The sequence below is a fragment of the Taklimakanibacter albus genome, from assembly GCF_016595235.1.
Taxonomy (GTDB): Bacteria; Pseudomonadota; Alphaproteobacteria; order Rhizobiales; family Aestuariivirgaceae; genus Taklimakanibacter; species Taklimakanibacter albus.
The window spans coordinates 960419-1017340 of the sequence record NZ_JAENHL010000007.1 but is presented as its reverse complement, the minus strand read 5'-3'; the positions used below and the strand labels follow the sequence as shown (position 1 = coordinate 1017340).

Sequence of the window (56922 nt, the reverse complement as noted above, 5' to 3'; positions counted from 1 at the left end):
CGGATGAGCCGCTGCTCGATGTGCTGCGCAACCGTCTCGGCCTCACCGGCGCCAAGGAAGGCTGCGGCACCGGCGATTGCGGCGCTTGCAGCGTCACCGTCGATGGCGAGCTCGTCTGCTCCTGCCTCGTTCTCGGCGCCGAAGTGGAAGGCCGCAAGATCGAGACCATCGAGGGCATGGCGGATGGCGACAAGCTGCACCCGCTGCAGCGCAAGTTCATCGAGCATGCCGCTCTTCAGTGCGGCATCTGCACGCCCGGTTTCCTGATCGCGGCGCGCGCACTCCTCAAGAAAAATGCCAACCCGACCGAAGAGGAAATCCGCTTCGGACTCGCCGGCAATCTTTGCCGTTGCACCGGCTATGACAAGATCGTGCGCGCCGTGCAGGACGCCGCCCGTGAGATGAGAGGAGCCTGATCCATGGCTTATGACACCAACTTTACCGGCCAGAAGTTCAAAGTCGTCGGCACCCGTCCGCTGCGTCCCGACGGCCTCGACAAGGTGACGGGCCGCGCCCGCTACGGTGCCGATGTTTCCGCGCCGGGCCAGCTCGTGGGCCGCGTGCTGCGCTCGCCGCATGCCCATGCCAAGATCGTCAAGATCGACACGTCGAAAGCCGAAAAGCTTCCCGGCGTGAAGGCGGTCATCACCAGCGCCGATCTGCCCGATCTCACCAATGGCGATGCCGGGATGTACGACATCCTGGTCAACTGCATGGCGCGCGGGAAAGCGCTCTATGACGGCCACGCGGTGGCCGCCGTTGCCGCGGTCGATGCCGCGACGGCGCGCAAGGCGCTCAAGCTCATCAATGTCGAATACAAGATCCTCCCGCATGTGACCGATGTCGACGAGGCGGTGAAGCCCGGCGCCCCGGTGCTGCATTCGAAAATGTTCACCGACGGCGTCGAGCCCAAGCCGACGAAGGCCTCCAATGTCGCCAAGCGGACCGAATTCGGCCATGGCGATGTCGAGAAGGGCTTCAAGGAGGCCGATGTCATCGTCGAGCGCAGCTTCAAGACCGAGCAGACGCATCAGGGCTATATCGAGCCGCATGCCTGCCTCGCCAATCTCGGGTCCGACGGCCAGGGTGAGATGTGGGTGTGCACGCAAGGCCACTTCGTCTATCGCAATACCTGCGCCACGCTTCTCGGCCTCGATGCCGCGAAGCTGCGCGTGACGGCGTCGGAGATCGGCGGCGGCTTCGGCGGCAAGACCCATGTCTGGGCCGAACCTCTGGCGCTCGCGCTGTCGCGCAAGGCCAACCGGCCGGTCAAGCTGGTGATGACCCGCGATGAGGTGTTCAAGGCCTCGGGTCCGACGAGCTCGACCTCGATCGACGTCAAGATCGGCGCCACCAAGGACGGCCGCATCACCGCGGCCACCGCGACGTTGCGCTATCAGGGCGGCCCGTTCCTCGGCATGTGGGCCGAGCTCGGCGCCATGACCTCCTATGCCTGCTACGACCTCAAGAACGTGAAGACGGTCGGCTATGAAGTCGTGGTCAACCGGCCGAAGGTCGCCGCCTATCGCGCACCCTCGGCGCCGATGGCCGCCTTCGCGGTCGAAAGCGTGGTCGACGAGCTTGCCCATAAGATCGGCATGGATGCGGTCGCGTTCCGCATCAAGAACGCCGCCAAGGAGGGCACCAAATCCTCCTACGGCCCGACCTATGGTCCGATCGGCATCGGCCCGACGCTCGAAGCGGCCAAGAACCACCCGCATATGAAGGCGCCGCTCAAGAAGAATCAGGGACGCGGCATGGCTTGCGGCTTCTGGTTCAATTTCGGCGGCCAGACCTCCACGTCACTGAACGTCACGCCCGACGGCTCGGTGAACGTATCGGTCGGCACGATCGATGTCGGCGGCTCGCGCGCCTCCATGGCGCTCATCGCCGCCGAGGAGCTGGGCGTGCCTTATGAGAATGTGCGCTGCGTCGTGGCGGATACGAGCTCGCTCGGCCACAACGACATGAGCGACGGCAGTCGCGTGACCTTCTCCTCCGGCATGAACACGGTGATCGCCGCGCGCAATGCCAAGAAGGTGCTCATCCAGCGCGCCGCCAAGATGTGGGATATCCCGGAAGAAGCAGTCACCTGGGAAGACGGCCACGCGAAGCCCGCCGGCGCCAATGCCGGCAACTTCCCGCCGCTCTCGCTCAAGGAGATCGCGGCGGCCGCCGGCAATACCGGCGGTCCGATCGCCGGCCACAATGAGTTCGTGGCCGACGGCGCGGGTGTCAGCTTCGCCACTCATATCTGCGACGTCGAGCTCGATCCGGAAACCGGCGCCACCAAGATCATCCGCTATACGGTGATCCAGGATGCTGGCAAGGCGATCCATCCGTCCTATGTCGAGGGCCAGTATCAGGGCGGTGCCGCGCAAGGCATCGGCTGGGCGCTCAACGAGGAATATGTCTACGGCAAGGACGGGCGGCTGCAGAATGCCGGCTATCTCGATTATCGTATCCCGGTCTGCTCGGACCTGCCGATGATCGATACGGTCATTCTGGAGATTCCCAATCCGAACCATCCCTATGGCGTGCGTGGCGTGGGCGAAACATCGATCGTTCCGCCCTTGGCCGCGATCGCCAATGCCGTCTCCAACGCCGCGGGCGTGCGCATGACGCATATCCCGATGTCGCCGCCGCGCATTCTCAAGGCGCTCGACGACCAGGCGAAAACGAAGGCGAAGGCCGCCTAGTGTGCTGAACGCGAAGTTCCTGAAATCTGGCCACACGTGCCGACAGTAACTTCGCGTTCAAAAGCACACTAGAACTATAAATTTACTAGTGTCCTTTCGAATCCGAAGTTCGCTCGGAAGGTGCGGCGCTGTAGTGCGAACTTCGGATTCGAGACACTAGATGGTCAAAGTCGTGCTCTGGGGGTCGCTCAGGGCGGCCGCCGGGGGCACGGAGGCCGTCGAGGTCGAGGCCGGCAATATCCGCAGTTTGTTCAATAAGCTCGAGACCGAATATCCCGGTCTCGAGCCCCATATCAAACGCGGCATCGCCGTTTCCATCAATGGACGCATCTTCCGGGATTCGTGGGATGAACGAATCCCGGAAAATGCCGAAGTGTATCTCCTGCCGCGCATTGCCGGTGGGTAAATTCAGCACCCAGCATCTCTCCATTAGGCTGACTTTCCCTTCTCCCGCTTGCGGGAGAAGGTGGCCGAAGGCCGGATGAGGGTGTTCTCTCAGCTTCTGTAAAATCGCAAGTATGGGAAGTGTTGAGGCTTACTGTCTTATTCTCCTGACGAGCTGTCGTGAACTGAACCAACACCCTCATCCGCCCTACTGGGCACCTTCTCCCGCAAGCGGGAGAAGGGGAAATGAGGGAACAGGCTTTAGTGTCCTTACAGGTTGCTTAGCCGCAGCCGATCGCTCATTCTCCTTCGCGAAACCAGCGATAGGGTGAAGTGTTGAGCGACAATCCCGGTTTCTCGAAGCGGCCTCGGGTCGTCATCATCGGTGCCGGATTCGGCGGGCTGACGGCGGCCATAACGCTGCGCAAGGCACCCGTCGATGTGACCTTGCTCGACCAGCACAACTACCATCTGTTCCAGCCTTTGCTCTACCAGGTGGCGACCGCCGGGCTTTCACCGGCGCAGATCGCCTCGCCGATCCGGCGCATCGTGGCGCGCCAGAAGAACGTCACCGTCCTGATGGACAAGGTCGTCGATATCGATCCGCTCCAGCATGAAGTGGTGACCGCGACGCGCCGGCTGCCCTTCGATTATCTGATCGTCGCCACTGGCGCCCGGCATGCTTATTTCGGCAATGATCAATGGGAGGAATTCGCCCCCGGGCTCAAGCAGATCGACGAGGCGACCGAGATCCGCCGGCGGATTCTGCTGGCCTTCGAAAAAGCGGAGACGGCGACGGACGAGGCCGAGCGCCGCCGGCTGCTGACTTTCATCGTCGTCGGCGGCGGGCCGACCGGCGTCGAGATGGCGGGCGCCATCGCCGAGCTCGCGCACCGCACCTTGCGGCGCGATTTCCGTCATATCGATCCGACCGAAAGCCGGATCATCCTCATCGAGGCAGGTCCCCGCGTGTTGTCCGCCTTTCCGGAAAGCCTCTCGCAATCGGCGGCCGAGCAGCTGGCGAAGCTCGGCGTCACAGTCAGCACGGGCGCCGCCGTCACCGGCGTCGATGCGACGGGCATCGATCTCAAGGATGGCAGCCGCATCGGCGCCGGCACCATCATCTGGGCAGCGGGCGTTACAGCGTCGCCAGCCGCCAGGTGGCTCAAGGTTGACAGCGACCGCGCTGGCCGCGTCGTCGTCGATGCGATGCTGCACCCGGCCGGCTTAGAGAATATCTTCGTGATCGGTGACACCGCGACGGTGACCGACGGAAATGGCGTGGTGGCGCCAGGTATTGCGCCCGCCGCCAAGCAGATGGGCCATTATGCGGCGCGCGCCATCATCACCCGGATCGCGCAGCGGCCGGTCGGGCCGTTCAAATATCGCAACTATGGGAATCTCGCGACGATCGGGCGCAAATCGGCTGTCGCTGATTTCGGCAGCTTCCGGCTTTCCGGCTTCTTCGCCTGGGTCGTATGGTGCTTCGCCCATATCTGGTTCCTGATCGGCTTCCGCAACCGGATCATCGTCTTTCTCGACTGGGTCGTCGCCTATTTCTCCTTCGCGCGCGGCGCCCGGCTCATCACCGGTGGCGAAGACTGACCATACATTTCTTTTGAAAGGATGCCCCGCAATCGCCTTGTCAGCGCTTGGTCCGGCTTCCTATTCTGCGGTACATCGGAAGATGATGGGAGATATCATGGCGCGCGACAAGCTTTATCTGATCGAACCGGGTTTCAGCGATGCGGAAAGACCCGGACAACGCTTCGTCTGCCCGTCCTGCAATCGGGTCGAGGGCCTGCTGCGGAGCTTTCCCGAGCTTGCGGCGCAGCTCGATGTCGAGCGCGTCGCTTTCCCGCGTCCGCGCCGGCAGGTGATCGCCGAGATCGGCGAGGACAGTCAAAGCCTGCCGGTGCTCATCCTGTCCGGCGATGCGCCGGCCGATCTCCCCGTGGCCAACGGCAAGCGATTTGCGAGTGACATCGAGCGTATTCTGGCGCTCCTGTCCGATCGGCACGGCTTCCCGCGGCAGCACTAGCTCCGGCCGCGCACCGCGCGCACCATGCGCGCCAGCGCTTCGGCGAGGATCGGCCGCGTCGTCGCGAAATTCAGCCGCGCGAAGCGCTCGCAGGCCGGATCGAAGGCGGCGCCGGGGCTCAGCGCGACACGCGCCTTGTTCAGGAAGAAGTCGTAAGGCGTCTCGGTTAGATCGAGGGCGGAGAAATCGAGCCAGGCGAGATAGGTTGCTTCGGGTGAGCGGACTTTCACCTCGGGCAGGTCGCGCCCGATCGTGGCGATGAGCTCGTCGCGATTCGACTGGAGATGATCCAGCGCGCCGGCAAACCACGGCTCGCCGCTCGTCCAGGCCGCCACCGTCGCATCGATGCCGGTGACGCCGGGCGTGCCCAGGAGCCGCGGATGGATGCGCGCCTCGAAGCGCTGCTTCAGGGATTTCGAGCCGAAATGGACGACGCCGCAGCGCAAGCCCGCAAAGCCGTAGCTCTTGGTGGCGGAGGTGAGCGTCACGGTGCGCGACGCAGCTTCGTCTGAGATGCTGGCAAAGGGAATATGGCGGCGGCCGTCGAAGATGATATCGCTGTGGATCTCGTCCGAAATGACGATGAGATCCTTCTCGGCCGCCAGCTGCGCGAGCTTCTCCAGCTCCGCACGCTCGAGCACCCGGCCGGTCGGATTATGCGGGTTGCACAGGAAGAGCAGCTTCACATTGCCGTCCAGTCGTTCGGCAAGATCTTTGGCATCGATGACAAAACGCCGGCCGTCATCTGGCATCGGATTGGCGACGATGCGCCGGCCGGTGTCGCGGACGGCATCGCGAAAGGGCGGGTAGATCGGCGTCTGCATGGCGACGGCATCGCCTGGATCGGTGAAGGCGATCACGGAGGCAAACAGAGCCTGCACGAGATCGTTGATGACGAGCGTGTCGGCCGGATCGACGCGCCAGCCGAATTTCTGCTCCATGCGGCAGGCAAAGGCCTTGCTCGCCGCCATCGCGGGCTGATCGCCGTCGCGCAGCGCATAGCCATAATCGCCCTTGGCGGTGGACTTCTCCATCACACGCTGCACGCACGGGGCAACGGGAAAATCCATGTCGGCGACCCAGAGTGGAATGACATCCGGCTCATAGCGGCGCCATTTGAGGCTCTGGCGCTCGAGCAGTGTCGCGACCGAGATGTCGTTCAGGTGAAATGCGTCATTTGCCATGATGTTTCCGCTTGCAGGGATTTGGAGAAGATCAGCCGCCGAGAAGAACGGTCCGGCAGCTGGAAAGCGCCGACTGGAGCGCTTCCTCGGTGTCGACCGTGCACAGGCTGAGGCGAACGAGATTCTGCCGGCCGCCCGGATCGGCCGACATTTCGGAGCTCGGCAGCACCGCCACGCCCTGTTGCTGCATATGAGTTGAGAACTGCTCGGAGCGCCACGGCTCGGGCAGGCGGAGGAGCAGATGCAGCCCGGCATCATGGGTGATGATGTCGAAACCAGCGAGGATGCGGCGGGCCATGGTCTGGCGCCGCAGCGTGATCGCGCGCTGCCGCTCGACGAGCTTCTTCGCCGTTCCATCGAGTATCCAGTTGGCGGCGATCTGGCCCAGCAAAGGCGAGGTCATCCAGGTCGAAACCCTGATGGCGTTCAACGTATCGGCGCGCAGCGACGGCGGCACCAGCAGGAAGCCGACGCGCAAGCCTGGCGCCACGGATTTCGACAGGCTGGTGCAGAAGCAGGTGCGCTCGGGCGCGAAGGCCGCAAGCGGTGCCGGACGTTCCGCCGGCTTGAGAAGGGGGCCGTAAACATCATCCTCGATGATGATCAGATTGTGCTTGCGCGCGATCTCGGCAATCTGCCGGCGGCGGTCTTCCGGCAGGATGCCGAGTGTCGGATTCTGCAGATTGGGGACGAGGACCATCGCTTTCGGGCGCTCGCGCGTGGCGATCGCCTCCAAGGCCTCGGCGCGGACACCGTGCTGGTCGAGCGGCAAGGCGATGACGCGCAGGCCAAGGGTGCGGCAGGCGCCGATCACGGCGGGAGAGGTCAACTCCTCGAGCAGCACCAGATCACCCGGCCGCGCGACGGCGAGCAGCGACACGAAGACGCCATGGATGGCGCCCGATGTCATCAAGACGCGCTCGGCGGCGGCCTCGACGCCTAGCGACTTCATCCAGGCGGCGCCGGCGGCGAGATGGGCGGGATGGGCACTGCTCGGATGATACCGCAGCAGGTCGGCGGAGAAGGGCAGGGATTCGAGCGCCGTAAAGGTCTGGCTGAGCTCCTCGCGCGCCACCGACGGAAACGGGAAGTTGGAGCTCAGATCGAGCGCGCCGGCGCCGCCGGTCTTCGGCCAGGGGATGCGCTCGGGAACCGATGACATGCGCACGAAAGTGCCGCGGCCGACCTCGCCCGCGACGACCCCCATCTCGGCGGCGAGGTCATAGGCCTTCGACACCGTGGAGAGATTCATCTTCAGGCGACGGGCAACGGTGCGGCGCGGCGGCAGGCGGGTGCCCGGCAATAATTCGCCGGCGCGCACGGCCTGGGCGATGGCCTGCGCCAGCGCGGCGTATTTGGGGCCCGCCGAGGGCTGAAGCTTGGGTGTCCACATTGTATGCCACACAATTCTCTAGGCTATCACTCAATCAATAACATTGTTTGGTGGCGTCACCAAGCTCTACGGTGCCGGAAAGAGGAGTTGTCATGCAGAAGCTTGGTTTGATCGGTGGAATGAGTTGGCAAAGCACGGCGATATATTATCGGCATATGAACGAGATCGCGCGGCAAAGGCTGGGCGATCTCCATTCGGCCGATCTCATCCTGCGCTCGCTCGATTTCGCCCAGGTTGCCGAACGTCAACACAGCGGCGACTGGGACGGGCTTGCCGACATTCTCGTCGCGGCCGGCCGTGATCTCGAAAAAGCCGGCGCCGCGGCGCTGGTTCTGTGCACCAATACGATGCATCTCCTGGCCGAGCGCATCGAGGCGGCGGTTGCGATCCCGCTCATTCACATCGCCGATGCGACGGCCTCCGCCATCCGCCACTCGCCATCGCGCCATCCGGCCTTGCTCGCCACCCGCTTCACCATGGAGCGCGATTTCTATCGCGGCCGGCTGCAGGCTGCGCACGGCCTCCCCACCATCATCCCGGAGGAGACGGCGCGCCTGGCGATCCATCGCATCATCTATGAGGAGCTGTGCGAAGGCATCGTCAAGCCGGAGTCCAAACGTCAATATGTGGCCGAGGTGGCGCGGCTGCGCCAGCAGGGCGCCGACGGCGTGATCCTCGGCTGCACCGAGATCACCATGCTGATCGGGCAGGACGATTTCAACATTCCCGTATTCGACACGACCTGGCTCCATTCCAAGGCCGCCATGGACTTCGCGTTGGGCGGCGGGCTTCCAAGAAAACACAAGGAGGAAACGGCATGACCGGCAAACTGGCTCGATTGAAATATGCGGCACTGGCGACGGCGCTGTTCGCGTCACTTCCCCTGGCCGAGGCAGCCTCAACGCTCGAAACCGCCAAGGAGACGGGCAAGATCACCGTCGGTCTCGCCAATGAGAAGCCCTATGCCTATATCGAGGTCGACGGCAAGCTGACGGGCGCCATCATCGAGGTACTGCGCGCCGCTTTGGCGCCGCTCGGCATCACGCAGATCGAGGCGAGCGTGAGCGAGTTTTCGGCGCTGGTGCCCGGCGTCATGGCAAGCCGCTTCGACATCATCGGCGCCGGCATGTATGTGACGCCCAAACGCTGCGAAAGCATCGCCTTCACCAACCCGCTGACGCAGATCGCCACGGTCCTCGCCGCACCCGCCGGCAATCCGAACAAGATCCATTCGCTCGAAGATATCGCCGCCTCGCCGACGCTCAAGATCGGCAGCCAGGTCGGCACCGCGCAAGTGGAGGACCTGCACCGGGCCGGCATTCCCGACGACCGGATCGTGCTGTTCTCGCGCGATGTCGAGGCGATGGCGGGCCTGCGCGCCGGGCGTGTCGATGCGATCTACTATCCGGCCCTCGAGCTCGGCGAGCTCATCGCCAAGAACGGCGGCAACGAGGTCGAGCGCGTGGAGCCTTTCACGATTGCCAAAGGCCCCGACGGCAAGCCCTTGCTCAATTTTCAGTCGCTCGGCTTCCGCAAGGAGGACAAGGACTTCATCGCCGCCCTCAATGAGCAGATCGCCGCCTTGCACAGCTTGGGCAAGCTCGTCGAGATCCTGAAGCCTTTCGGCTTCGTCGCGCAGGATCTGCCCGACCTCGCCATCACCGCCGACAAGATCTGCGCCGGAACGTGACGGACGTCGTCGATGTCTTGACCAGGGCAGGGGCGCTCCTGCCGCTCCTCGCGCAGGGCGCCCTGGTCACGCTCGAGATCGCCGCGATGTCTCTCGTCGCGGCGATTTTGGTCGCCTTCGTCGTCGGAACGGCCCGGCTTTCGGCCATATCCGCCATCCGTGTCGCGGCCCTGGTCTTCCTCGAGATCTTCCGCGGCACGTCATTGGTCGTGCAGCTGTTCTTCTTCTATTTCATCCTGCCGCTGCATGATGTGCGCCTCAGCGCCGAGGCGACGGCGGTCCTGGCGATCGGGCTCAATCTCGGCGCTTATGGCTCCGAGATCGTGCGCTCCGCCATTAAGAGCATCGGCAAAGGGCAGATCGAGGCGGCCTTGAGCCTGTCGTTGCCGCGCTGGATCACCTTCTCGCGCGTCATCCTTCCGCAAGCTTTGATGATCATGCTGCCGAGCTTCGGCAATCTCGCCATCGAGATCGCCAAGGCGACCGCGCTAGTCTCTCTCATCACCATCACCGATCTCACCCAGACCGGGCACAATCTCATCACCGCGACAGGCGAGACCTCGCTGGTCTGGCTGATCATCCTGTTGATCTATCTCCTCATCAACACGCCGCTCAATCTTTTCGTGTCCTGGGCGGAGAAATGGGCCAGCCGGTCTCGGCGGGGAAAGTCCAATGCCGTTTGATTTCGGCTTCGCGCTCAGCATCCTGCCGATCCTCCTCAAGGGCGCGGTGGTGACGGTGATCGCGACTTTCGGCGGTTTTGCCGGGGCGCTGGTCGGTGGCGCCGTCGTCGCCGCGGCCAACCGCTCGCGCCTGCTCGTCTTGCGCCTCTTCGCCCGCGTCTTCGTCTATGTCGTACGTAACACGCCGCTGCTGGTGCAGCTTTATTTCGTGTTTTACGTGCTGCCGGGTTTCGGCATCACGATCGATGCTCTGGCGGCGGGCATATTGGGCTTGTCGATCCACTATTCCGCCTTCACCGCCGAGATCTATCGCGCCGGCATCGGCGCCGTTCCGCGGGGACAGTTCGAAGCCGCCGATGCCCTCGGCCTCAATCTCTGGCACAAATGGGTGCTGGTCGTCGCACCACAGGCGATCAGGCCGGTACTGCCGGTGCTCGGCAATTATCTGATCGGCATGTTCAAGGAGACGCCTATTCTCGCGGCGATCACGATCATCGAGCTCTTCGGGGCGGCGCAGGATATCGCCGGCAAGACCTATCGCTACAACGAACCTTATACGCTGGTGGCGGTCATCTTCCTCCTGATCAGCATTCCCTGCTCCCTGGTCGTCAGAAGGCTCGATACCACACGGGGGCGGGCCTGAAGACGCATGAGAATCTGCTATTGTCTTCTTTTTGATCCTTTCGGAGCATGACGTGATGACTGGTTTTGTGGATAGGGAACGTGCGACGCGGCTGCTCGCGGGAGCTGGCATGGATGCCCTGGTCCTGTGCGAGCCTGAATCTTTCCATTATGCCACCGGCGCGCCCATGGGGCCGGCCGGCCTGTTCCGGCGCGCCGGGGCCGGATTTGGCGTCATCGGCCGCGATGCGAGCCTGCCGATCGGCGTCATCATCGCCGACTTCAATGCAAAGCAGGCGCAATCGCCCGCGAACCGCGTGCTGACTCACCCGATCTGGATAGAGACGGCCAGGCTGCCCGAGGCAGAAGCGGCAGCGCCGCTCGGTGCGCGTATCGAAGCCGGTCTCAGGGCGCTTGGCCGCGCCCCTGATTTCACGCGCCCGGCGACTTTCGATCTCGCCCGCTCGATGGCCCAGCTGAAGACGTTGCTCGCCGACTATGGGCTCGGCCGCGCGCGGATCGGCTTCGATCTCGATTTCATTCCCGCCGCCGATCTCGAGGCGATCAAGTCCTTGCTGCCGGATTGCATCATCGTCAACGGCTCGCCGGTCTTCGAGCAACTGCGTGCCGTGAAGTCGGCGCGCGAGATCGAGCTTCTGCGGCAGGGCCTCGCCTTTTCGGAGGCGGGGATGATCCGGCTCAAGGACGGCGCGCGGCCGGGCATGCGGCAAGCCGATCTTGTCGCGCTCTATCGCCAAGGTGCTGGAGAGGCGGCGAGCGCCCAGGGGATACAGATTTCGACCGCCGAATATCTCACCGTCGGCGCCAATGCCAAAGCGGCGGACATGCCTTTGGAAGTGGGAGACCCGATCAAGGCCGACATGATCTGCACGGTGAATGGCTACGCATCCGACATGTCGCGGAATTTCGTGCTCGGCCCACCCAGCGCCGATCAGCGTGAGCTGCACGCCATCGCCGAGCGCGCTTTCGAGGCGGGGTTGGCGCAATTGAGGCCTGGCAGGAAATTGTCGCAAGTCCATGATGCGGCAACGCAGTGGCTGGCGCGCGAGGGCCTTGCCTCCTATCGCCGCGGGCATTTCGGCCATGGCGTCGGCTATTCGGTATTCTCCGAGCAATGGCCGTTCATCGCCGCCGACAGCGCGGTCGAGATCGAGCCCGGCATGGTGCTGGCCTATGAGATCCCGCTCTATGTCGAAGGCTTGGCGAGCTACAATCTCGAAGACCAGTTCCTGATCACCGAGGACGGACCGGTTTCGATGAACCGCCTGCCGCGCGAGCTCCTGGTGATGCCGGGCAAGTGAGCGCCGTCATTTCGGCCGGATGGGCCGTCTTTCATTGGCCAGCAGAACACCGAGCAGAACGATGATGCCGCCGGCGATTTCATGCAGGCTTGTCGTCTCGCCGAGGACGAGAAAGCCGAGCAGCACCGTCCAGGCCGGCGTCAGATAGCCGTTCATCGAGCCGAGTGTCGGGCCGGCGCGGCGCAGAATGCTCATGAACAGCACGATCGGCAGCGCGGTGGCGAAGATGCCGAGCGCCGACAAGGCGAGCAGATGCTCGGGCGCGGCGGCGAAGGCTTGCGGCCCGAAGAACACCAGAACGGCGAGTGTGGCCGGAATGCCGGAGAAAGCCTGCTGGCCCAATGCCAGGCGCGCCGGCTCGGCGACGGGTATGGAGCGCACATAGAGGGAGCCGAGCGCATAGCTGACGGCGGTGACGATCATCGCGAGCGGTCCCCAAAAGCTGCCCGACTGCAGGCTGTCGCCCGAAGGCCCGATCAGGACGGCCATGCCGGCGAAGCCGACCAGCACGCCGCAGAGACGCCTGGGGCTGAGGCGCTCATCGGCGAAGAGGAAATGCGCGAGGACTGCCACCATCAAAGGCGCCGTCGCCTGCATCATCGAGGTGAGGCCGGCGGCGATCTGGGTCAGTGCATAGGCGGTGAGCGTGTTGGGGATGAGGCCCTGCAGCAGACCGAGCACCGCCCAATCGCGCCATTCGCGCCCCTTGGGCAGGACGGGTTGCCCACGCCACATGACCCAGAGCGCCAGGAGGCCGCCGCCCATCAGGCCGCGCAAGGCGGTGAGCGGCAGCGGCGCCAGATCGGCGCCGATCAGCTTCATCAGGAGAAAGGAGGTGGCCCAGAGAAAGGAGCAGAGCAGCATCTGCGCCAGAACCGGCGAGCGGCTTGCGGCTCTCTCCAAAGCCAGCGTCTCAGTGTTCATGAAGCGGTTTGCGTCCCGAACAGAATCTTGCGCTCCGCCGCCGAGATCGGTTTCGGCGACGAATAGGAATCGTGAATACCGGCATAGGCCCTGATCACTGCCGGGCGCCTCGCGATGGTCTCGAACCAGCGCTGGAGATGCGGGTGATCGTCGAGCGACTGGAGATGGCCCTTATGCGGGACGATCCAGGGATAACAGGCCATGTCGGCGATCGAATAATCGCCGGCGATGAAGTCGCGGTCGGCGAGCTGCCTGTCCAGCACCTTGTACAGCCGGGTCGTCTCGCGCGCATAACGGTCGATCGCATAAGGCACTTTCTCCGGCGCATAGACATTGAAGTGGCCGATCTGGCCGGCCATCGGGCCGAGCCCGCCCATCTGCCAGAACAGCCACTTGATCACGTCGTTGCGGCCCCTGAGGTCCTTCGGCAGGAAGCGGCCGATCTTGTCGGCAAGATAAAGCAGCATGGCGCCCGATTCGAACAGGGCGATCGGCTTGCCGCCATCGACGGGGGCGTGGTCGACCAAAGCCGGGATCTTGTTGTTGGGCGAAACCTTAAGGAAGTCCGGCCTGAACTGCTCGCCCTTGCCGATATCGACCTTGATGACGCGATGCGGAAGCTGTGTCTCCTCGAAGAACAGCTTCATCTTGAGACCGTTGGGTGTGCCGCAATAATAAAGATCGATCATTTCCTGGTCCGTATTTCGTTTCCCGTGTCACAATGCGGTGATGCGGTGCACCGTGACAGCACCAAAAATGACGTATCGGAGTGGGCCAAAGCCAGTTCTTTCCAGCCGGCCGGACGTATGCCTGATATGCGTTGGCGCATTGTGTCGAATGGCGAACGACGGCTAAGATTGCAGTCCTAAACTAATATGCGGAGGAACCATGGCGGGCGACGATCTCTCTTATGCTTCGGCGGGCAGCATCGCTGAGGCGATCAAGACCAAGAAGCTTTCACCGGTCGAAGTGGTCGACCACTTCATCAAACGCATCGAGACACGCAATCCGAGCCTCAATGCGGTGGTGCATCTGGCGCCGGAAGAGGCCCGCAAGGCCGCCAAGGCGGCCGAGCAGGCAGTGATGGACGGCAAGACGCTCGGCCCCCTTCATGGCGTGCCGGTGGCGATCAAGGATCTCTTCGATTTCAAGCCGGGCTGGCCGGCGACGCTTGGCGGCATCCGGGCGCTCAAGGACTTCAAGCCGCCTTTCACCTGTCCCTTCGCCGAGCGCATCGAACAGCGCGGTGGCGCCATCATCGTCGGCAAGACCAACAGCCCGGTCATGGGCTTTCGCGGCGTCACCGACAATTATCTGTTCGGGCCGACCGGCAATCCCTTCGACACGACGAAAAATCCCGGCGGCTCGTCGGGCGGCAGCGCCGCGGCGGTGGCCGACGGCCTGTTGCCGCTGGCGGAAGGCACCGATGGCGGCGGCTCGATCCGCATCCCGGCCTCCTGGTGCGGCGTCTATGGCTACAAGGCTGCTTTCGGGCGCCTGCCTTTGTGGAACCGGCCCAATGCTTTTTCGGCCGAGACGCCCTTCATCTTCGAGGGCCCGATCACCCGCAATGTGAAGGACGCCGCCTTGGCGCTGACGGCGCTCGCCGGCTATGACCGGCGCGATCCTTACGCGCTCGATGAGACGGTGGACTTCCTCGGCGCGCTCGATCGCCCGATCAAGGGCATGCGCATCGCCTACAGTCCCAATTTCGATGTCTTCCCGGTCGATCCGGAAGTCGCCGAAACGACACGCAAGGCGGTAGAAGCGCTGCGCGAGGCGGGCGCCGTCATCACCGACGTCAAGCTCGGCATCAAACGCTCGCATATGGAGCTGTCCGATCTGTGGTGCCAGATCATCATGCCGCTCAATGTGAGCGGCGTCGCCAGCCTGAAGGCGGCGGGCTACGATCTTCTCGGCAAACACCGCGCCGACCTGCCGCCCGAATATCTCTATTGGTTCGACCGTTACAAGGACATGACGGCGGCGGCGCTCAACGAGGCGCAGATCGTGCGCACCGAGATCTATGACGCGGTGCAGAATGTCTTCGCCGATCACGACATTCTGATCTCGCCGACGCTAGGCTGCCTGCCGGTCACCAATGCCAAGGACGGCAATACGCTGGGACCGGAGACGGTGGCGGGCGAAAAGGTCAACCGGCTCATCGGCTGGTGCCTCACTTTCCCGATCAACTTCACCGGCAATCCGGCGGCGTCGATCCCGGCCGGCCTCGCCAAGGGCATGCCGGTCGGCATGCAGATCATCGGCAAACGCTACGCCGATGCCGATGTGCTGGCGGTGAGTGCTGCCTTCGAGCGCCTGCGTCCTTGGGAGCAGACTTACGATATTTGCCGCGCGCGCAAACTATCATAGTCTAGCGCATCGGACCGAAAAGTGCGCAGCGGTTTTCGGATAATCCGATGTGTAAAACAGTGACGAGGAGAGTGACATGAGCTGGCTTCCGACAAGCGATCCCGTACTGGGCGACGTCAAATCCTGCAATGCGCTCGACCTCGTCATCGTGCCGCGCGTGCGCGACCTGGGCGACGGCTTCAATGTCAGGCGGGCTCTGCCGCATGGGCGCCGCCAGATGGTCGGGCCGTTCATCTTCTTCGATCATTTCGGGCCGGTGCAGTTCATCGCCGGCCACGGCATGGATGTCAGGCCGCATCCGCATATCGGGCTCGCCACCGTCACTTATCTTTTTGACGGTTCGATCCTGCATCGCGACAGCGAAGGCAATATCCAGGAGATCGTGCCCGGCGCCATGAATCTGATGACCGCCGGGCGCGGCATCGCCCATTCCGAGCGCACGCCTGACGTGCAGCGTGCGACCGGGCAGCAGATGCTCGGCCTCCAGAGCTGGATCGCGCTGCCCGCCGGCAAGGAAGAGATCGATCCGTCCTTCCAGCATTTCGGCGCGGCGACACTGCCGATCGTCGAGGACAAGGGGCTCAAAGCCCGCATCATCGCCGGCTCGGCTTTCGGCGCCACGGCGGCCGTCAGCATGGTGTCGGACTGGTTTTATGTCGAAGTCACGGCCGATGCCGGCGTCGCGGTGCCGCTCGATACCACGTATGAGGAGCGCGCCATATATCTGGTCGATGGCGAGGTCGATATCGCCGGCGACAAATTCGCCGCCCCGCAGATGTTGATCTTCCGCCCCGGCGACCGCATCACTATCAAGCCGGTAACGAAGACGCGCATGATGTTTCTAGGTGGAACGGCCATGGAAGGCCCGCGCCATATCTGGTGGAACTTCGTCTCCTCGCGCAAGGAGCGCATCGAGGCGGCGAAGGAGGACTGGAAGACCGGACGCTTCGGCCGGGTCCCCAACGAGACGGAATTCATCCCGCTGCCGGAGAAGTGATCGCCCTCAGAATGGATCCGATGGAGGAAAACGAAACCTACGGCGAGATCCGCCAGGAGATCCGCAAGCTGTGCCGGCGCTTTCCCGGTGAGTATTGGCGCACGCTCGACCGCGAGCGGCATTATCCGACGGAATTCGTCGAGGCGCTGACCGAAGCGGGGTGGCTCGCGGCGCTGATCCCGGAATCCTTTGGCGGCTCGGGCCTGCCGCTGTCGGCCGCCGCCGCCATTCTCGAGGAAGTGCAGCGCAATGGCTGCAATGGCGCCGCCGCCCATGCGCAGATGTATATCATGGGCACGTTGCTCCGGCATGGCAGCGACGCGCAGAAGCAAGCCTATCTGCCGCGCATCGCATCGGGTGAATTGCGCCTCCAGGCTTTCGGCGTGACCGAGCCCGGCAGCGGCACCGACACGACATCGATCAAGACCTTTGCACGGCGCGACGGTGACGCCTATGTCGTCACCGGGCAGAAGGTGTGGACGTCGCGCGCCGAACATTCGGATCTGATGCTGCTCCTGGCGCGCACCACGCCACACGACGAGGTGGCCAAGCGGACCGATGGGCTGTCGGTCTTTCTCGTCGATATGGCGGCGGCGCTCGGGCATGGTCTGACAGTAAAGCCGATCCGCACGATGATGAATCACGCGACCACCGAAGTGTTCTTCGACGCCTTGCGCATACCGGCCGCCAATCTCATCGGCGAGGAAGGCAAAGGTTTCCGCTACATCCTGTCCGGCATGAATGCCGAGCGCATTCTCATCGCCGCCGAATGTGTCGGCGATGCCAAATGGTTCATCGCCAAGGCCTGCGCCTATGCCAGCGAACGCGCCGTCTTCGGCCGGCCGATCGGGCAGAATCAAGGCGTGCAGTTTCCGATCGCCAAGGCCTATGCGGCGATGCGCGCCGCCGAGCTCATGGTCGCCGAGGCGGCGCGGTTGTTCGAGGCGGGACGTGATTGCGGCGCCGAGGCGAACATGTCGAAGCTGCTCGCGGCGGATGCGGCCTGGGAAGCGGCCAATGTCTGCCTGCAGACGCATGGCGGCTTCGGCTTCGCCGAGGATTTCGACATCGAACGGAAATTCCGCGAAACGCGGCTCTATCAGGTGGCGCCGATCTCGACCAACATGATCCTGAGCTATCTCGCCGAGCATGTGCTCGGCCTGCCGCGCTCCTATTGAGGCTCAGATGACACGTCCGCTCGCCGGTCTCCTCGTGGTCGCCATCGAGCAGGCGGTGGCCGCCCCGATGTGCACGGCGCGGCTCGCCGATGCGGGTGCTCGCGTCATCAAGATCGAACGCCCGGAAGGCGACACGGCGCGACACTATGATGCTGCGGTGCATGGGACGAGCGCCTATTTCGCCTGGCTCAATCGCGGCAAGGAAAGCATCGTTCTCGATCTCAAGGTGGCGGATGACCGGCGTCTCGTCGAGACCATACTCGGCAAGGCCGATGTGTTCGTCCAGAATCTGGCGCCAGGCGCGACCGAGCGACTTGAACTCGGCGCAGCACAGCTCACCTGCCGCTTTCCCAAGCTGGTCGCGCTCGACATCGTCGGTTATGGCCGGGATACGCCAAGCGGGGATTTGCGCGCCTACGATCTCCTGGTTCAGGCGGAATCAGGGCTCTGCTCGGTCACCGGATCGCCCGAGGCGCCGGCCAAGGTCGGCGTGTCGGCGGCGGATATCGCCACCGGCATGAATGCCCATGCGGCGATCGTCGAAGCGCTTTATGAGCGCGAGCGGACCGGCCGGGGCAGGGCCATCGAAATGGCGATGTTCGACGGACTGGCCGACTGGATGAATGTTCCGCTGCTGCATCATGACTATGCCGGCCGCGCCACGCTCCGGCACGGGCTCGCCCATGCCGCGATCTATCCCTATCGGCCTTTCGCCTGCCGGGACGGCGAGGTGGTGATCGTCGCCCAGAATGCCGATGAATGGGGGCGGCTGTGTCGGCGAGTCCTCAACCGGCCGAATCTCGTCGATGATCCGCGTTTCGCCAGCAATACGGCGCGGCTCACGTATCGCGACGCGCTCGACGCTGAAATTGTGCCGGTCTTCGCGGGATGGACCGTGGACGAAGCTATCGCGCGTCTGGCGGCAGCGGGCCTTGCCTGGGGCCGCGTCTCCACCGTGGCGGATCTTTCAGCGCATCCGGCCCTGCGGCGCATCAGCTGCGAAGTGCCCGGCGGAACATTCTCGCTTGCGGCGCCGCCTTTGCATCCCGATCTGGCTACGGCCACTGTGCCGGCGCTCGGCGCGCATACAGACGCTGTCCGGCGCGAATTCCACTGATCTGCACGCCTGTGCAATATTTGCACAAATCAATCAATATGTGCGTTTATAATGGCTTTGCACTCCTGTGCAAAAATGATTGACGAAGGGCCGGTCCGATGAAAGGATAATGGAAGCGCCGAGGTCATCTGCATGAGGCGGGCGTTTTTGGGAGGAAGAATGACGCTCGAACAGAGCGCGACCGGCCTGGATCGACCGGCGAGGGGGCGTCTCCATCGTCTGCGTTACCGGCTGAAGATCATCCTGCGCGAGCCGACCACCATTATCGGCGTTCTCGCGGCGGCGCTGTTCGCTTATCTGATCATCGTCCCGATCCTGTCGCTGCTGGTCGACGCAGTCCAGGTCCAGTTCGGCGACGAGCGCCGCATCAAGCAGGATGTGGGCGCCTTCACCTCTTATTATCTCGAGCGCGTTTTCAGCTCGCGCATCTCGCATGACATGTTCTGGGAGCCGCTTCGCAACACGCTTACCGTCGCTTTCGGCGCGATCGTTCTGTCGATGCTGGTCGGCGGCACGCTCGCCTGGCTCCTCAGCCGCAGCGACATGTTCGGCCGGCGCTGGTTCGCCACCGCGCTGATCGTGCCCTACATGCTGCCGGCCTGGACCTTCGCACTCGCCTGGACGACCTTGTTCAAGAATCGCACCGTCGGCGGCCAGCCGGGCTGGATGGAATCGCTCGGCTTCACGCCGCCCGACTGGCTCTCCTATGGCCAGGTGCCGGTGATCATCATCCTGGCGCTGCATTATTCGCCTTTCGTCATCCTCCTGTTCGGCAATGCGCTGCGCCGCTTCGACTTGCAGCTCGAGGATTCGGCCCGCATCCTGGGGGCGAGCCGGTTGACGGTGACGCGCAAGATCATCCTGCCGCTGATGCGCCCGGCGCTGATGTCGGCGATGGTGCTGATCTTCGCCAAATGCCTCGGCGAGTTCGGCGTTCCCTATGTGCTGGGCCTGCCGGTCGATTTCGACGTGCTGGCGACGTCCCTCTACCGCAACATCGCCTCGCGCCAGAGTGGCGTCGGCGCCGTGCTGGCGGGCGCCATCATGCTGATCGGCATCATCACCATCACCATCGACGCCCGGCTGATGAAAGAGGCGCGCCGCTTCGTCACCGTCGGCTCCAAGGGATCGATGAACCGCCTGAGCCCGCTCGGGCCCTGGCGGATGCCGGCGACGCTGTTCGCGGCACTCATGTTCCTGTTCAGCGTCGGCCTGCCGATCGCCACCTTGTTCCTGTCGACGGTGATGAAGGTGCCGGCGCAGTTCACCCTCGACAATTTCACCCTAGACTACTGGATCGGCACCGATCTCAAGACCGTGGCGCTGACCACCGGCATATTGCTCAGCCCGGAATTGTGGAGCGCCGCCTGGAACAGCCTCACCATCGTCGGCACCGCCTCGATCGTCTCAGGCCTGCTCGGCCTGCTCGTCGGTTATGTGGTGGTGCGCACGCCGGTGCGGCCGCTCGCCACCTTCCTGCGCCAGGTGACCTTCCTGCCTTATCTCGTGCCGGGCATCGCCTTCGCCACCGCCTATCTCTCGCTCTTCGCCGTGCCGCGCGGGCCGATTCCGGCGCTTTACGGCACGACGCTGATCCTGGTGCTGGCGCTCATTGCCGACCAGATGCCCTATGCCTCGCGCGCCGGCATCAGCGCCATGATGCAGCTCGGCAAGGAACCGGAGGAAGCCGCACAGGTCGCAGGCGCCGGATGGCTGCGCCGCATGATGCTGATCGTCGTGCCCATCCAGAAGGGATCGCTCACCACCGGCATCCTCCTGCCCTTCATCTCCGGCATCAAGGGCCTGAGCCTCTTCGTGGTGCTGGCGGTGCCGAGCACCGATGTGCTCACCACCTATTCGCTGCGCCTCGTCGACTATAACTACACGCAGGCCGCCAATGCCGTCGTGCTGATCATCGCCGCGCTCGCTTATTTCGGCGCGCTGCTCGGCCAGAAACTCACCCGGACCAATCTCGCGGAAGGACTCGGAAGCTGAAATGCCGAAGATCAATCTCAGCGGCGTCGAAAAGAACTATGGCGGCAATGCCGCCAATGCGGTGGCCGATCTCGATCTCGAGATCGGCGATGGCGAATTCATGTGCCTGCTCGGGCCCTCGGGTTGCGGCAAGACGACGACCTTGCGCATGATCGCCGGGCTCGAGCATCTGAGCGCCGGCGAGATCACGGTCGGCCCGCGGGTGGTCGATTCGATCGCGCAAGGCGTCTTCGTGCCGCCGGAGAAGCGCCAGATGGGGCTCGTCTTCCAGAGCTACGCGCTGTGGCCGCATCTGACCATCGAGCGCAATATCGATTTCGGCCTCCGGCTGCGCAACATGCCGCCCCCCGAGCGTGAGGCCCGCGTGGCGAGCGTGATGAAGACGCTCGGCATCGAAAAATACCGCGAGCGTTATCCCTCGCAGCTCTCCGGCGGCCAGCAGCAGCGCGTGGCGCTCGCCCGCATGCTCGCCGTCAATCCGGAAGTGCTGCTGCTCGATGAGCCCTTGTCCAATCTCGATGCGGCGCTGCGGCTCGAAATGCGCGCCGAGCTCAAACGCCTGCATCAGGAATTCAAGACGACGATCGTCTTCGTGACGCATGACCAATGGGAGGCGATGACGCTCGCCACCACGATCGCGGTGATGAGCGACGGAAGGCTGCAGCAGGTCGGCACGCCCAATGACATCTATGACCGGCCAGCCAACCGCTTCGTGGCCCGTTTCGTCGGTAATCCGCCAATCAATATCGTGGAGCTCGGGCAGAAAAACTCGATGCTCTCCGCCAGTGCCGGCCGCTTCCTGAGCGCGTACGGAGCTGAGCTTGCCGGCGCATCGGCGATCGCGCTCAGGCCCGAGGCCATCCGCATCGCGCGCCAGGGCGATGACGTGCCGGCGGGCGTCCTTGCGGGAGAGGTGCAGGTGACGGGCATCCTGCCGACCGGCGGCAGCTGGATCATCGAGCTCACTTGCGGGGCGGAGAAGCTGTTCCTGATCACCCATCAGCCGCCTGATGCCGAAGTCGGCGAGGCGATCACCTATTGGGCCAAGCCTAAGGCGCTGCATGTCTTCGATGCAGCCGGCAACCGTCTCGACGCGGCGGACCGGCTGCTGAGGCCTGAGCGCAAACTCAATTCATAAGGGAGGAGAAGCCATGAAGATCAAAGTCAGACTTTTGTTGACGGCAGTCGCCTTATCGACCCTCGTGAGCGTCCCGGCGCAAGCCGAGGAAAAATTCGACCTCGAGGCGCTGGTCGCCGCGGCCAAGAAGGAGCCGCCGATCAATGTCCATTCGAGCACCGGCAAGATCGTGAAGCAGGCCGAGAAATTCACCAAGAAATACGGCGTGCAGGCGACCGGCACCAAGGCCAATGCGGCCGCCCAGCTCGAAATGGTGATCCGTGAGGGCCAGGCGAAGAATGTGCAGGGCGACGTCATCCAGATCAGCGACGTGCCGGCGGGCGTGGCGCAACTCGTGCCGCAGGGTTTCGTCGAGAGCTGGGTGCCGCCCGATCTCGCCGGCAAGATCCCGGCGCGCTACCAGAATCCGCTCACCGTCTCCAACGAGGCGAATGTGTGGGCCTATAATACCGAGCTCAACAAGGAATGCCCGGTCAAGAATATCTGGGAACTCACCGAGCCGAAATGGAAGGGCAAGGTCGCCATGCAGGACCCGCTCGGCAAGGCGTCCTATGTCGACTGGTTCAACCAGCTGAAGAGCCATGCCGACGACAAAGTGGCGGCCGCCTACAAGGCGCATTTCGGCAAGGACATGCCGGCCGATGAGGATGGCGCGACCGGCGCCTGGGTCAAGGCGCTCGCCGCCAACGGTCCGCTTCTGACCGATGCCGACGAGGCGGCGGCGCAGGCCGTCGGTGCGCCCGACCAGAAGGAGCAGTTCGTCGGCCTCGTCAGCTCGGCGAAGTTCCGCAATAACAAGGACGGCGCCAAGCTCGGTCTGTGCATCGGTCTGCAGCCCTTTGCCGGCTGGCTCTATCCGAGCCTCGGCTTCATCGCCAAAGGCACCGACAGTCCCAATGCGTCGAAGCTCTTCATCCATTATCTGCTGACCGAAGAAGGCATCGCGCCGCAGGCCGATGACGGCAAGATATCGACCAACAGCGATGCCAAGCTGCCTGAAGACGAGCCGTCGGGTATCGGCAAGGTGCTGGATCAGATCTTTCCCTATGACTCGGCGAGCGCGGTCAGTGATTGGGACACTCGCCAGGACTGGCAGGATCTCTGGCGCATCAACTACAAAAAATAAGGGAGGAGACCATGAAGCAAGCATATCTGTCGGCCGCACTGGTTGCGTTCCTCACCATCCCCGCCGCTTCGGCTGGCGCCGAGGAGTTCGATCTCGAGGCGCTGATTGCCGCGGCGAAGAAGGAGGCGCCGATCAACATCTATGACAGCACCGGCAAGATCGTCGAGATGGCCGAGAATTTCAGCAAGAAATACGGTGTGCAGGCGACGGGCATCAAGGTATCGGCCAGCGGCCAGCTGGAAATGATCATCCGCGAAGGACAGGCGAAGAACGTCAAAGGCGATGTCGTGCTGATCAGCGACGCGCCGGCTGGACTGGCGCAGCTTCTGCCGCAGAAATTCGTCGAGAGCTGGCTGCCGCCCGACATGGAAGCCAAGATCCCGGCGAAATTCCAGAACCCGCTCGCCGTCACCACCAATGCCAGCGTCTGGGCGTACAATGCCGAGGTCCATGAAACCTGTCCGGTGAAGAACATCTGGGAACTGACCGAGGCCAAGTGGAAGGGCAAGGTCGCTTTCTTTGATCCGCTGTCCAAGGGCACCTATACGGACTGGTTCAATCAGACCGCGATGCATGACGACGGCCAGATGAAGACCGCTTATAAAGCGCATTTCGGCAAGGAGATCGAAGCCGGGTCGGACAGCGCCATGGCAATCTGGGTGAAGACCTTCGCCGCCAATGCACCGCTCATCGCCGACAGTGACGATGCAATCTCGGAGGCGGTCGGGGCGCCGGGCCAGAGGGAGCCGTTCTTCGGCCTGATGAGCTCGGCCAAGTTCCGCGATAATGCCGACAAGGGCTACAAGCTCGGCCTCTGCGCCGATCTGGCGCCGTGGCCGGGCTGGACCTATGTGAAGCTCGGTCTGATCGCCAGCGGGACCAAGAGCCCCAATGCATCGAAGCTGTTCATCCACTATGTGCTGACCGAGGAAGGCATAGCGCCGCAAGTCAAGGACGGCAAGCTGCCGACCAATCCCGATATCAAGCTGCCGGCGGACGAGCCCTCCGGCATCGGCAAGGTGCTCGACAAACTGCAGCAATATGACACGTCCTCGGCGCTCGCCGATTGGGACACGCGTCAGGATTGGCAGGATCTGTGGCGCGTCAATTACAAAAAATAGGCGCCGAGCGCGGGATGCGAAAAAGTGGATGCCGGTTTTTCGCGAGAATCCCGCGCTAACTATAGAATCGATCACGCTCATGAGTTTGGATTGGTTCAATCCAAACTCATCGTGATCTATGCCGGGATGGAAGAGGTTGTCCTCCCCTTGCATCCCGGCTTCCCTAATTGTTGATAAGGAGATTTCTCTAAGGTGACTGTAAAAAAACTCGTTCGCCCGCGCGCTTTGCTTCTCGATTTCGGTGGCGTCATCGTGCTGACCTCGCATCGACCCGGCTGGGAGGGCAAGCTCGCCGAGCATGTGCGCGGCCTGCTCGACCAGGCGGGCATCGCGGTGCCGGCGGCTGAGCAGATCGCCGATGACATCAAGGCGGGAGCCAAGGCGGATTCGCATTGGAAGGACGCCATGTCGCGTCCTTTCGCGCCGCGCGAGCTGACGCATGAGGAATTCTGGGGCGATTTCGTCGCCGGCGACTGGCCTAAAGCGGCGCGCGATGCCGTGGTGGCGAATGCCGCCGAACTCTGCCGGCAGATGGGCCATATGAAGAGCCATCGCGAGATCAGAAGGGGCTTGCTCGACCTTCTCGACGCGGCGGATGCGGCCAACGTCCCGGTCGGCATCGTCAGCAATGCGCTGTCGGGGCAGGTGCATCTCGACTACCTCGAAGCCCATGGACTTACCCGGCGTTTCGCGGTCGAGATCCACAGCGACAAGGTGCGCGTGCGCAAGCCCAATCCGGAAATGATCCTGCTGGCGACGCGGGCGCTCGGCGTCGATCCCGCCGAAGCCTGGTATGTCGGCGACAATTTCGACCGTGATGTCCTGTGCGGCAGGCGCGCCGGCATCGGCAGCGCCATTCTCATGGAAGCGAACGATACGTACAAAATGCCTTACGAATTGAAGCTTCATCCCGATGCGGTGGTCGCCGACCCCGTGGGCCTGCTGGAGTTGTTCAAGGCGGTATTGCGCGAGATCGCAGCATGACGGACATCACCCGATCTCAGCGCCTGGCCGATGTCGCCTGCCGGGCGGCGCAATTGATGCGCGAGCCGCTGCTCGCTGCCTTCCGTTCGACGATCGAAGTCGATTACAAGCGTGACCTGCATGACGTGGTCACCCAGTATGACCGCCAGTCGGAAGCGGCGATCCGCGAATTTATTCTCGCCGAAGTGCCGGATTCGGTGGTGGTCGGTGAGGAGGCGGGGACGAGCGGCACTGGCCGGATCCGCTGGTATGTCGATCCGATCGACGGCACGTCGAATTTCGCGCGTGGCCTCGCTTTTTGGTGCGTTTCGGTCGGCGCGGTGATCGATGACGAGATCGTCGCCGGCGCGATCTATGATCCGGTCGCAAATCTCCTGTTCCGGGGCGACCTGTCCGGCGCCTATCTCAATGGCGAGAAGCTGCGCTCGCGGGCGATCGCGGATGAGAAGCAGGCGACGCTGATCACCGGCTATCCGGTCGGGCGCGACTTCCGCCGTGATGGGCGCGACGCAGCGCTCGCCAATTTCGCCGACCTCGTCGAGAATTTCTCGACGCTCCGGCGGCCGGGAAGTGCGGCGCTGGCGCTTGCCCATATCGCGGCCGGGTGGATGGACGCGGCCATGGGCACCGGCGTCAGTCCCTGGGATGTGACGGCGGGCATTCTCATCCTGCGCCAGGCCGGCGGACGTTATGAGCCGCTCGGCCTCGGCAAGGCGGCGAAAGGCACGCCGGACTTTCTGTGTCCTGGCTATGTCGCCACGGGCGCCGGTGCAAATTATCCGACCTTGCAGCGGATCGCGCGGGACATCGATGCGGTGGTGCCGGCATGATCGATCTCGACCGACGCGCCGACTTCTGCCGTGACGTGGCGCTCAGCGCCGGCGCCATTGCCCGTGACGGCTTTGCGCGCCGCGCGCCGGGCTTCGGCATGAAGGGGCCGCAGGATTTCCTCACCGAAACCGACATGGCGGTGGAGGCGCATTTCAAGGCGCGTCTCGCCGAAGCCTTTCCGGAAGACGGTTTTCTCGGCGAGGAGACCGGCGGCTTGATCAGGCCTGACTGCTGGGTGCTCGACCCGATCGACGGTACCGCGAATTTCGCGCGCGGCATTCCGCATTTCTGCATATCCATCGCTTTCGTCAGCGATGGTGCCACCGAGATCGGCGCCATCTATAATCCGAGCGTCGATGAGCTTTATTTCGCCAAGCGCGGCCGGGGCGCCACGCGTAATGGCGCGCCGATCGCCGTCGCCGCGACGACCAACTTCGATGCGGCGTCGGTCGAGCTCGGCTGGTCCAATCGCCGGCCCGACTCGCTCTTCCTGAATGCGGTGGCCGAGATCCTGCGGCGCGGCGCCAATGTGCGGCGGGCAGCTTCCGGCGCACTGGGGCTCGCTTTCGTCGCCGATGGCCGCTCGGATGCCTATGCCGAGCTGCATATGCATCCCTGGGACTGTCTCGCCGGCCTGTTGCTGGTGAAGGAGGCGGGTGGTCTCGTGGGGCCTTTCCTGCATCCGGACGGTCTCACGCGAGGCGGCGCGGTTCTCGCCGCCGCCCCCGGCATCGCGGCCGGCATCAGTGCGGCGACCGGCATCGCGCTCGAATGACATGAAGATCGCCGTCATCGCCGACCCGCATTTCCACGATGTCGTATCCTGGCCCGGCCTGGAAGGACCGGCATTCCGCAGCTTCGCCGACAGCATCGCCTCGACGCGGGTCTTCAATGAAAGCAGTCCGGCGCTGAAGGCGCTGCTGGACGATATCGTCCGGCACGGCATCTCGCTCGTCATCATCGCCGGCGATCTCAGCGATGACGGGCAGCGTGCCGCCATGGCGAAGACGGCCGCGCTCCTCGATGATTATACGCGCCGACACGGACTGCGTTTCCTGGCGACTCCCGGCAATCACGATCTCTATGCCATCCATGGCCGGCATCAGAGCAAGCGGTTCCTCAACGCGGACGGAAGCCATGTGCTGGTGACCAGCGATGCGGAGATGCCGCAAGGAGACTCGGTCGCGCGTCTCGTCACCGATGACATGTATTGCGGCGGCTATGCCCAGGCGCTCGCCGACATGGCGTCTTTCGGTTTCTTTCGGCAGGCTTCCGATCTCCATTGGGAATCTCCCTTCGGAAGCGACGACGATCTCGACAATCGTCGCTTCGTCATCCGCTCCGCCGATGGCGCGACCGAGCGGAATATGATCGATGCCTCCTATCTGGTCGAACCTGTCGCCGGGCTCTGGGTCCTTTCTCTCGACGCCAATGTATTCGAGCCGCGTAATGGCGATCTCGATCCTGTCGCCGAGGCGAGCTATCATGACAGCACCAGCGCCGGCTGGAACGCGATGCTGCGCCACAAGCCTTTCATTTTCGACTGGATGAGCGATGTCGCGCGCCGGGCCCGCGCACAGAAGAAAAAGCTGATCGTCTTCTCGCATTACCCGATGATCAACCCGTCGAACGGCGCGCTCGCCGATGAAATGGCGTTGTTTGGCATGAGCGATTCATTGCGCCGGGTGCCGGTCCGGGCCGTCGCCGAAACGGTGGCTGCAACCGGCATCAAGGTACATTTCGGCGGCCATCTGCATGTCAATCACACGGCGGTCTATCATGACAGTGACGGATTCCTGGTGAATGTCGCGGTGCCGTCCATGGTCGCTTTTCCCCCGGCCTATAAGGTGGTGGGGATCGAGGCGGAGAGACTCACCGTCGAGACGGCGCTGATCGGCGATGTTCCTGGCTATGACGTGGCCTTTCCCTTCTATCGCGCGGAAACGGACAGCGAAGGTCTGACGGGCGCAGCGGATCATGTCGATTTTCTCGACCGCCATCTGGCGCTTCTGGTCCGCGAGCGTTATCTGCCCAAGGAATGGCCGGCTGATCTGGCACGTCTGGCGCCGATGCTGAGCCTCGTCGAGCTCGACCGGCTCGCCGGCGATCCGCGGTCTTTGCTGGCGGAAGAGATCGGGCCGCGTGTCTCGGACGGCCAACTGACCTTGCTCGACATGATCACTGACTGGTATCGCCTGCGCAAGGCCAACAGTCTGGCGCTGGATTTCATTCCGCCGGAGCGCATCGCGCGCTATCGGGCACTCGTCCGGCGCTTTCGGACGGACAGATCCTGGCTGCCGGGCAGCCTGCAGGCGCAACTGGCGAAATTCATGCGTCTCATGAGTGCTGGACTCGACGGCAATCCGTCAGCCGATTTCACCATCGATCTGCGCGATGGCGCGGTCGAGGATCTGTCGCGTCACCGCGGCCGCACGGAACGCCGCCAGACCGGTGGCGCCTGAAACGCGATAGGGCCTCGGGCCTCGGGCTCGTCGGCGCTCAGCAGCGCCACCGCATGATCGGCGATCTGCTCGATCGGCTGGCGGAAGGTCGTCAGATTGTAGGAAGCCCAGCTCGCCTGGTCGATGTCGTCGAAGCCGACGACGCAGAGATCCTCCGGGATGGCGAGCGCGAATTCGGTGCGTGCCGCATCCATGAATCCGCAGGCCATGAGATCGGTTACACAGAAGACGCCGTCGGGCCGGTCATGCCGCGCCAGCACGAGGCGGCCCGCTTCGTAGCCCGAGGCATAAGCGGTCGGCCCTAGCCGCGTGGCGGAGGCGGTGAAGCCCGCGTCCTTGGCGGCTTTGACGAAAGCCGTCTCACGCCCGACAAGGCTCGGCGTGCCGGCCTCCGACGAGATCACCGCGAAATTGCGGCAGCCGGCGCGCTTCAGCATGTGGAAGGCCTCGCGCGCCGCGCCTTGGTTGTCGAGGGTGATGCTGGTCGGTCCGCTCACCGGATCGTCGCGGTTGATCAGGATGACATGCTGGCCGCTGTTGACGCAGGTCTTGATGAGCGAGGCCGGTGGCTTGCCGGAGAGAACGATGGTGGCCTCGGCGCGGTAGTTCAAGGTCTGCCGCAAGGCCGCCTCGACGCTTTCGCTGGTGCTCGAGGTGTTGATGATCATGGCGACGCGGTTGATGGCCTGCAGGCGCCGCGTCATCGTCTCGACGATGCGGCCCTGATAGGGCGTGCTGATATCGGCGCCGATCAGGCAGACGATGCCGCTCTTCTCGTTGATCAGGCTGCGCGCCAGATGATTGACGTGATAGCCGAGTGTCTCGGCCGCATGCAGAACCTTCTTGCGGGTCGCTTCCGAAACACTCGCGCCTTCGGTGAAGGTGCGCGATACGGCGGAGCGCGACACGCCGGCGAACTCGGCGACCTGCTGGGCGCTGACAAAGGTCTTGTTCTGAACCATTGCACAAGTGTGCAAGATTTTGCACGCTTGGCAAGGGCTGATCTCAGATGGCGCGCTGCCGGGTCTCCTCGGCGAGGATCACGGCGGTGACGGCGATGACCGAGACGACGCTGAAATAGAGCAGAACGGGAAGAAGATCGCCGCCGCTCCAGGCGAGGAGGCTGGCGGCCACGACCGGCATCAGCCCGCCGCCGAAGATGGTGCCGAACTGGCGGCCGAGCGAGACTCCGCTGAAGCGCACCCGCGTATCGGGAAAGAGCTCCGGATAGAAACTCGAGGTCGTGCCGATATGCATGGGCTGGATGAGGGCGCCCGGAATGGCCATGGCGAGGATGATGGCGAGCGTCTCCCTGGTTTCGAGCAGCGGGAAGAACAGGAAAGCGACATAGAGCCCCGCCAGCACGAAGCCGGTGCCCAGCACCCAGCGCCTGCCGATGCGGTCGGACAGCGCACCGAAGATCGGCACCATGGCGATGGCGATGACATTGCCGATGAGCACGCCTTGCAGCAGCACCGCCTTGTCGATGCCGAGTGTCTTCACGCCATAGGAAAGGCCGAAGATGGAAGTGAGATAGAAGACGCCTGACTCGGCGAGCGCGCAGCAGAAGACGAGCAGCGCCGGACGCTTGTATTTCGCCAATACCTCGAGCAGCGGCACGCGGGCAGGGGCGGGACGCGCCGCCTGGAACACCGGTGATTCCTCCACCCTGCGGCGGACGAAGAAGCCGAGGCCCACCAGCACCACGCTGAGCAGGAACGGCACGCGCCACGCCCAGCCGAGCAGCACGTCATTGGGAAGAGCCGCCACGACGGAGACGGCGAGTGTTGCCAGCACCACGCCGGCGAAATTCCCGGACTGGGCGATCGAGGCGAAGAAGCCGCGTTTGCCGTCGGGCGCCGATTCCAGCATCAGCACCGGGGCGCCGGTCGATTCACCGCCGAGCGCGAAGCCCTGCAGGAAGCGCAAGGCGAGGAGCAGGATGGCGGCTCCCAGCCCTAAGCTCTCATATGTGGGCAAGAGGCCGATGGCGGTCGTCGACAGGCCCATCAGGATCAAGGTGGCGGCCATGACCGGCTTACGGCCAAGGCGGTCGCCGAAATGGCCGAAGAACAGGCCACCCAAGGGACGGGCGACGAAACCGATCGCGAAGATGCCGAGCACGGCGATGGTGCCGACCAGCGGATCGGCATTGGGGAAGAACAGTTTGTCGAAGACGAGCGGGGCCAGGAAGCCATAGAGCATGAAGTCGTACCACTCGATGGCGGAACCCAGGAAGCAGGACAGCGCCACCTTCGCGCGCTCCCTGGTGCCGATCACAACCTGTCCCGCGACGCTCGCCTCTGCCATGACATTTCCCCCGGATCGTCTTTTGTTCGGGCTATTGGTCTGGCGAGGCGGGCCGGCGGCGTCGAGTGACTTTTGATCACATGGCGTTCGCTGCGGGGAAAGTCGGCAACGGAAATGTGGAAAGCTTCAGGCAATTGGCTGAAAAAATGTCCGGGCGCGCGTCAACGCGTCCTGATCGTTCAGCACGTCGTCGGGGCGGTTGCCGTAGCCGAGCAGGACGCCGCCAAATTTCATGGCAAGATAGTCGGCGGTGATGGCGAGTGTCCCGACGAGCGGGTCGGCGCGTTTGGGATCCTCGTCTGACAGCACCGACACGCCCCACATCGTCTTGCCGGCCATGCGCGCCTTGAAGTCGGCGCCCTTCACGCGCAGCCAGCCGCTCCAGTAATCGAGATAGAGCTTGGCGCTGGCCGGCACGCTGTACCAGTAGAGTGGCACGACGAAGACGAGGTCGGTGGCCTTCAAGGTGGCGTCGAACAGCACACGCTCATTGCCCTGGGGCTCGGGATAGACACCGACCGAGTGACGGATGTCCTCGAAGGGCGGCACCGGCAGGTCGATCAGATTGAGCCATTCATGCGCACTTCCGGCAGGCAGATGCTCGGCTGCCTTGCGCGCCAGAAGCTCGGTATTGCCGTCGCGGCGGGCGCTCGACAGCACGAAAGTGAAATGGCGGGATGCCAAGGGATTTCTCCGGGTGCGATGGACGACGCAATGGACCATGCGGCGGCGCCGGGCGCGACGCAAATGACATCTCTTGATCTTCGGATGAAATCAATTCATCTGAGAAGGATGACCAATACCAATTCCGTTGCTTTCCTGCCGTGGACGGCGCTCAGGAGCTTCGAGGCGGCCTCGCGCCTCGGCAGCTTCCTGGCCGCATCGCGCGAGCTGTCGGTGACGCCGACCGCGATCAGCCATCAGATCAAGCGGCTGGAGGAGCATCTCGGCAGCCGGCTGTTCGAGCGCCTGCACCGTGCGTTGAAGCTCACGCCGGCCGGCAGAATTCTGGCACGGGAGACGCAGAAGGCCTTCAGCGGCCTGGCGCGCACCATCGACCGGCTGCAGGTCGAAGGACATGCCGGCGCCGCGCATGATCTGGCGATCAGCGTCGTACCGTCGCTCGCCGGCAAATGGCTGACGCCACGGCTCCATGGTTTTCAGGAAAGGCATCCGCGTATCGGCCTCAGGATCATCGCCGACGAAGCGTTGGCCGATCTCAAAGGCGACAAGACGGTCGACATCGCCTTGCGTTATGGGCCGGCCAGAGCGGAGAGGGGGATCCATGCGGAGCGCCTGTGGCCGGAGACGGAGGTCATCGCCGTCTGCGGCAAGCCGATCGCGCGCAAGCTCGCCAAACGCCCGCCCATCGATCTTGCCCGCCACATGCTGATCCGCACTGCACCGCCGAAGACGCCGGCCAATCGCAGTCCTCCGTCGGCCGACTGGAATGCCTGGTTCAAGGCGGCCGGAATCCCGGTGGATGCGGCGTTGCGCCGGGCGCTCACCGGACCGTTCTTCAGCACCACTCATCTGTCGATCGAGGCGGCGATCGCCGGGCGTGGCATCGCCCTGGCGCCCCGCATATTGGTTGCAGCCGATATCGCCGCCGGCCGCCTCATACAGCCTTTCGCCACCAGCCTCGTCGATCCGAACGGCTTCTGGCTCCTCTGCCGCAAGGATCGCCTCACGGAAAGCGGGATCAAGGCGTTCATCGGCTGGATCCGGCGCGAGGCTGCCCGGGTCGAATAAAACTAACTTTCCCGCCAAATATTGCTCACTCCTCCCCCCGGCCGGCCGCCGATATGACAGAGGCTGGATGATCAGTCTCAGAAATATCTCCAAGGCCTATCCGGCCGCGGAACGAAATGTGCGCGCTTTGGCCGATATCGATCTCGATATCGTCAAAGGCGAGATATTCGGCATCATCGGCGCATCGGGCGCCGGTAAATCGACCCTGGTCCGTCTCATCAATCTGCTCGAAAGCCCGAGTAGCGGTGAAATCCAGGTCGATGGCCGGGCGACGGCCGCCGCAAACGGCAAGGAACTCCGGGCACTGCGCCGTGACATCGGCATGGTGTTTCAGCATTTCAACCTGCTCAACGCCAAGACTGTTGCCCAGAACATCGCCTTTCCGCTTGAGCTCGCGGGCGAGCTTGCGCGCCCGCAGATCAAAGCCCGGGTCCAGGAACTGCTCGAACGGGTCGGGCTTCTCGATCATGCGAACAAATATCCGCGTCAGCTGTCAGGCGGCCAGAAGCAGCGGGTCGGCATCGCCCGCGCGCTGGCGGGCAGGCCAAAGATCCTGCTCAGCGACGAGGCGACCAGCGCGCTCGATCCGCAGACCACGCAATCGGTGCTGCGCCTGCTGTCCGAGATCAACCGTGACATCGGCATCACTATCATTCTCATCACCCATGAGATGGATGTGGTACGCCGCATCTGCGACCGGGTCGCCGTCCTCGATGGCGGCCGGATCGTCGAAAAGGGTGCCGTCGAAGAGGTCTTTCTGCATCCGCGTCACCCCGCGACGCTGAGACTCGTGCGCGAGTCGGAAGGCGATGAGGCTGAGAACGGTCTCGACCTGGCGCAAGCTCCCGGTCCCGTCTATCGCTTCACCTTTCTCGGCGACGATACGCAAAGGCCGATCCTCGGCGCCACGGCGCGTGAATTCGGGGTGGATTACAGCATCCTGGCCGGCCGCGTCGGCCATATCAGAAACCTGCCTTTCGCCCAGCTGACGGTGGCTCTGGTCGGCGGCAGCGCCTTCGGCGCCGTCAACCGGCTGCAGGCAGCAGGTGTCGTCGCCGAAAGGCTGAGCGACGGCGCCTTGAGTGTCACCCCGCGCGCGGTCAATGGGTGACGGCGATGTCCTTTGACGCCATTGATTGGGGAGATATCGGAATCGCCGCCATCGACACGCTGTCGATGCTCGGCGGCGCGCTCGGCTTCACCATTCTCTTTGGCTTGCCGCTCGGCATCCTGCTCTTCCTCACCGGTCGCCAGCAGATGCTGCAGCAGCCGGTCTTCTACGGGATCCTGTCCTTCGTTCTCAACATCCTGCGCTCGGTGCCGTTCATCATCCTCCTCATCATGTTGATGCCGGTGACGGTGCTGTTGACCGGCACTTCGCTTGGCGTCCGCGGCGTCATCCCGCCTCTGGTCTTCGGCACCGCGCCCTTCTTCGCGCGCCTGGTCGAGGCGGCGCTGCGTGAGGTCGATCGCGGCATCATCGAGGCCTCGCAGGCCATGGGCGGCTCGACCTTCCAGATCGTCTTCCGCGCTCTGCTGCCGGAAGCGCTGCCCGGCCTCATCGCCGCGGTGACCGTCACATCGATCGTGCTCGTCGATTATACCGCGATGTCGGGCGCCATCGGCGGTGGCGGCATCGGCGATCTCGCTATCCGCTACGGCTATCAGCGATTCCAGACCGAGGTGATGGTGGTGACGGTCGTCATCCTCATCCTGCTCGTCCAGCTTCTGCAGGCGTCGGGCAACCGGCTCGTCGCGCATTTTTCCCGCAAATGACAACTTCACGCCGAGAGGACATGATGAAACTGTTCAAGACTATTGCCACCACCGTTACAGCCGCGCTTCTGTTCGGCGTGGTGCAGGCTCAGGCCGCCGAGAAGCTCGTTGTCGGCGCCACCGCGGTTCCCCATGCCGAGATCCTGGAATTCGTGAAGCCGATCGTCGCCAAGGAAGGCCTCGATCTCGAGATCAAGGTGTTCTCGGATTACATCCAGCCCAATGTCCAGCTCGTCTCCAAGCAGCTCGACGCCAATTATTTCCAGTATCGGCCCTTCCTCAACGACTACAACCGCGAGCGCGGCACCCATCTCGTGCCGATCGTGCCGGTGCATGTCGAGCCTTTCGTCGCCTATTCGACCAAGATCAGCGCCGTCGACCAGATCGCCGACGGGGCGACGGTGGCGATCCCCAACGACCCGGTCAATGGCGGACGTGGGCTTCTGCTGCTGCAGAAGGTCGGGCTCATCAAGCTCAATGGCAAGCCCGATCTCGAGACACCGGAAGATCCGCTGCCGACGCAGAAGGACATCGTCGAAAATCCGAAGCATCTCAAGATCATCGAGCTCGAATCCGCGATGCTGCCCCGCGCGCTGTCGCAAGTGGAACTCGCCGCCCTCAACGGCAATTATGTCCTTGAAGCCAAGCTCGACGTGAACAAGTCGCTTTTCATCGATCGCGGCCAGGACGGCAAGAATATCTGGGGCGAATATCTGGTCACGCGGCCCGAGGACAAGGACCGGCCGGAGATCGCCATCCTCGCCAAGGCGCTCAACAGCGACGCGACGCGTGAGTTCATCAAGACGCGCTACCAGGGCCAGATCTATCCGGCGTTCTGAGGTATCACTCGATGAAACTCGTCCATTCCGAGCCGCTCGCCACCGTCGCCCCGGTCTTCGCCGGGGAGGCGGCGGCCGCGGCGCCGCGCCCGGCCGTGCCGGCGCATCGCATCAGAAGCGATGAGGAGGCGATCGATGTCGCCGAAAAGCTCGCGGTGCGCTTCGCCGAGGAAGCGGGGGAGCGTGATCGCGAGCGCCGCCTGCCGATCGAGGAGCTCGACCTCTTCTCGCAAAGCGGGCTGTGGGGCATCACTGTCCCCAAGGCCTATGGCGGCGCCCAGGTCTCGCAAGCGACGCTGGCCAAGGTCTTCGCCATTCTGGCGGCGGCCGACGCTTCGATCGCCCAGATCCCGCAGAATCACTTCGAGATCGTCGACGTCATCCGCTCGACTGGCAGCGAGGCGCAGAAGAGGGAGCTGTTCGGCGCCATCCTGTCGGGCTTGCGGCTCGGCAATGCCTTCTCGGAATTCCACGGCAAGAATGTCGAGACCTTCGAGACGCGTATCGTCAAGACGAGCGCCGGCTACAGCGTGTCCGGCCGGAAATTCTATTCGACCGGTGCGCTCTTCGCCCATCTGGTGCCGATCGTGGCGCTCGATGAGGACAATCACGTGGTCGTCGCCATCGCCGATCGCGAGAGCAAAGGCCTCACCGTCGTCAATGACTGGTCGGCCTTCGGCCAGCGCACCACCGCGAGCGGCACGGTCACCCTCGACAATGTCCATATTCCGACCGAGCGGGTGCTGCCGGCACATATCGTCTATGAGCAGCAAAGCGCGGTCGGGCCGCAGAGCCAGCTCATCCATGCCGCCATAGACGCCGGCATCGGCCGGGGTGCCATCGCGCTCGCTATCGACTTCGTGCGCACGAAAGCCAGGCCCTGGATCGACAGCGGCCGCGAACATGCGCATGAGGATCCCTATACGATCGCCGCGATCGGCGACCTGAAAATCCGACTCCATGCGGCGGAAGCCCTGCTCGAGCGGGCCGGCCGGCAGCTCGACGCGACCATTGCCGAGACCACCGAGGAGACGATCGCGCTCGCCAAGATCGCCGTCGCCGAGGCCAAGGTGCTGAGCACCGATATCGCCATCCTTGCCGCCAACAAGCTGTTCGAGCTTGCCGGCACCCGCTCGACGCTCGGCCGGCACAATCTCGACCGCATCTGGCGCGATGCCCGCACGCACACGCTGCATGACCCGGTGCGCTGGAAATATCACGCCATCGGGCAGTTCTATCTGAACGGCGTCAAGCCGCCGCTCCATTCCTGGATCTAGCCGGCGGCGCTCCTGCGCTGCGACGGGGCAGCGACATTGGCGATCACCTCGCCGAAGGGTCCTGCATTGCGGGCCGGGCCAAGATCATTGCCGGTGGTCGCTTTCAGCGGCAGCTTAGGGAAGACCAGCTCGGCAAAGCGGTAGCATTCCTCGAGATGTGGATAGCCCGAGAGGATGAAACGGTCGATGCCGAGTGCCATATAGCCCTTGATCCGGGCCGCGACCTCGTCCGGATTACCGACCAGAGCGGTGCCGGCGCCGCCCCGCACGAGGCCGACGCCGGCCCAGAGATTAGGGCTCACTTCGAGCTTGTCGCGCCGCCCGCCATGGAGCTGCGACATGCGCTGCTGGCCGACTGAGTCGAAGCGCGCAAACGCCTTCTGCGCCGTGGCGATCGTTTCGTCATCGAGCTTGGAAATCAGCTCGTCGGCGGCTTTCCAGGCCTCGGCCGAGGTCTCGCGCACGATGACATGCAGGCGGATGCCATAAGAGAAGCTGCGCCCTCGGGCCGCCGCATGGGCTTTGGCCTTGGCGAGCTTCTTGGCGACGTCCTGCGGCGGCTCGCCCCAGGTCAGATAGACATCGACGTGATTGGCGGCCACCTGGTTGCCGGCGTCAGAGGACCCACCGAAATAGAGCGGCGGATAAGGCTTCTGCTCGGGCGGATAGAGGAGCTTGCCGTTCTCGATCTTCAGGTGCTTGCCGGTGAAGGTGACGTCCTCGCCCTGCAGCAGGCGGCGCCAGACGGTGAGGAACTCGTCCGTCACTTCATAGCGCTCGTCATGATCGAGGAAGACGCCGTCGCCCTTGAGCTCCAGGGGATCGCCGCCCGTCACCACGTTGATGAGCAGGCGTCCGTTGGACAGGCGGTCGAGCGTCGCCGCCATGCGCGCGGCGAAAGCCGGCTCGGTCATGCCGGGCCGCACCGCCACGAGATAACGCAGGCGTTGTGTGAGCGGCACCATCGCCGAAGCGATGACCCAGGAATCCTCGCAGGAGCGCCCGGTGGGCAGGAGCACGCCATAATAGCCGAGCTCATCGGCGGCGCGCGCTATCTGGCTCAGATAGGAGAGTGAGACGTGACGGGCGCCGATCTCGCTGCCGAGATAACGGCCGTCGCCATGGGTCGGCAGAAACCAGAGGATATCGGCGGCCTGCGCCAAAGGGGGAAGGTCGAGCTTGGCTGTCATGATCTATGCTTTCAGATGGCGCCGTGGCGCGGCGGATTGATGCCGTTGAGCCAGTAATTGCCGATGACCCGGTATTTCCAGCGCACCGGGTCATGCACCGTATGGGTGCGGGCATTGCGCCAGTAGCGGTCGAGATTGAATTCTGCGAGGGTCGAGCGCGAGCCGCCGAGTTCGATGAGCTTGCTGCCGGCGAGGAGCGACACTTCGGTGGCGGCGACCTTGGCCGACGCCACGGCGATCGAGGCGGCGGCGACGGTCTCGGCTGTCGGGTTGGCGGTGGCCTCGTCGACGAAACGCGCGGCGCGCCCGAGGAGTGCGTCGGCGGCATCGAGCCTGATCTTCACCTCGCCGATATCAGAGATGATATGCGGGTCCTCATAGCCGTGCTCGAGGCCGCTTTCCTTCCACGGCCGCGTATATTGGCGCACGAAACGCACGGCCTCGGTAAAAGCGCCGCGCGCAATTCCCTGATCGACGGCGGCATGCATGATCTGGGCATGCGGCCCCATCGACGAGGGCGTCTCGAAAAGAAGATGGAAGGGGACGACCGAGAAGGGATGAACGGCGACATTGTCGAGAATGGTCGTGCCGGATCCGGTGGTGCGCTGGCCGAAGCCCGACCAGTCGTCGATAATGGTGATGCCTTCGGTCTCGCGCGGCACGATGGCGAGCGTGCTTTTGCCGTCGTCATTATTCGCGATGACCGCGATCCAATGGGCGAAGAGGGCGCCAGTGGAATAGAACTTCCGGCCGTTGAGGCGGAAGCCATCGCCGTCGCGGGTGATGCGGGTGGCGTGATCCTGTGCCGTCTTGGTGCCGATCTCGGACAGCGCATTGCCGAGCCGCTCGCCCGCCAGCACGGCCTTGTAGAAGAACTGCTTCTGCTCGGGCGAGCCCTGGAGCCGCAGGCCTTCCAGCATGAAGAAGTGATTCTGTGGAATCTGCCCGATCGATCCGTCGGCGGCGGAAATGATGGCGATCACCTCGGCCAGCGTGCCGGTGGCGACGCCGGCGCCGCCGAACTCTTTAGGCACGGTGATGGCGAGAAGGCCCCGGTCAGAGAGGAGATCCATCTCGGCATAGGGAAGCTTGCGCTCGCGGTCGCGCTCGGCGGCGCCTTCGGCCAGGATCGCCGCCACGTCATGGGCGATCTCGATCGCCTCGCTGTCAGTGCGGATGACATGGGCATGCTTGTCGCGCGGTTTCGGCACGGGAAAGGCGGCGATGGCTTTGGCGGGTTGTACGGTCATGGTGGCGACGCTCCTCAAATGAATCCGCCATAACGGCCGCCGCCATAGACCAGCGGTGCGCCGCCCTTGACGGTGATGGCTTTGACCGCGCCGATGACGATCGCGTGGCTGTGGCGCTCGATGAATTCCTCCACCGCGCAATCGATCGCGGCGACGGCGTCTTCAAGCACGGAAGCTTGCGTCACGAGCGTATTCCAGGAGGCGCCGTCATAACGGGCGGGCCCCTTGATGCCGCCGCGGCCGGAAAAACGTTCCGCGACGTCGCGATGTGTGCTGCCCAGGATGTTCACGCAGAAATGGCGGTATTTCTGGATGACCGGCCAGGACGATGCGCCGCGATTGACGCAGACGATCATGGTCGGCGGCTCGACCGAAAGCGAAATCGCCGAAGTGACGGTCAAGCCGGTGCGGTCCTCGCCGGTGCCGGCGGTGATGACACTGACGCTGCCGGCAAGATGGCGCATCGCGTCGCGCAGCGTCGTGGGATGATGGGTGAAATCCTGCGGCGACTTCACGGCAATGGTCATGATCTGCTCTGTTCCCTTGCGCGCGCGATCACGCGGTCGGCGCGTTTCGATGCCGGAGATTAGTTCATCGCCGCCGATCCCGGGTCTCAGTTTTGTTTGTCCGGTGCTTTAGCAATTCTCAATTGTCCTCCCCTTGGCGCGGGGCCTGTGAGTTTTGTTTGTCCTCGCCGGCAGAATTACTCAGTTTTTCAACACGTATCGGAAGGCCACACTCGCTTCATCGGTGCGCAGGCTTCCTCAAATGAGGATGGCTGTGATGATCGAGCCACCTCATCCATTTCCGGAGACGAGAATGACAAATCAGACCAGGACCGGCGTGTCGCGCCGCACTCTGCTTGCCGGTGCCGCCGTGCTTGGCGGCAGCGCGCTGTTTCCCATCGAGCAGGTCAAGGCTGCCGGCGGCATCAAAACCCTTCGCATTGCCTCAGGTGAGGCGGATGGCGTGAAGGGGACGCTCGACCCGGCCTATGGCACCAATGATCCCGATGCCGCGCGGGCCGGACTCGTATTCGAGGGACTGGTCAAGCTCGACGAGGCCTTCGCCGTTCAGCCGAGCCTCGCGACCGCCTGGAAGCCGAATGACGATGGCAGCGTATGGACTTTCAACCTGCGTCCGGGCGTCAAGTTTCATGACGGCAGTCCGTTCACGGCGACCGATGTCATCTTCAGCTTCCGCCGCCTGTTCGATCCGAAGACTCCGTCGCCGTCCGCCGCGTGGCTCGCGCCGATCGATCCGGAGAATATCAAGGCCGTCGACGACCTGACGGTCGAGTTCAAGCTGCGCGAACCGGTCGTCGAATTTCCCGAGCTCATTTACAGCCACAAGGTCGTCAAGGCCGGCCAGACCAATGAGCAGGTGCGTACCGCCGGCATCGGTACCGGTGCCTTCAAGGTCGAGCGCTTCGTGCCGGGTGAGGAGCCGAGCACCTATGTGCGCCACGACCAATATTGGCAGCCGGGCAAGCCGGGTGTCGATCGCGTCGAGCTGCGCTCGATCCCGGAGGAGGCCGCCCGCATCGCCGCCCTCGTTTCCGGACAGGTCGATCTCTTCTGGGATCTGCCGCTGCGCGGTCTGACACGCCTCGAGCAGGACAAGAACATCGTCCTGCAGACGGCAAAGACATCCTTCTGGCTCGGCCTTGCCGCTTGGACGGATACCAAGCCCTTCGATGATCCGCGGGTCCGGCTCGCGCTCAAGCTGGCGGCCAACCGCGATCAACTGCTCAAAGCCGTGCTGGGCGGCCATGGTTCCGTCGCCAATGACCAGCCGGTGGCGCCCTGGATCAAATTCGGCCTGCCGGACGAGCCACGCAAGCAGGATATCGAACAAGCCAAGAAGCTGTTGGCCGAGGCCGGTTATCCGGACGGCATCGATGTCGAGCTTTACACGTCCGCGTCTGGATCCGGGCTTGTCGAGCTCGCCACCGCCTACAAGGCGCAAGCCGAAGCCGCCGGCATCCGCATCTCGATCAATCAAGCGCCTGCCGAAGATTACTGGTCGAATATCTGGCTCAAGAAGCCGTTCATCGTCACCGCCTGGAGTGGAAAGGGAGCCGACGCGGCGCTCGCCCGGCCGTTCCTCTCCGATGCCGAATGGAATGAGACCCATTGGCACAATGACGCGTTCGACAAGCTCATTCTCGAGGCACGCCGTACGATCGATGAGAAGAAGCGGGGTGAGCTTTATCAGAAAGCGCAGGAGCTGGTGCGCGACGATGGCGGGGCGCTGATCCTCCTGTTCGCCGACGCCATCGGCGCGACGCGCGCCAATGTGAGGGGTTGGAAGCTGCATCCGCAGAAGCTCTCGCAGAGCTATGTGGATGTGACGATTGTCGATTGAGATTGTGAGATAGCCTGGTGCGTGTCGCTCCGATTCCGAGATTGATCGTCACTCGCCTGGCGCTCTCCGTTTTGTCGCTCTTCGTCGTGTCGCTGATCGTCTTCTCGGCGGTCGAACTTCTGCCGGGCGACACGGCCGAGCGCATATTGGGCCGCGAGGCGACGAAGGAGTCGCTCGCGGCCTTGCGCACGCAGCTGCGTCTGTCGGATCCGGCGCCGGAGCGCTATGCCCGCTGGCTTGGCGGGATCGTCCAGGGTGATTTCGGGCGATCGCTGGTGGCCGACCGGCCGGTGTTTTCCTACATCGCAGGTTATCTTGGCCGCACCCTGCTGCTCGGGGGCTTGGCGCTCCTCATTCACATTCCGCTGAGCATCGGGCTTGGCCTGCTGGCCGCGGCGCGGCCCGATGGGGCATCCGACCTCGCTCTGTCGGCGGCGGTGCTCATCGGCATGTCGATCCCGGAATTCGTCGTCGGCATCTTTCTCATCATGCTGCTGGCCAACGACCTGCAGCTCTTTCCGCCGCTGGCGCTCATCGATCAGGCGAAGTCGTTTGGGGACGTGATCCATATGCTGGCTCTGCCGGTGATCACCCTCAATTTCGCGATGACCGCCTATGTCGTGCGCCAGACGCGCAATTCGATGATCGAGGTGCTCAAGTCCGATTATGTCCGCATGGCGTCGTTACGCGGCCTATCGCCGCTGCGCGTCCTCTTCGTCCATGCGCTGCCCAACGCGCTTTCACCGGCCATCAACGCCATCGCGCTCAATGCTTCCTGGCTGGTCGGCGGCATCGTCGTTGTCGAAGTCGTGTTCAACTATCCGGGACTCGGCCGGCTGCTGGTCGAGTCGATCCGATTTCACGATGTTCCGATGATACAGGGCGCGGCGCTCGCTTTGTCCGCGGCCTACATAGCCGTCAATCTCGTCGCCGATATCGCGACGCTGCTGCTCAATCCGAAACTGCGGACCAGAACGGCATGACGGACCTCTCCGTGCTCCTTGAATCGCGGCCGCGTCCGGCCGGTCGCCGCTTTGCCCTGCAACGTTTGCCGGTGAGCGCGAAAGTCGCCGGCCTCGTGCTCCTGGCCTATGCCGCGGTCGCCATGCTGGCGCCGGCCATCGCGCCCTATCCGCCCAACGAAATTTTCGTCGGTTCGCCCTTCGAGCCGCCATCCGCGGCCTTCCTTCTCGGAACGGATAGCCTGGGACGGGATGTCCTCAGTCGCACCATATATGGCAGCCGTACCATTCTCCTGATGGGTGGCGCGGCGGCCGGATTGTCCGCTTCGATTGGCGGTCTGCTCGGCATGTTCATCGGTTATCGCGGCGGCGTCCTCGATGAAGTCGCCATGCGCATGCTCGAGATCATCATGAGCATTCCCTCCATCATCTTCGCTTTGCTCATTGTCGGATCGCTGGGCGCCAGCGCGCCGCTCGTCGCCGTTACGGTCGGCCTGCTTTCGGTGCCCAATGTCGCCCGTGTCGTCCGCGCGGCGACGCAGTCGGTGGCATCGGAGGATTTCATCACCGCCGCGCGGGCCCGTGGCGAGACCAGTCTGTCGATCGTGCTGCGCGAGCTCCTGCCCAATGTCACCGGCACGCTCATCGTCGAGTTTTCCATACGTACCGGTTATTCCATCCTGTTCATCGGGGGGCTCGGCTTTCTCGGCTTCGGCGCCCAGCCGCCGACTGCCGATTGGGGGCTCATGGTCAATGAAGGACGCGGCACGATCGATGCCTCGATCTGGCCGGTCGCGGCGCCGGCCGCCGGCATGGCCATGCTGGTGACCGCCGTCAATCTCTTCACCGATGGCGTCAATCGCCTTTTCGGTCCGGCCGAACAGGGAGGTGTCCGATGACGGCCGCTGCGCATGATCTGATGACCGTCGCGTCGCTGACGGTCGACTATCGCCAGCAAGGGCAGTGGCATTCCGTCATCCGTGATCTCAGCCTGGCTGTCCGTCGCGGCGAAATACTCGGGCTGGCGGGCGAATCCGGTTGCGGCAAGTCGACACTCGCCTCGGTGCTGCTCGGCGAGAGACGTGGCGAGCGGCGCCTGCGGGCGGGATCGGTGCAGTTCGACGGGATCGATCTTTCGACCCTCCGGGCGCGGGAGCTTCGCCGGCTTCGCGGCGTCAGGCTGGCGCTGGTGCCGCAAAATGGCGGTGCATCGCTCACCCCGACATTGCGGATCGGAAGCCTGTTCGCGGAAACCCTGCGGGCGCATCGGCCCCATATGAATAAGGCCGAGCTTGCCGCCGAGGCGCGGCGCCAGCTCAGCCAGGTCGGCCTTCCGGATCCCACCGGGGCATTGGCGCGTTTTCCGCATCAGTTCAGCGGCGGCCAGCAGCAGCGTATCGCCCTGGCCCTGGCGCTCTGCCGCATGCCGGATCTCCTGATCCTCGACGAGCCGACGACCGGGCAGGACGCCATGACACGGCGCGGCATCATCGACCTTCTGATCCGGCTGCGCCTGTCGAGCCGGATGAGCATGCTCTATGTCTCGCATGATCTGGCGACACTCAGCGAAATCTGCGACCGCATCGCCATCATGCATGCGGGAGAAATCGTCGAAATCGGCCAAATGGAGGACGTCCTGCTGCGGCCGCGTCATCCCTATACACGGGCTCTTGTGGCCTCGATCCCGCGTCTGGAAGCGCCGCCCGATCCGGCCCTGTTGCCCGCCAGCCGCAGGACGCCGGAGAGAATTACGGCATGACGGCGATGATCAGAAGCACCGCGATCGTGCCGCAACTGCATATCGACAATCTCAGTTGCCGCTATGAACGCCCGCACCTCTTCTCCGGCAGAAGAAATAAGACGCCTCCGGCGGTCGACGATGTGTCCTTTGCCGTCGGCGCCGGTGAGACGCTGGCGCTCGTCGGTGAAAGCGGCAGTGGGAAATCGACAATCGCCCGCACCATTGCCGGCCTCTTTCCCGCAGCCGCGGGCCGCCTGCGTTATGGCGGTCACGACCTGACGCTCCCGGTCGAGCGGCGTGCGGCCGAATTGCGGCGTCTGATCCAGATCATTTTTCAGAATCCGGACGCGTCCCTCAATCGCCGCCATCGTATCGGGAGCATCATCGCGCGGCCTTTGCGACTGTTCTTCGGCCTGTCAGATGCGGACAGCCGGCAGGAGGTTGCCTCTCTTCTCGAGGCGGTGCGGCTTCCCACCGATTATGCCGAGCGTTTCCCCAGCGAGATCAGCGGCGGTGAGCGCCAGCGCGTGGCGATCGCGCGGGCGCTCGCGGCGCGACCCTCCCTGCTGCTCTGCGACGAGATCGTATCGGCGCTCGACGTGTCGGCCCAGGCGACCATCCTCGAGCTCCTGCGTTCGATACAGACGCAAACCCGCCTGTCGATGCTGTTCATCACCCACGATCTCGCGGTGGTCCGCTGGTTCGCGGATCGCGTCGCTGTCCTCTATCGCGGGCATCTGTGCGAGGTGGGGCCGGTGGAGCGCGTTTTCGCTCCACCCTATCATCCCTATACGTCGTTGCTGCTCGAGGCCGTGCCGGTATTCGGCCGGCGGCGTGAAGCGGCGGGCGACGCGGCAAGTCCAGCAGTGACGTCGTCACCACCGACAACCGGCTGCGCCTTTGCCAGCCAATGCCGCCACCGGATCGACGGTCTATGCCGAAGCGCCGAACCACCATGGCGCCAGGTTGCGCCGGGTCACGCGATCCGCTGTCACCTCGAGGCGTCCGACCTCAATCGGATCACGGGCCGGGCCGCCACGGGCGCCAGGCTTCAGGTCGCGGCCGCACAGAAATCTTGAACTGGTGAATTATCATGGCGAATACACATAGAAAGAAACGATTGAAGCTCGGTGCCTCGATCTATCCCGTCGGCTATCACGTGGCGGGGTGGCGCTATCCGGGGGCGCAGGTCGATGGTGGCATAAGCCTGCAGCATCATGTGGATCTGGCCCAGGCAGCGGAGCGCGGCGGCTTCGATTTCATTTTCCTCGCCGATGCGGCCGTCATCTGGGATCAGAATATCGATGCCGTGGCGCGCACCGCCTGGAGCACGCGGTTCGAACCCCTGACGCTTCTCTCCGCTTTGGCGATGGTGACGAAGCGGGTCGGCCTCGTCGCCACCGTCAGCACGACATACAACGAGCCCTATACGGTCGCCCGGAAATTCGCCTCGCTCGATCATCTTTCCGGTGGCCGCGCCGGATGGAACCTCGTCACCTCGGCGGCCGAGGCCGAGGCGCAGAACTTCAATCTCGATCGCCATCTCGCCCATGCCGACCGCTACAAGCGCGCCCGCGAATTTGTCGAGGTGGTGACCGGCCTGTGGGACGGCTGGAGCGATGACGCCTTCCTGTTCGATCAGCAGTCCGGCATCTATTTCGATCCGGCGAAGCTCAATATCCTCAACCATCACGGCACGTATTTCTCGGTCAAGGGGCCGCTCAATATTCCGCGCCCGCCGCAAGGATATCCGGTGATGGTTCAGGCAGGCTTGTCGGATGATGGCCGCGAGCTCGCCGCGGAGACCGCCGAGGTTCTGTTCACGGCGCAACCGACATTGCCCGACGCACGCGCTTATTATGCCGACGTCAAGGCGCGGATGGTCAAATACGACCGGTCACCCGATTCTCTCAACATCATGCCGGGCGTGGTGACGGTGATCGGCCGAAGCCGCGCCGAGGCACAAGAGCAGGAAGCCCGGCTCAGATCCTTGACCCATCCGGCGCCGGGTCTGGCTTTTCTTTCCGGCCTGATCGGCGCCTTCGATCTTTCGCATCATCCCCTCGATGGTCCTTTGCCGGAGCTGCCGCCCACCAATGGACCGAAGGGCCGGCAGCGGCTTCTGGTGGAAGTTGCACGCCGTGAGAAGCTGACCCTCCGCGATCTCTATCTGAACATCGCCATGACAAGCGGCCACCGGCTGGTCTCGGGAACGCCCGAAGATATCGCCGATCAGCTCGAAGACTGGTTCGTGAATGAAGGCTGCGATGGTTATAATGTGGCGCCGCCCTATCTTCCGGGCGGCTTTGACGATTTCGTGAACCTCGTCGTTCCGCATTTGCAGAAGCGGGGCCTTGTCCGCACCGAGTATGAAGGCGTCACGCTGCGTGAGAATCTCGGTCTGCCGCGGCCGGCTGCACGGTCGCACATCAAAGTGAGTGCGGCCGAATAGCTTGGTGGGTCAATGGCGATCACGTCAGATAGACCGAGGGCGACATGATATCGCCATGCCAGGTGAAGACGGCGAGTAGCGGCTCCGCCGCCGTCGTCATGGCGTGGGCCACACCACTTGGATGAAAGATCAGCGATCCGGGCGGACGTGCCATTGCCGGCTCGTGCCCCGCTTGCCATAGAGCCGTCCCTGCGATCACGAGATAGAACTCGACCGCCGGGTGGGCGTGCAGCGGATAGATCGTGTGCGGCGCCATGAGGGTGAGGCCCAACAGCAGCCCGTTATCCCGCTTGAGGCCCTGCCGGCCTATGATCTGGGTAAAGGCGATGGCCGAGGCGAGGCCGTTCAGGCGCGGATCATCAGGATAGGAATAGGTCCAGTGCAATGCCGGCGCGATTGCCGACAGCGCTCGGGCTATGTCCGCTTCGGGCCCCAGATCGCCAAGCGCCAGCGCGTCAGGCAGGAAGTCGCAAGCCGGGAGGCGGGTGGGAGAAACGGGCGACAGCGGCCCCGCGTCGGAGCTCGACAGTGCAAGTAACGTATCGATCTCCCGGCGCGTTGCGGGCGGTTCATCCCTGCCGCGATCGAGGCGATCGAGAATGAGGCGTCGACAGGCATCTACATGGCGATCGAGCGAGGCGAGATCAGGCATTTGGCGGAACTCCACGGCTTCTTCCACATGGCGGTCACGGTTTGTGCCCGCTCAATTTAGTTTTTCCAAGAGCGGTCGTTAGAATTTCTGCGTCCTCATGATGGCTGATTGCCCATAGTTTGGAGAAAAGCAGAGGACCTCAGTATGAGCAAACCGGAAAAATCTCCCCTTGCCCTCGAAGTGTCGATTGGCGTGCCGAGCCAGGAAGAGGCGTTGAAGATCGGCCGCATTCTGGTCGAGGAGCGGCTCGCGGGCGCGGCCAATATCGTCCCCGGCATCACCGCCTTCTTCTGGTGGGATGGCGCGGTGAGAGAGAAGGCCGAGACGACCTTGCTCCTGAAGACACTGCCGGAGAATTTTTCCAGGCTGAGCCAGCGTGTCCGCGAGCTGCACAGCTACGTTACGCCGGGCATCAAGGCCTGGCCGGTCGTCGCGGGTGACCCCGACTGGCTCAAATGGCTGCAAACGGAAGCACAGCCGGTGAGCTCCGCATCACCCGCCTGAGACTTCGAGACGGGAACTTCTCTGCATGAAGCGCGACGGCGTTCGCCGTCGCGCCACTCGCTTTTGCGTCATCAGGGTGGTTCGCAGTTTTGTTTGTGCGGGGTGCAAGCAATTCTCAATTGTTGGCGAGGGGTTGGCCAGTTTAGCAATGACCCACCACACAGGAGTATTTCGATGACCCGCCAACTTCGTTTCAACGCCTTCGACATGAATTGTGTCGGCCATCAGTCGCCCGGCCTGTGGGCACATCCGCGCGACAAGTCCTGGAAATACAAGGATCTCGATTATTGGCAGGATCTTGCCCGGACTCTCGAGAAGGGTATTTTCGACGGCATCTTCATCGCCGACGTCATCGGCTACTACGATGTCTATAAGGGCTCGAACTACCACGCGATCCAGCAGGCGGCGCAGATTCCCGTCAATGATCCGCTCCAGCTCGCCGCTCCGATAGCGCTGGCGACGGAACATCTCGGCATCGGCATCACCGCATCGACGTCCTTCGAGCATCCTTACACATTCGCGCGCCGGATCGCGACCGCCGACCACCACACGAAAGGCCGCGTCGGCTGGAACATCGTCACCTCCTATCTTGAAAGCGGTGCGAAGAATATCGGTGAAGGCGGTCTGCGCCGTCACCACGACCGTTATGAGGTGGCCGCCGAATATGTCGAGGTGCTCTACAAGCTGCTCGAAGGAAGCTGGGAAGAAGGGGCCGTGGTGCGCGATGCTCAGAAGCGCATCTTCACACATCCCGAGAAAGTCCATGAGATCGGCCACAAAGGCAAGTTCTTCGACGTCCCGGGCTATCAGCTGACCGAGCCGTCGCCGCAGCGCACGCCCGTTCTCTATCAGGCGGGTGCCTCGGGGCCCGGCAAGGAATTCGCCGCCGCCCATGCCGAATGCATCTTCGTCGCCGCGCCGACCAAGTCGCTGCTCAAGGCCTATGTCAGCGAGATCCGCAGCCGCGCGGCGAAGGCGGGGCGGGATCCACGCAAGCTCTATATCTATAACCTCGCCTCGATCGTCACCGACGGGACCGACGCCAAGGCGCAAGCCAAATTCGACGACTACAAGCAATATTTCTCTTATGACGGTTCACTCGTCTTCATGTCGGGCTGGAGCGGCATCGATTTCGGCCAATATGCACCGGACGACCTCGTCAAGAAGGTCGAAACGAATGCCATCATTTCGATGGTCGAGCATTTCTCCAGCCGCGACAAGCCCTGGTCTATCGAAGAGCTGGCGAAATTTGGCGGCATTGGCGGTCTCGGCCCGGTTTTCGTCGGATCGCCGACGAAGGTCGCCGATACGCTGCAGGAATGGGTCGAGGATACCGATGTCGACGGCTTCAATCTCGCTTATGCGGTGACGCCCGAGAGCTTCGAGGACATCGTCGAATTTATCGTCCCTGAATTGCAGCGGCGCGGCGTCTATCCCACGGCCTACCGGCCCGGGACGCTGCGCGACAAACTCTTCGGCGAAGGCCCTTATCTCCAGGCGCCGCATCCCGCCGCGCAATATCGCGACATCGAGGCGGTGAAGCGCCGCGAAGCCGCCGCCCGGCTGGCGCCCAAGAGCGCCGCCTCCCGTATTCCCGAAACCGTCTGAGGCAAAGCCATGCCAAGTTCCCATGCGCTCTCGCAAGATATTTCCTTCCTCGACCGCCTGATCGCCACCGCGCGACGCAATGCCGGACAGCCGGCTCTGCTGCATAAGAGGCGCGGCGTGTGGGTGGTCAGGCGCTGGGCCGATGTGCTCGAGGAAATCGACCGTCTGGCCGGCGGGCTCCACCATCTGGGCGTCAGCGAAGGCAGCCGTGTCGCCATCGACGGCGAGATCACCGCGCGCCTGCTGCTCTCCGGCGCCGCGATACGAGCGGTGGGTGCGGATATCGTGTCGGTCCCGCTTTCGGCATCGCCTGAAGAGCTCGACCGCGTCGTGGCGGATCCGACCATCAGCCTGGTGATCGGGCAGGGCCGCGAGACGGTCGAGGAATGGAGCGAGGCGACGCGCAATCGCCGCGAAGTGCCGATCGTCTTCGATCATGCGACACCTGACAGCCAGCCGCCTCGCCATGGCATCGTGACCTTGCCGCTGCTCAAGATGCTGGGCAAGCCCTTCGGCTGGGCGAAATCCGTCGACAGAAAGCCGACGGACACGAAACTGCCGGTGACTTGGGTGGAGGAATCGACCGAGTGGGCCGACGGTCTCGATATCGTGCTCGATCACTGGGTGTCCTCGGGCGAGCCCCTTGCTCTGCCCGAGCTGCTCGCCGCCGCGACGCGCGACCGGCGCGAGATCGCACCGCAAAGATGGATCGCCTCGGGGAGCCGCCTGCATCAGAACGACGCCGCGATCCGCGAGCGCCTGCCGGCCCGTAAATCCTTGTCGGGATGGCTTGTCGGCGGTGCGCTGAAAGGAGGGGCGGCGCCTTGGTTCGCCCTCACGCGTGCCCTTCTGCGCAACCGCCTCGGTTTCCGGCGTCTCATTGCCATCACCGCGCCGGCGGAGACCAGTTCACCCGGACTGTTCGGTGGGCTCGGTCTCGCCTTCGATAATCTCGGACAGCCGGTCCAGCCGGCACGCGTCGTCGTGTCGACGCCGCCCAAAACCTATCCGCGCGAGCGGCTTGTCGCGGTGGCGGCGGCGCGATGAGCGAGGCCCTGCTTTCGATCCGCGACGTGTCCCTGTCGTTCAAGGGCATCAAGGCGCTCACCGCCATCTCCTTCGATGTCGCCGATGGTGAGATCTGCGCGCTGATCGGACCGAACGGCGCCGGCAAGAGCTCGCTTCTGAACGTCATCAACGGCGTCTATCGCAGCGATCGAGGCGAGCTGACCTTTGCCGGCAAGGCGTTGCGCCGGCCGCGCCCGCGCCTTGCGGCGCGCCTCGGCATCGGCCGCACCTTCCAGAACAATGCGTTGTTCAAGCGGCTGACGGTGCTCGACAATGTGCTGGCCGGTCTCACCCGCAAAGCGCGCGCGAGCCTTCTCGAGCATACTTTCCGCGTAGGCCGCTCGGCATCCGAAAGCCGTCACTTCCGCGAGCTCGCCGAAGATACGATCGCCTTTCTGGAGATCGAGGCCTATCGCGACTGGATCGTCGGCCAGCTGCCCTATGGGCTGCAGAAGCGCGTCGAACTGGCACGCGCTCTCGTCTCAAGGCCTAGACTTCTGCTGCTCGATGAGCCGATGGCCGGCATGAATCACGACGAGAAGCAGGAGATCAGCCGCTTCATCCTCGACGTCAATCGCGACCTCAAGACCACCATCGTGCTGATCGAGCACGATATCGGCGTGGTGATGGGCCTGTCGGACCATGTCGTCGTGCTCGATTACGGCCGCAAGATCGGCGACGGCAGCCCGCAAGAAGTGCGCGACAATCCCGATGTCGTCACCGCCTATCTCGGCACCGTGCATTGAGGATCGCCCCATGAGCTTCTTCCTCGAGACCCTGGTCGGCGGCCTTCTGGCGGGCGTCATGTATTCGCTGGTCGCGATCGGCTTCGTCCTCATCTACAAGGCCTCCGGCATCTTCAATTTCGCGCAAGGATCGATGGTCCTGTTCGCGGCCCTCGCTTTCGTCACCTTGCGCGAAGCGGGCTGGGACTTCGTGCCGGCACTCCTCGTCACCCTGGTCGTCATGGTGGCGGGCGCCATCGCCATCGAACGTTTCGTACTGCGCGCCCTGATCGGCCAGTCGGACCTCACTCTGTTCATGGCGACGCTCGGGCTGTCCTTCGTCATCGAAGGCCTGGCGCAGCTGTTCATGGGCGCCAGCGTCCATGAGCTCAATCTCGGCATCGACGACATTCCGATCGAAGTGGGGCCGATCCTGGTCAGCCAGTTCGATCTCCTCGCGGCGGCGACCGCCGGCGCGCTGGTCATATCGCTGTCCTTGTTCTTCAACTTCACCCGCATCGGCATCTCCTTGCGGGCGATCGCGGATGATCCGCTCGCCGCGCAGTCGATCGGAATCCGATTGCCCACGCTGTGGCGGATCGTGTGGGGTGTGGCCGGGCTCGTCGCGCTGGTGGCGGGCCTGTTGTGGGGAGCGCGGCAGGGCGTTCAGTTCTCACTGACCCTGGTGGTGCTGAAGGCTCTGCCCGTCCTCATCATCGGCGGTTTCACCTCGATCGGCGGCGCCATTGTCGGCGGCCTGCTGATCGGCGCCAGCGAAAGCCTGGCCGAGATCTATCTCGGCGATCTTCTCGGCGGCTCGGTGTCGACATGGTTCGCTTATGTCGTGGCGCTCGCCTTCCTGCTGATCCGGCCGGCCGGCCTGTTCGGCGATCGCGCCATCGAAAGGGTATGACGCCATGACCGCGCTCGCCGCTCCCGCACCGCCCGAAACCGTCGAAAGCCCAGAAGTGCTGCGGCGCTGGCGCGTCGGGCCATTGGCCATCGCCGGTCTCGTCCTTGCATTCTATGCACTGGGCTTCGTGGTGCATGACTACTGGTTCAACGCCATCCTGATCCCGTTTCTGATCATGGCGCTGGCCGGTCTCGGGCTCAATCTTCTGACCGGTTATGCCGGGCAGGCCTCGCTCGGCACCGGCGCCTTCATGTCGGTCGGCGCCTTCGCCACCTATAATGTGCTGCTGCGCCTGCCGGATCTGCCACTGCCTGTGAGCCTCGTGATCGGCGGCCTGTTCGGCGCGCTGGCGGGCGTCATCTTCGGGTTGCCGAGCCTCAGGATAAAAGGCTTCTATCTGACGGCCTCGACGCTTGCCGCGCAGTTCTTCCTGCCCTGGCTCTTCAACCAATATGGCTGGTTCTCCAACTATACGACATCGGGCTCGATCTCGGCGCCCAAGCTCGTGTTTCTGGGGGCCGACCTCTCGACGCCGCTCGGGCGCTATCTCCTCACCTTGACCAGCGTCGTGATCCTGACCTGGCTCGCCTGGAACCTGGTGACGAGCCAGGTCGGGCGCAACTGGATGGCGATCCGCGACATGGATACCGCCGCGGCGGTCGCCGGCATTCCCATCGCCTTCAACAAGCTCGCCTCCTTTGCGATCTCCTCCTTCATCATCGCCATTGCCGGGGCGCTCTGGGCCTTCGCCTATCTCGGCACCGTCGATGCCCGCTCCTTCGACCTCGACCGCTCCTTCACCGTGCTGTTCATCATCATTATCGGCGGCATGGGATCGATCGCCGGCGCCTTCATCGGCTCCGCCTTCGTCATCCTCGTCCCGATCCTGATCAGCAATGTCTCGGCGAACCTGTTCGCCGGTGCCATCGATGCGGGCCAGTCGGAAAACCTGCAGAAGATCCTGTTCGGCGCTCTGATCGTCTATTTTCTGATCAAGGAGCCGAACGGGCTTTACGCGCTCCTGCTTCGTGCGCGCCGGCGCCTCGCTCTGTGGCCGCTCAAATCCTGAACCCCTTTCATCATGGAGAACTCGAATGTCCAGTAGATTGAAGAAAGCCTTGCGCGGCCTCGCTTTCGCGGCCCTCGCACTGGCGGCCGTCCCGTCGGTCTTCTCGGCCGCCGCCGAAGAGGCCAAGCAGCAATATTTCCCGCTCGCCACCTTCCGGGTCGGCGCCTATGCGTCGAGCGGCATTCCGGTGTGGGCCGGCGAGATCGACTATTTCCGTTACATCAACGAGGTCGAAGGCGGCATCAACGGCGTCAAGCTGTTCTGGGACGAATGCGAGACCGAATGGGAAGTCGAGAAGGGTGTCGAATGCTATGAGCGGGTCAAGGCCGGCAAGGACGGCTCGCCGGTGCCGATCTTCCTGCCGCATGGCGATCCGATCTCCAAGGCGCTCACCGAAAAGACGGTGGCCGACAAGATCCCGCAGATCACCATCGCCTATGGCCGCACCGAGTCGATCGACGGCCGCGTCTTCCCCTATTCCTTCCCGGTGCTGTTCAGCTTCTGGTCGGAAGCCTCTTCGGTGATCAACCACATCGCCGAGATCGAAGGCGGCAAGGAGAAGCTCAAGGGTCTCAAGATCGCGACCGTCTATCACGACAGTCCTTACGGCAAGGAGACCCAGGTCCCGCTCGACTTCCTCGCCAAGACCTATGGCTTCGAGAATATCCAGATCCCGGTGCCGCATCCGGGCAATGAGCAGTCGGCGCAATGGGCGAAGATCCGCCAGCTCAAGCCTGACTATGTCTTCCTGCGCGGCTGGGGCGTGATGACGCCGGTGGCCATCAAGACGGCGGCCAAGACCGGCTTCCCGGTCGATCACATCATCGGCGGCATCTGGTCGGGCTCCGAAGAGGATGTCCGTCCGGCGGGCGCCGTCGGCAAGGGCTATAAGGCGGTGACGCCGTTCCCGGCCGGCGCCGATTTCGAGATCCTCAAGAAGCTCAAGGCCAATATCGTCGACAAAGGCCTGAGCGACCTCAAGGACCCGAAGAGCTTCGGCTCGGTCTATTACAATTCGGGTGTTATCGAAGCGATCATCTCGGTCGAGGCGATCCGCAAGGCGCAGTCGAAATTCGGCAACCGCCCGGTCACCGGCGAGGAAGCGCAATGGGGCCTCGAGAATCTGAAGCTTGACGAAGCGCGGCTGAAGGAGATCGGCGCCGACGGGCTGGTGCAGCCGCTCGAGCTGTCGATCAAGGATCATGAAGGCGGCGGCGCCGGCAAGATCCTCCAGTGGGACGGCGAGAAGTGGAACATCGTCAGCAATGGCTGGGTGAGATCCGACCGCGAATTGCTGCTGCCGCTCATCTATGAGCGCGCCGCTGCCTATGCCAAGGAAAAGGGCATCACGCCGCGCCCGGATGTCAGCAACTGAACAGGCGAGCCGGCCGTCCCTTGCGGGGCGGCCGGCTTCTTCTCTTTCGATTACGGGAGCAAGCCAGTGAGATTTGGATATTGGATGCCGCTCGGCAGCGGTGGTTTCGTCATCAGCAACCTGCCGCAGCGCACCGACTGGAGCCTCGATTACAATGCCAGGCTGGCGCAGCAGGCGGAGGAACTCGGCTTCGAATATGGCCTGGCGCCGGCACGCTTCATCGCCAGCCACGGCTGGGAGCTGCAGCAGGAGGCGATCACCTGCACCGCCATCCTCGCGGCCCAGACCAAGAAGCTCAAGCTGATCTCGGCCATTCACACCGGCTTCTGGCACCCGGCCATGGTCGCCAAGATGGGCGCCACGATCGATGTCTATTCTAAAGGCCGCTTCGCCATCAACATATTGAGCGGCTGGTTCCGTGACGAATTCCGCATCTTCGGCGAGCCCTGGCTCGAGCATGACGAGCGCTATCGCCGCTCGGAAGAGTTCATCCAGGTGCTCAAAGGCCTGTGGACGCAGGATCCTTTCACCTTCAGCGGCGACTTCTACCGCATCAATGGCGGCTGGCTCAGGCCGCCGCCGGTCTCGGCGCCTTACCCTGAGATATTCCAGGGCGGCAATTCGAAAGCGGCGCGGCGCATGGCGGCGCATCATTCCGACTGGTATTTCCTCAATGGCAACAGCGTCGAGAATGTCCAGGCGCAGATCGAGGAAGTGCGCGCGCTCGCGGCCAAGGCTGGACGCACCGTGAAATTCGGCCTCAATGGCTTCGTCATCCAGCGTGACAAGGAGAAAGAGGCGCTCGAGCAGCTCGAGGCGATCGTCGCCCATGCCGATCCCGAGATCGTCAAGGCCTTCGGCGATCAGGTCAAGGAAGCCGGCACGTCGACACGCGACCGGATCGGCATGTGGGTCGATTCCGATTATGCCAATCTCGTCCAGCCCAATGACGGCTTCAAGACGCGTCTCTTCGGACCGCCCGAGCAGATCGCCCGGCGCATCCGCGAATATGAGGCGGTGGGCGTCGACATGATCCTCACCGCCTTCCTGCATTTCACCGATGAATTGCCGGCCTTCGGGCGCGACGTCATTCCGCTTCTGAGCGATCCTATCGGCGCGGAGAAGGCCGCATGAACGCGCCCGAACCGTTTCTCGTCGTCGAGAATGTCGAAGCTGTCTACGGCCAGGCGATCCTGGCGTTGCGCGGCGTCTCGCTGACGCTCGGCGAAGGCGGTGTCGTCGCTCTTCTCGGCGCCAATGGCGCCGGAAAATCGACGACGCTCAAGGCGATCTCCAATCTGATCCGCGCCGAGCGCGGCCAGGTGAGCCAGGGCACGATACGCTGGCGCGGCCGGGATATTCTCGGGCGTGATCCGTCCGCCCTCGTCTCCGACGGGCTGGTGCAGGTGCTGGAAGGCCGGCATGTGTTTCCGCAATTGACCGTCGAGCAGAATCTGATCACCGGCGCCTATGTGCGGGGTCTGTCCAAGCTGCGCATCGCCGATGATCTCGAGCGCATCTATGCGTGGTTTCCGCGGCTCAAAGCCCGCCGGCAATCGCGCGCCGGGCTCACCTCGGGCGGCGAGCAGCAGATGGTGGCGATCGGCCGGGCGCTGATGACGCGCCCGACTTTGGTGCTGCTCGATGAGCCGTCCATGGGGCTGGCGCCGCTCATCGTCGAGGAGATCTTCGAGATCGTCCGCCAGCTCAATCGCGACAGCGGCGTCAGCTTCCTGCTCGCCGAGCAGAATGCCAATCTGGCGCTGCGTTATGCCGATCACGCCTATGTGCTGGAGACGGGGCGCGTGGTGGCCTCGGGGGCGGCGTCCGAGCTCGCCCGGCGCGACGAAATCAAGAACATCTATCTGGGCGGGGGAAGTGCCGCGGCTGCAAAGCCGACGCGGCACTGAAGCCTGCTCATCATCGGAGTGAAGTACGAATATGACGACCGTCAATGCCTGGGGCAGGGGCCCTTCCAGACGTTATGAAGAACTCGCCCAGAAATTCCGCCCCCTCTTCGCGCGGATCGCCGAAGGCGCCGTCGCCCGCGAGATCGAGCGCAAGCTGCCCTTCGAGGAGATCGGCTGGCTGAAGGAGGCGCGTTTCGGCGCCTTGCGCGTGCCGGAAGCCAATGGCGGCTATGGCGCGAGCCTGCCGGAATTGTTCGAATTGCTAAGCGAGCTCGCCGCCGCCGATTCCAACTTCACCCAGATTCTCCGGGCGCATTATGGCGCGGTCGAGGATGTGCTGGCGTCGCGCGATGCGCAGCGCCGTAAAGCATGGTTCGCCCGGTTCGCCGCAGGCGACATCTTCGGCGGCGGCTTCACCGAGCGGGGCGGCGCCAAGGCGGGGACGTTCGCCACGACCATCAAGCGGCTCAATGGCGGCTGGGTCGTCAATGGCGAAAAGTACTACAGCACCGGCTCGCTGTTCGCCGACTGGATCGAGCTCGTCGGCACGGGGCCTGAGGACAAGGTCATCGTCGCGGCGGTGCCGACCTCGGCGCCGGGCCTCACCCAGCGTGACGACTGGAACGGTTTTGGCCAGAAGCTCACCGGCAGCGGCACCTCGATCTATGAAAATATCGAATTGCCCTTCGACCATGTGCAAACGGGCGACGACCGCTTCAAATACCAGGCCGCCTTCTACCAGACCGTTCATCTCGCCACCTTGACCGGCATCGCCCGGGCGGCGGCGGATGAGGTGTCGGAGCAGGTAGCGCGCCGCACGCGCACCTTCACCCATGCGACGGCGCGGGTACCGCGCCAGGACCCGCAAGTGCTGCAGGTGGTCGGCCAGGCGCATTCGAGCGCCTATGCGTCAGGCGCC

54 protein-coding genes (1 of these 54 running past the window's edge) are annotated in these 56922 nt (G+C 63.7%); 43 read left to right on the top strand and 11 right to left on the bottom strand.

The window, feature by feature from the left end:
• From JHL16_RS16470 to JHL16_RS16450, 5 genes are all read left to right on the top strand, one after another.
• Window positions 1-416, top strand: partial view of a (2Fe-2S)-binding protein gene (locus JHL16_RS16470; RefSeq protein WP_137856202.1) — the 3' portion only. The gene continues 61 nt to the left of window position 1, outside the view; the window shows 416 of its 477 coding nt (coding positions 62-477); its start codon lies off the left edge, out of view; its stop codon occupies window positions 414-416.
• A gap of 3 nt (window positions 417-419) precedes the next feature.
• A complete protein-coding gene (locus JHL16_RS16465; protein WP_200185967.1) occupies window positions 420-2699 on the top strand; it encodes a xanthine dehydrogenase family protein molybdopterin-binding subunit in 2280 nt (759 codons plus the stop codon).
• Window positions 2700-2859: 160 nt separating this feature from the next.
• The gene (locus JHL16_RS16460; protein WP_137856204.1) at window positions 2860-3105 is read left to right on the top strand and encodes a MoaD/ThiS family protein; all 246 of its coding nucleotides are present in this window, start codon (window positions 2860-2862) and stop codon (window positions 3103-3105) included.
• Window positions 3106-3416: 311 nt separating this feature from the next.
• Window positions 3417-4688, top strand: coding sequence for an NAD(P)/FAD-dependent oxidoreductase (locus tag JHL16_RS16455; RefSeq protein ID WP_200185966.1), 1272 nt, complete (start codon window positions 3417-3419; stop codon window positions 4686-4688).
• Window positions 4689-4785: 97 nt separating this feature from the next.
• Window positions 4786-5124 (top strand): DUF3088 domain-containing protein, encoded by a 339-nt coding sequence (locus JHL16_RS16450; RefSeq protein WP_200185965.1) that lies wholly within the window; start codon window positions 4786-4788, stop codon window positions 5122-5124.
• Here JHL16_RS16450 and JHL16_RS16445 read toward each other — a convergent pair.
• The gene (locus JHL16_RS16445; RefSeq protein ID WP_200185964.1) at window positions 5121-6308 is read right to left on the bottom strand and encodes a MalY/PatB family protein; all 1188 of its coding nucleotides are present in this window, start codon (window positions 6306-6308) and stop codon (window positions 5121-5123) included. The genes JHL16_RS16450 and JHL16_RS16445 overlap by 4 nt on opposite strands.
• Window positions 6309-6339: 31 nt before the next feature.
• On the bottom strand, window positions 6340-7701 hold the full coding sequence (locus JHL16_RS16440; RefSeq protein ID WP_200185963.1) for an aminotransferase-like domain-containing protein: 1362 nt from the start codon (window positions 7699-7701) through the stop codon (window positions 6340-6342).
• Between the two features lie 92 nt (window positions 7702-7793).
• Between JHL16_RS16440 and JHL16_RS16435 the strand changes: the two genes are divergently transcribed.
• From JHL16_RS16435 to JHL16_RS16415, 5 genes are read left to right on the top strand one after another with little or no spacing between them, the layout of a single operon-like run.
• On the top strand, window positions 7794-8522 hold the full coding sequence (locus tag JHL16_RS16435; protein WP_200185962.1) for an aspartate/glutamate racemase family protein: 729 nt from the start codon (window positions 7794-7796) through the stop codon (window positions 8520-8522).
• Window positions 8519-9391, top strand: coding sequence for an ectoine/hydroxyectoine ABC transporter substrate-binding protein EhuB (gene ehuB, locus JHL16_RS16430; protein ID WP_200185961.1), 873 nt, complete (start codon window positions 8519-8521; stop codon window positions 9389-9391). Before JHL16_RS16435 ends, ehuB begins: the two co-directional genes overlap by 4 nt.
• Window positions 9388-10074 carry an ectoine/hydroxyectoine ABC transporter permease subunit EhuC gene (gene ehuC / locus JHL16_RS16425; protein WP_348647221.1) on the top strand — a complete coding sequence of 229 codons (687 nt, stop codon included), beginning with the start codon at window positions 9388-9390 and terminating at the stop codon, window positions 10072-10074. Before ehuB ends, ehuC begins: the two co-directional genes overlap by 4 nt.
• On the top strand, window positions 10064-10717 hold the full coding sequence (gene ehuD / locus JHL16_RS16420; protein ID WP_200185960.1) for an ectoine/hydroxyectoine ABC transporter permease subunit EhuD: 654 nt from the start codon (window positions 10064-10066) through the stop codon (window positions 10715-10717). The genes ehuC and ehuD overlap by 11 nt, the downstream gene beginning before the upstream one ends.
• 55 nt (window positions 10718-10772) lie before the next feature.
• The gene (locus JHL16_RS16415; protein ID WP_200185959.1) at window positions 10773-12017 is read left to right on the top strand and encodes a M24 family metallopeptidase; all 1245 of its coding nucleotides are present in this window, start codon (window positions 10773-10775) and stop codon (window positions 12015-12017) included.
• A 6-nt stretch (window positions 12018-12023) separates the two neighbouring features.
• Here the strand turns inward: JHL16_RS16415 and JHL16_RS16410 are convergent, their stop codons facing one another.
• Both JHL16_RS16410 and JHL16_RS16405 read right to left on the bottom strand, forming a co-directional pair.
• Window positions 12024-12941, bottom strand: a complete 918-nt coding sequence (locus tag JHL16_RS16410) for a DMT family transporter (protein WP_200185958.1) — start codon at window positions 12939-12941, stop codon at window positions 12024-12026.
• On the bottom strand, window positions 12938-13630 hold the full coding sequence (locus JHL16_RS16405; RefSeq protein WP_200185957.1) for a glutathione binding-like protein: 693 nt from the start codon (window positions 13628-13630) through the stop codon (window positions 12938-12940). Before JHL16_RS16405 ends, JHL16_RS16410 begins: the two co-directional genes overlap by 4 nt.
• Window positions 13631-13829: 199 nt before the next feature.
• Between JHL16_RS16405 and JHL16_RS16400 the strand changes: the two genes are divergently transcribed.
• The 12 genes from JHL16_RS16400 to JHL16_RS16345 all read left to right on the top strand — a co-directional run bounded on the left by JHL16_RS16400 (window position 13830) and on the right by JHL16_RS16345 (window position 28263).
• Entirely contained in the window at window positions 13830-15314 is a 1485-nt protein-coding gene (locus tag JHL16_RS16400; protein WP_200185956.1) for an amidase, read from the top strand.
• Window positions 15315-15390: 76 nt separating this feature from the next.
• Window positions 15391-16311, top strand: a complete 921-nt coding sequence (locus JHL16_RS16395; RefSeq protein WP_200185955.1) for a pirin family protein — start codon at window positions 15391-15393, stop codon at window positions 16309-16311.
• Window positions 16312-16322: 11 nt separating this feature from the next.
• Window positions 16323-17489: an acyl-CoA dehydrogenase family protein gene (locus JHL16_RS16390; protein WP_420884561.1), complete on the top strand. Its 1167-nt coding sequence runs from the start codon at window positions 16323-16325 to the stop codon at window positions 17487-17489.
• A 7-nt stretch (window positions 17490-17496) separates the two neighbouring features.
• Entirely contained in the window at window positions 17497-18606 is a 1110-nt protein-coding gene (locus JHL16_RS16385; protein ID WP_200185954.1) for a CaiB/BaiF CoA transferase family protein, read from the top strand.
• 159 nt (window positions 18607-18765) lie between these two features.
• Complete coding sequence (locus JHL16_RS16380) at window positions 18766-20601, top strand: ABC transporter permease (protein WP_200185953.1); 1836 nt, start codon at window positions 18766-18768, stop codon at window positions 20599-20601.
• Window position 20602: 1 nt separating this feature from the next.
• Entirely contained in the window at window positions 20603-21739 is a 1137-nt protein-coding gene (locus JHL16_RS16375; protein ID WP_200185952.1) for an ABC transporter ATP-binding protein, read from the top strand.
• A 13-nt stretch (window positions 21740-21752) separates the two neighbouring features.
• On the top strand, window positions 21753-22865 hold the full coding sequence (locus JHL16_RS16370) for an ABC transporter substrate-binding protein (protein WP_200185951.1): 1113 nt from the start codon (window positions 21753-21755) through the stop codon (window positions 22863-22865).
• A gap of 11 nt (window positions 22866-22876) precedes the next feature.
• On the top strand, window positions 22877-23986 hold the full coding sequence (locus JHL16_RS16365) for an ABC transporter substrate-binding protein (RefSeq protein ID WP_200185950.1): 1110 nt from the start codon (window positions 22877-22879) through the stop codon (window positions 23984-23986).
• Between the two features lie 192 nt (window positions 23987-24178).
• On the top strand, window positions 24179-24970 hold the full coding sequence (locus JHL16_RS16360) for an HAD-IA family hydrolase (protein ID WP_200185949.1): 792 nt from the start codon (window positions 24179-24181) through the stop codon (window positions 24968-24970).
• Entirely contained in the window at window positions 24967-25800 is an 834-nt protein-coding gene (locus tag JHL16_RS16355) for an inositol monophosphatase family protein (RefSeq protein ID WP_200185948.1), read from the top strand. The genes JHL16_RS16360 and JHL16_RS16355 overlap by 4 nt, the downstream gene beginning before the upstream one ends.
• A complete protein-coding gene (locus tag JHL16_RS16350; protein ID WP_200185947.1) occupies window positions 25797-26576 on the top strand; it encodes an inositol monophosphatase family protein in 780 nt (259 codons plus the stop codon). Before JHL16_RS16355 ends, JHL16_RS16350 begins: the two co-directional genes overlap by 4 nt.
• A 1-nt stretch (window position 26577) precedes the next feature.
• Window positions 26578-28263: a metallophosphoesterase family protein gene (locus JHL16_RS16345; protein ID WP_200185946.1), complete on the top strand. Its 1686-nt coding sequence runs from the start codon at window positions 26578-26580 to the stop codon at window positions 28261-28263.
• Here JHL16_RS16345 and JHL16_RS16340 read toward each other — a convergent pair.
• From JHL16_RS16340 to JHL16_RS16330, 3 genes are all read right to left on the bottom strand, one after another.
• Window positions 28221-29225: a LacI family DNA-binding transcriptional regulator gene (locus tag JHL16_RS16340; protein ID WP_200185945.1), complete on the bottom strand. Its 1005-nt coding sequence runs from the start codon at window positions 29223-29225 to the stop codon at window positions 28221-28223. The two genes, JHL16_RS16345 and JHL16_RS16340, sit on opposite strands and share 43 nt — an antisense overlap.
• Before the next feature lie 43 nt (window positions 29226-29268).
• Window positions 29269-30573 (bottom strand): MFS transporter, encoded by a 1305-nt coding sequence (locus JHL16_RS16335; protein ID WP_200185944.1) that lies wholly within the window; start codon window positions 30571-30573, stop codon window positions 29269-29271.
• A 126-nt stretch (window positions 30574-30699) separates the two neighbouring features.
• Window positions 30700-31257 carry a flavodoxin family protein gene (locus JHL16_RS16330; protein ID WP_200185943.1) on the bottom strand — a complete coding sequence of 186 codons (558 nt, stop codon included), beginning with the start codon at window positions 31255-31257 and terminating at the stop codon, window positions 30700-30702.
• A gap of 108 nt (window positions 31258-31365) precedes the next feature.
• Between JHL16_RS16330 and JHL16_RS16325 the strand changes: the two genes are divergently transcribed.
• The 5 genes from JHL16_RS16325 to JHL16_RS16305 all read left to right on the top strand — a co-directional run bounded on the left by JHL16_RS16325 (window position 31366) and on the right by JHL16_RS16305 (window position 36217).
• Window positions 31366-32325, top strand: coding sequence for a LysR substrate-binding domain-containing protein (locus JHL16_RS16325; protein WP_200185942.1), 960 nt, complete (start codon window positions 31366-31368; stop codon window positions 32323-32325).
• A gap of 67 nt (window positions 32326-32392) precedes the next feature.
• Window positions 32393-33436: a methionine ABC transporter ATP-binding protein gene (locus JHL16_RS16320; RefSeq protein WP_200185941.1), complete on the top strand. Its 1044-nt coding sequence runs from the start codon at window positions 32393-32395 to the stop codon at window positions 33434-33436.
• A 5-nt stretch (window positions 33437-33441) separates the two neighbouring features.
• Entirely contained in the window at window positions 33442-34101 is a 660-nt protein-coding gene (locus JHL16_RS16315) for a methionine ABC transporter permease (protein WP_200185940.1), read from the top strand.
• A 20-nt stretch (window positions 34102-34121) separates the two neighbouring features.
• Window positions 34122-34940 (top strand): MetQ/NlpA family ABC transporter substrate-binding protein, encoded by an 819-nt coding sequence (locus JHL16_RS16310; RefSeq protein ID WP_246770952.1) that lies wholly within the window; start codon window positions 34122-34124, stop codon window positions 34938-34940.
• A gap of 11 nt (window positions 34941-34951) precedes the next feature.
• Complete coding sequence (locus JHL16_RS16305; protein WP_200185939.1) at window positions 34952-36217, top strand: SfnB family sulfur acquisition oxidoreductase; 1266 nt, start codon at window positions 34952-34954, stop codon at window positions 36215-36217.
• Here the strand turns inward: JHL16_RS16305 and ssuD are convergent.
• The 3 genes from ssuD to JHL16_RS16290 are packed head-to-tail and all read right to left on the bottom strand — an operon-like array spanning window position 36214 to window position 39184.
• On the bottom strand, window positions 36214-37407 hold the full coding sequence (ssuD, locus tag JHL16_RS16300) for an FMNH2-dependent alkanesulfonate monooxygenase (RefSeq protein ID WP_200185938.1): 1194 nt from the start codon (window positions 37405-37407) through the stop codon (window positions 36214-36216). The two genes, JHL16_RS16305 and ssuD, sit on opposite strands and share 4 nt — an antisense overlap.
• A gap of 11 nt (window positions 37408-37418) precedes the next feature.
• Entirely contained in the window at window positions 37419-38657 is a 1239-nt protein-coding gene (locus JHL16_RS16295) for an SfnB family sulfur acquisition oxidoreductase (RefSeq protein ID WP_200185937.1), read from the bottom strand.
• Window positions 38658-38671: 14 nt separating this feature from the next.
• The gene (locus JHL16_RS16290) at window positions 38672-39184 is read right to left on the bottom strand and encodes a flavin reductase family protein (RefSeq protein ID WP_200185936.1); all 513 of its coding nucleotides are present in this window, start codon (window positions 39182-39184) and stop codon (window positions 38672-38674) included.
• Window positions 39185-39476: 292 nt separating this feature from the next.
• Here JHL16_RS16290 and JHL16_RS16285 point away from each other — a divergent pair, with 292 nt between their 5' ends.
• From JHL16_RS16285 to JHL16_RS16260, 6 genes are read left to right on the top strand one after another with little or no spacing between them, the layout of a single operon-like run.
• Window positions 39477-41024 (top strand): ABC transporter substrate-binding protein, encoded by a 1548-nt coding sequence (locus JHL16_RS16285; protein ID WP_200185935.1) that lies wholly within the window; start codon window positions 39477-39479, stop codon window positions 41022-41024.
• A gap of 17 nt (window positions 41025-41041) precedes the next feature.
• Window positions 41042-42007, top strand: coding sequence for an ABC transporter permease subunit (locus JHL16_RS16280; protein WP_200185934.1), 966 nt, complete (start codon window positions 41042-41044; stop codon window positions 42005-42007).
• Window positions 42004-42885: an ABC transporter permease gene (locus JHL16_RS16275; protein WP_200185933.1), complete on the top strand. Its 882-nt coding sequence runs from the start codon at window positions 42004-42006 to the stop codon at window positions 42883-42885. Before JHL16_RS16280 ends, JHL16_RS16275 begins: the two co-directional genes overlap by 4 nt.
• A complete protein-coding gene (locus JHL16_RS16270) occupies window positions 42882-43745 on the top strand; it encodes an ABC transporter ATP-binding protein (protein ID WP_200185932.1) in 864 nt (287 codons plus the stop codon). Before JHL16_RS16275 ends, JHL16_RS16270 begins: the two co-directional genes overlap by 4 nt.
• Window positions 43742-44806, top strand: coding sequence for an ABC transporter ATP-binding protein (locus JHL16_RS16265; protein WP_200185931.1), 1065 nt, complete (start codon window positions 43742-43744; stop codon window positions 44804-44806). The genes JHL16_RS16270 and JHL16_RS16265 overlap by 4 nt, the downstream gene beginning before the upstream one ends.
• A gap of 14 nt (window positions 44807-44820) precedes the next feature.
• Window positions 44821-46179, top strand: a complete 1359-nt coding sequence (locus tag JHL16_RS16260) for an LLM class flavin-dependent oxidoreductase (RefSeq protein ID WP_200185930.1) — start codon at window positions 44821-44823, stop codon at window positions 46177-46179.
• Between the two features lie 19 nt (window positions 46180-46198).
• On the opposite strand, the gene JHL16_RS16255 is transcribed toward JHL16_RS16260, so the two are convergent.
• The gene (locus JHL16_RS16255) at window positions 46199-46831 is read right to left on the bottom strand and encodes a dimethylsulfonioproprionate lyase family protein (RefSeq protein WP_200185929.1); all 633 of its coding nucleotides are present in this window, start codon (window positions 46829-46831) and stop codon (window positions 46199-46201) included.
• 144 nt (window positions 46832-46975) lie between these two features.
• Here JHL16_RS16255 and cutA point away from each other — a divergent pair, with 144 nt between their 5' ends.
• The 10 genes from cutA to JHL16_RS16205 form a co-directional block, all read left to right on the top strand.
• Window positions 46976-47335, top strand: coding sequence for a divalent-cation tolerance protein CutA (gene cutA, locus JHL16_RS16250; RefSeq protein WP_200185928.1), 360 nt, complete (start codon window positions 46976-46978; stop codon window positions 47333-47335).
• A gap of 174 nt (window positions 47336-47509) precedes the next feature.
• The gene (locus tag JHL16_RS16245; RefSeq protein ID WP_200185927.1) at window positions 47510-48943 is read left to right on the top strand and encodes an LLM class flavin-dependent oxidoreductase; all 1434 of its coding nucleotides are present in this window, start codon (window positions 47510-47512) and stop codon (window positions 48941-48943) included.
• A 9-nt stretch (window positions 48944-48952) separates the two neighbouring features.
• Entirely contained in the window at window positions 48953-49990 is a 1038-nt protein-coding gene (locus JHL16_RS16240) for an AMP-binding protein (RefSeq protein WP_200185926.1), read from the top strand.
• Window positions 49987-50757 carry an ABC transporter ATP-binding protein gene (locus JHL16_RS16235; protein WP_200185925.1) on the top strand — a complete coding sequence of 257 codons (771 nt, stop codon included), beginning with the start codon at window positions 49987-49989 and terminating at the stop codon, window positions 50755-50757. The genes JHL16_RS16240 and JHL16_RS16235 overlap by 4 nt, the downstream gene beginning before the upstream one ends.
• Window positions 50758-50767: 10 nt before the next feature.
• A complete protein-coding gene (locus JHL16_RS16230; protein WP_200185924.1) occupies window positions 50768-51649 on the top strand; it encodes a branched-chain amino acid ABC transporter permease in 882 nt (293 codons plus the stop codon).
• Window positions 51650-51653: 4 nt separating this feature from the next.
• Window positions 51654-52718 (top strand): branched-chain amino acid ABC transporter permease, encoded by a 1065-nt coding sequence (locus tag JHL16_RS16225; RefSeq protein ID WP_200185923.1) that lies wholly within the window; start codon window positions 51654-51656, stop codon window positions 52716-52718.
• 25 nt (window positions 52719-52743) lie between these two features.
• Window positions 52744-54093, top strand: a complete 1350-nt coding sequence (locus tag JHL16_RS16220; protein ID WP_137856241.1) for an ABC transporter substrate-binding protein — start codon at window positions 52744-52746, stop codon at window positions 54091-54093.
• 66 nt (window positions 54094-54159) lie between these two features.
• Window positions 54160-55227: a dimethylsulfone monooxygenase SfnG gene (sfnG, locus tag JHL16_RS16215; protein ID WP_348647220.1), complete on the top strand. Its 1068-nt coding sequence runs from the start codon at window positions 54160-54162 to the stop codon at window positions 55225-55227.
• The gene (locus JHL16_RS16210) at window positions 55224-56003 is read left to right on the top strand and encodes an ABC transporter ATP-binding protein (protein ID WP_200185922.1); all 780 of its coding nucleotides are present in this window, start codon (window positions 55224-55226) and stop codon (window positions 56001-56003) included. The genes sfnG and JHL16_RS16210 overlap by 4 nt, the downstream gene beginning before the upstream one ends.
• Before the next feature lie 31 nt (window positions 56004-56034).
• Window positions 56035-56922: acyl-CoA dehydrogenase family protein (locus JHL16_RS16205; protein ID WP_200185921.1), on the top strand; the 888-nt coding region annotated here is incomplete at its 3' end.

Coding starts and splice junctions, on each gene's coding strand:
- JHL16_RS16315 (WP_200185940.1), top strand. CDS start 33,442: ATGTCCTTTGACGCCATTGATTGGGGAGATATCGGAATCGCCGCCATC.
- JHL16_RS16305 (WP_200185939.1), top strand. CDS start 34,952: ATGAAACTCGTCCATTCCGAGCCGCTCGCCACCGTCGCCCCGGTCTTC.
- JHL16_RS16270 (WP_200185932.1), top strand. CDS start 42,882: ATGACGGCCGCTGCGCATGATCTGATGACCGTCGCGTCGCTGACGGTC.
- JHL16_RS16320 (WP_200185941.1), top strand. CDS start 32,393: ATGATCAGTCTCAGAAATATCTCCAAGGCCTATCCGGCCGCGGAACGA.
- JHL16_RS16210 (WP_200185922.1), top strand. CDS start 55,224: ATGAACGCGCCCGAACCGTTTCTCGTCGTCGAGAATGTCGAAGCTGTC.
- JHL16_RS16450 (WP_200185965.1), top strand. CDS start 4,786: ATGGCGCGCGACAAGCTTTATCTGATCGAACCGGGTTTCAGCGATGCG.
- JHL16_RS16415 (WP_200185959.1), top strand. CDS start 10,773: ATGACTGGTTTTGTGGATAGGGAACGTGCGACGCGGCTGCTCGCGGGA.
- JHL16_RS16285 (WP_200185935.1), top strand. CDS start 39,477: ATGACAAATCAGACCAGGACCGGCGTGTCGCGCCGCACTCTGCTTGCC.
- JHL16_RS16220 (WP_137856241.1), top strand. CDS start 52,744: ATGTCCAGTAGATTGAAGAAAGCCTTGCGCGGCCTCGCTTTCGCGGCC.
- JHL16_RS16390 (WP_420884561.1), top strand. CDS start 16,323: ATGGATCCGATGGAGGAAAACGAAACCTACGGCGAGATCCGCCAGGAG.
- JHL16_RS16325 (WP_200185942.1), top strand. CDS start 31,366: ATGACCAATACCAATTCCGTTGCTTTCCTGCCGTGGACGGCGCTCAGG.
- ehuB (WP_200185961.1), top strand. CDS start 8,519: ATGACCGGCAAACTGGCTCGATTGAAATATGCGGCACTGGCGACGGCG.
- JHL16_RS16350 (WP_200185947.1), top strand. CDS start 25,797: ATGATCGATCTCGACCGACGCGCCGACTTCTGCCGTGACGTGGCGCTC.
- JHL16_RS16345 (WP_200185946.1), top strand. CDS start 26,578: ATGAAGATCGCCGTCATCGCCGACCCGCATTTCCACGATGTCGTATCC.
- JHL16_RS16240 (WP_200185926.1), top strand. CDS start 48,953: ATGCCAAGTTCCCATGCGCTCTCGCAAGATATTTCCTTCCTCGACCGC.
- JHL16_RS16245 (WP_200185927.1), top strand. CDS start 47,510: ATGACCCGCCAACTTCGTTTCAACGCCTTCGACATGAATTGTGTCGGC.
- ssuD (WP_200185938.1), bottom strand. CDS start 37,407: ATGACAGCCAAGCTCGACCTTCCCCCTTTGGCGCAGGCCGCCGATATC.
- JHL16_RS16435 (WP_200185962.1), top strand. CDS start 7,794: ATGCAGAAGCTTGGTTTGATCGGTGGAATGAGTTGGCAAAGCACGGCG.
- JHL16_RS16445 (WP_200185964.1), bottom strand. CDS start 6,308: ATGGCAAATGACGCATTTCACCTGAACGACATCTCGGTCGCGACACTG.
- JHL16_RS16400 (WP_200185956.1), top strand. CDS start 13,830: ATGGCGGGCGACGATCTCTCTTATGCTTCGGCGGGCAGCATCGCTGAG.
- JHL16_RS16335 (WP_200185944.1), bottom strand. CDS start 30,573: ATGGCAGAGGCGAGCGTCGCGGGACAGGTTGTGATCGGCACCAGGGAG.
- JHL16_RS16380 (WP_200185953.1), top strand. CDS start 18,766: ATGACGCTCGAACAGAGCGCGACCGGCCTGGATCGACCGGCGAGGGGG.
- JHL16_RS16255 (WP_200185929.1), bottom strand. CDS start 46,831: ATGCCTGATCTCGCCTCGCTCGATCGCCATGTAGATGCCTGTCGACGC.
- JHL16_RS16405 (WP_200185957.1), bottom strand. CDS start 13,630: ATGATCGATCTTTATTATTGCGGCACACCCAACGGTCTCAAGATGAAG.
- JHL16_RS16225 (WP_200185923.1), top strand. CDS start 51,654: ATGACCGCGCTCGCCGCTCCCGCACCGCCCGAAACCGTCGAAAGCCCA.
- JHL16_RS16295 (WP_200185937.1), bottom strand. CDS start 38,657: ATGACCGTACAACCCGCCAAAGCCATCGCCGCCTTTCCCGTGCCGAAA.
- JHL16_RS16275 (WP_200185933.1), top strand. CDS start 42,004: ATGACGGACCTCTCCGTGCTCCTTGAATCGCGGCCGCGTCCGGCCGGT.
- JHL16_RS16365 (WP_200185950.1), top strand. CDS start 22,877: ATGAAGCAAGCATATCTGTCGGCCGCACTGGTTGCGTTCCTCACCATC.
- JHL16_RS16260 (WP_200185930.1), top strand. CDS start 44,821: ATGGCGAATACACATAGAAAGAAACGATTGAAGCTCGGTGCCTCGATC.
- JHL16_RS16235 (WP_200185925.1), top strand. CDS start 49,987: ATGAGCGAGGCCCTGCTTTCGATCCGCGACGTGTCCCTGTCGTTCAAG.
- JHL16_RS16375 (WP_200185952.1), top strand. CDS start 20,603: ATGCCGAAGATCAATCTCAGCGGCGTCGAAAAGAACTATGGCGGCAAT.
- JHL16_RS16310 (WP_246770952.1), top strand. CDS start 34,122: ATGATGAAACTGTTCAAGACTATTGCCACCACCGTTACAGCCGCGCTT.
- JHL16_RS16230 (WP_200185924.1), top strand. CDS start 50,768: ATGAGCTTCTTCCTCGAGACCCTGGTCGGCGGCCTTCTGGCGGGCGTC.
- JHL16_RS16290 (WP_200185936.1), bottom strand. CDS start 39,184: ATGACCATTGCCGTGAAGTCGCCGCAGGATTTCACCCATCATCCCACG.
- JHL16_RS16410 (WP_200185958.1), bottom strand. CDS start 12,941: ATGAACACTGAGACGCTGGCTTTGGAGAGAGCCGCAAGCCGCTCGCCG.
- JHL16_RS16340 (WP_200185945.1), bottom strand. CDS start 29,225: ATGGTTCAGAACAAGACCTTTGTCAGCGCCCAGCAGGTCGCCGAGTTC.
- JHL16_RS16265 (WP_200185931.1), top strand. CDS start 43,742: ATGACGGCGATGATCAGAAGCACCGCGATCGTGCCGCAACTGCATATC.
- ehuD (WP_200185960.1), top strand. CDS start 10,064: ATGCCGTTTGATTTCGGCTTCGCGCTCAGCATCCTGCCGATCCTCCTC.
- cutA (WP_200185928.1), top strand. CDS start 46,976: ATGAGCAAACCGGAAAAATCTCCCCTTGCCCTCGAAGTGTCGATTGGC.
- JHL16_RS16465 (WP_200185967.1), top strand. CDS start 420: ATGGCTTATGACACCAACTTTACCGGCCAGAAGTTCAAAGTCGTCGGC.
- JHL16_RS16385 (WP_200185954.1), top strand. CDS start 17,497: ATGACACGTCCGCTCGCCGGTCTCCTCGTGGTCGCCATCGAGCAGGCG.
- JHL16_RS16395 (WP_200185955.1), top strand. CDS start 15,391: ATGAGCTGGCTTCCGACAAGCGATCCCGTACTGGGCGACGTCAAATCC.
- JHL16_RS16370 (WP_200185951.1), top strand. CDS start 21,753: ATGAAGATCAAAGTCAGACTTTTGTTGACGGCAGTCGCCTTATCGACC.
- JHL16_RS16440 (WP_200185963.1), bottom strand. CDS start 7,701: ATGTGGACACCCAAGCTTCAGCCCTCGGCGGGCCCCAAATACGCCGCG.
- JHL16_RS16460 (WP_137856204.1), top strand. CDS start 2,860: ATGGTCAAAGTCGTGCTCTGGGGGTCGCTCAGGGCGGCCGCCGGGGGC.
- JHL16_RS16355 (WP_200185948.1), top strand. CDS start 24,967: ATGACGGACATCACCCGATCTCAGCGCCTGGCCGATGTCGCCTGCCGG.